Source organism: Promicromonospora sp. NPDC050880 (assembly GCF_044456525.1).
GTDB lineage: Bacteria > Actinomycetota > Actinomycetes > Actinomycetales > Cellulomonadaceae > Promicromonospora.
Genome location: NZ_JBITFV010000023.1, coordinates 1 through 57671, shown reverse-complemented (window position 1 = coordinate 57671; position 57671 = coordinate 1). Strand labels below are relative to the sequence as shown.

Genomic DNA, 57671 nt, shown 5'->3' with positions numbered 1-57671 from the left:
GCTCGCGCACGCCGGCGTCCGTCGAGGACGACGACGTCGTCACGCGCACCGTGGCCGGGCTGCCCCTGAGCGGCATGACACATGTCACGGCCGGACCGTGCACAGCGCCCGGAAGACAGTGACGCGGCGACACTTCCGGGCGGCGCGGGCAGCGGGTGGACTGGGGTACGGCGCAGGGAACCCCCTGGCGCCCCGCACCCACAGGAGCATCCATGGACCTCGTCGAAATCCTGCAGAACCTCGTCGGCCACGTGCCCACCGTCGTGCAGCCGCTGGTCGTGGCGCTCGCCGGGGCGATCCCCTTCGTCGAGGGCGAGGGTGGAGCGGCGATCGGCGTGCTCGGCGGCATCCACCCGGTGGTCGCCGCCGTCTCCGCCGTGGTCGGCAACTTCGTGACCGTGGCCGCGCTGGTGCTGCTCGGGTCGGGCGCGCGCGACGCCGTCGTGACCCGCCGGGCGAGATCCCGGGCGACCGTGGCCGCCGGCGGCGGTTCCGCCGGCGGCACGAACGCCGCAGAGCCCCGCGACGAGCGCTCCGCCGCGCGCCGGGCCAAGTTCCAGCGCGCCTACGAGCGCTACGGCGTGCCGGGCGTGAGCCTGCTCGGCCCGCTGCTGCTGCCCACGCACTTCACCGCCACCATGCTCGCCGCGTCCGGGGTCGGCAGGACCCGGATCCTGGTATGGCAGGCCGTGGCGATCATCGGCTGGACGACGGTCACGACGCTGGTGGTCAGCGGCGTGCTCCAGGTGGTCCGCTGACGCCCGCGTCCCCGCCGGGCGGGCCCACCGGTCACACGTCCACGGACCGCCGCGCGCGGAACCGGCTGACTAGCACGCCGCAGACGGTCGCGAGCAGGCCGACGTAGACGGTGATCGTGATGGGGCTGGCCGCGAGCGCCGTGAGGTCGCCCTCGCTGACCGCCAGCGTGCGGGTCAGCTCGGTCTCGGCCATGGGGCCGAGGATCGCGGCGATGAGCACCGGCGCGACGGGCACCTCGTAGCGGCGCATGAGCAGGCCGAGCAGGCCGAACCCGAGCAGCAGCCAGAGGTCCACCAGGCTGGTCGAGTTGGCGTGCACGCCGAACGCGCAGAAGGTGGCGATGCCCGCGTACAGGTACGGGCGCGGGATGAGCAGGAGCTTGGCCCAGATCGCCGCGAACGGCATGTTCAGGATGACCAGCACGACGAGCCCGACGAACAGCGACGCGATGAGCGCCCACGCCAGGTCGCCGTTGCGGTCGAACAGCAGCGGCCCGGGCTGCATGCCGTACTGCTGGAACGCGGCGAGCATGATGGCCGCCGTCGCCGACGTGGGCAGGCCCAGGGTGAGCAGGGCGCCCATCGCGGTGCCGGACGTGGCGTTGCCCGCCGCCTCGGGTGCCGCGACGCCGCGGATGGCGCCGCGCCCGAACTCGGGGTTGCGCTGCTTGCGGTCGATGCGCCGCTCGTTGCCGTAGGCGAGGAACGTCGGGATCTCGGAGCCACCCACGGGGATCACGCCGAACGGCAGGCCGAAGCCGGTGCCGCGCAGCCAGGCGGGCAGCGCCTTGCGGAACTCGGCACCCGAGAGGAACGGGCGGCCCTTCGAGAGCACGGCGGTCTCCGGGCCCGTGCGGCGGGCCGTCGAGGCGACCCGGAGCACCTCGCCCAGGGCGAGCAGGCCCACGGTGACGGTGATGATGCTGATGCCGTCGAACAGCTCGGGGACGCCCATCGTGAACCGGGAGGCGCCGGACTGCGGCTCGATGCCGACCAGCGCCACGCCCAGCCCGACGACGAGCGCGGCCAGGCCCTTGAGCACCGAGTCGGCCACGATGGCCGACGTCGCGACGAACGCGAACACGGCGAGCGCGAAGAACTCCGCGGAGCCGAAGTTCGTGGCGAGCCGGGCCATGTACGGCGTGCCGAACGCCACGAGCGTGGTGGCGATGAGCCCGCCGGTGAACGCGCCGATCGCGGCCGTGGCCAGGGCCTGGGGCGCCCGCCCGGCCAGGGCCATCTTGTGCCCCTCGAACGTGGAGGCGATGGCGGAGGAGTTGCCGGGGGTGTTGAGCAGGATCCCCGAGATCGAGTCGCCGAACAGCCCGCCGTAGTAGACCCCGGCGAACATGATGAACGCACCGGTGGGGTCCAGGCTGAACGTGACGGGCAGCAGCAGGGCGACGGCCATGGCCGAGCCGAGCCCGGGCAGCACGCCGACGGCGGTGCCGAGCACCGCGCCGATCGTGACCCAGAGCAGGTTGACCGGTGAGAGCGCGGTCGAGAAGCCGTCGAGCAGGTGGGTGAGCGTGTCCATGGTCAGACCCCCGCGAGGATGCCGGCCGGCAGCGGGAGCCCGAGGCCCCCGGCGAAGGCGAGCTGGATGACGGACGACAGCGCGAGCCCCGCGCCGACGTTGACGAGGTGCCGGGACGAGCCGAGCCCGTAGGAGACGCCCGTGAACAGCAGCGCACCGCTGACCAGCCAGCCGACCGGCTCCAGCACCAGGATGAAGACGGCGAACGTACCGACCACGATGCCGACCTGGCGCCAGTCGATGCGGTCGGCGTCCGTGCCTGCCCCGGTGCCTGCCCCGGTGCCGGCCCCCGCGTCGGCGTCGGGCGCCTCGGCAGGTGCCGGCCGCAGCCGCCCCCGCACGCCCTGCACCAGGAGCAGGAGGCCAACGGCGTAGGCGACCACGGTGACGATCACCGGGAAGAACCGCGGCCCGGGCGGGCTCGCGCTGGGCGAGACCGTCATGGTCACCGTGCCGTAGGTGAGGTACGCGGCGACCACGAGGACCACCACGGCGAGCGGGACGGAGCCCCGGTCGGGCCGGGCCGCCGCGGCGGAGGGGGTGTGGGCCGTCGAGACGGCGTTGTCGTTGCTGGTCACAGTCCGAGCTCCTTGACGACGTCGGTGATACGGCCGATCTCCCCGTCCAGGAAGCCGCCGAACTCCTGGCCGGTCTGCAGGTTGGGGACCCACTTGTTGCGGTCCACGGCGTTCGCCCACTCCGGCGTGGCGACGGTCTCCTCGATGATGGCCTCGAGCTCGGCGGCGTCCTCCGGGGAGATCCCCGGAGGTGCGACGACGCCGCGGAAGTTGGGCAGGTAGAGGTCGTAGCCGGCCTCCATGAAGGTCGGCGCGCCGATGCCGGGCACGGGCTCAGGCGCCGAGAGGGCGAGGATGCGCAGCGAGCCGGCCTCGATCTGGTCGGCGAACTCGTTGTAGCCGCTCATGCCGGCAGCGACGCTGTGCGAGAGGAGGGCGTTGACCGCCTCTCCCCCGCCGGCGAACGGGATGTAGTTCACGTCAGCGGGGTCCACGCCCACCTCCTGCGCGAGCAGGCCGGCGGTCAGGTGGTCGGTGCCGCCCACGGAGCCGCCGCCGATCGAGACCTGGCCCGGGTTCTCCTCGAACGCCGCCACGAAGTCGTCCACGGTCTCGAACGGGGAGTCGGCGGGCACCACGAGCGCCACGTAGTCGTCCGCGAGGTGGGCGACCGGCGTGGTCTCCTCCAGGCGGTAGGCGGAGTCGTTGACCTCGATGCCGCCGATCATCACGGTGCCGGTCACCATGAGCACGTCGTCCTGACCGTGCATCTCCATGAGCTGGCCCAGGCCGATGGTGCCCGCCGCACCGCCCGCGTTGACCACGCGCGGGTTGGTGACGATGCCGTGCTCACGCATGGCGGCCTGGAGCTCGCGCGCCACGGTGTCCCAGCCGCCGCCGGGCGCCGCGGGAACCAGCAGGGTGAGGCCGGACCGTGCGCCGTGCACGTTCCCGGACCGGTTGGCCTGGATCCCCGCCGCCACCACGAGCGGGACGCACACCAGCAGGGCGACGGCCGCCCGGATGCCGCGCCTCACGAGCCCGCCCGCCCGTCGGCACCGGCCGGCACCTTGACGGTGAGCACCGGCACCGGCGCGTCGAGGATGAGCTTCTGCGCCATCGACCCGAGCACGAACTTGCCGAGCGGGCTGCGCCGCCGGGTGCCGACCACCAGCACCTCGACGTCCTCGGCGGCCACGGCGTCGAGCACCGCGTCGGTCGGGTCCTGGTTCGGGTCGCGCGCGACGTGGCGCGCGGGCGTCCCGTCCAGGAGGGGTGCGACGTCCCCGGCGGGTTCGGCGCCGACGTCCAACCACAGCAGCGCGGTGCCGCGGCGGCGGGCCTCGGCAGCGCCTTCGGCAAGTGCGGCGCGACCCTCAGGGGTCGCGCTCGCGACGACGAGTACGGACACGGGTGCCTCCTCAGGCGTGGGGCTGGAGCGATGCGCGGGTCGCGGTCGTGACCCCGACGTCCAGGACGGGACCGGCGTTCGTCGTCATCGTTGACTCCTCCATTGCGTACCACCAGACGGTTCGACAGTTCTGCCTGGTGGTACGGTGAGGCTACGTGAGCGAGATTCGGTCTGGCAACCCGGCAGGCCCCACGAGCAAGGAGACCTGGTGACAGAGGCGACGACGGGCGGTGACGGGGTGCGCAGCGTGCACCGCGCGCTGGACCTGCTGGGCCACTTCGACGAGCAGCACACCTCCCGCAGCGTCCGGGACCTGGTCGAGGCCAGCGGCCTGGCCAAGTCCACCGTGGTCCGGCTCGTGACCACGCTGGAGCACGCCGGCATGCTGTGGACCCGCGGCGACGGGCGCATCGTGCCCGGCGTCGGCCTGATGCGCTGGTCGCGGCTCGCGCAGGCCACCTGGGCGGTGCCGCCCGAGGCGATGGACGTGCTGCGGCAGCTCGGGGTCGACTGCGGCGGGGAGTCCAGCCGCGTCTACGTGCGCCAGGGCGCCTCGCGCGTGTGCATCGCGCAGCAGGAGGGCACGCAGCAGCTCCGGCACGTCGTGCGCGTGGGCGACGGGATGCCGGTCGTCCTCGGCGCCACCGGGCACGCCCTCCTGACGGGGCTGCCGGCCGAGCAGGTCGCGGCCCTCGGCGCCGCCGCCGGCCGCGGCCCCGACTTCGCCGCAGGCCTCGTCCGGACCGTCGAGCAGGCGCGGCAGCAGGGCTGGGCGGCGAGCCACGGCGAGCGCGAACCGGGCGTCTCCGCCCTGGCCGCGCCCGTGGTCACGTCCGCGGGCGACGTCGTGGCGGCCGTGGGGCTCGGCGGCCCCACCAGCCGGTTCACCCCGGACCACCTCGACGCCTGGCGGCCCCTGGTCGTCGAGGCGGCCGGCCGGCTCGCCGAGATCCCCTTCTTCGGGGGCATCGCGTGAACCCCACCGCGCTCCTGGACGGCGTGCGGGTGCTCGACCTCACCAACGTGCTGGCCGGTCCGTTCGCCAGCTACCAGCTCGCCCTCCTGGGCGCCGACGTGATCAAGGTGGAGATCCCTGGGGCGGGTGACCTGGCCCGTCGGCTCGGCGCCGACCACGCCCTGAACGAGGCCGGGACGGGCGCCTCGTTCCTCGCGCAGAACAGCGCCAAGCGCTCCCTCACCCTGAACCTGAAGAGCCCGGCGGGCCGGGACGTGCTGCTCCGCGCCGTCGAGGGCGCCGACGTGCTGGTGGAGAACTTCCGCCCTGGCGTGCTGGACCGGCTCGGCCTCGGCTGGGACCGGCTGAGGGCGACCAACCCCCGGCTCGTCTACTGTGCCGTCTCCGGTTTCGGGCAGGACGGGCCGCTGCGCGACCGGCCCGCCTACGACCAGATCGTGCAGGGTGTCTCCGGGATGATGAGCGCCACCGGCACCGAGCAGACCGGGCCGCTGCGCGCCGGCTACCCGGTCGCGGACACGCTCGGCGGCATGACGGCGGCGTTCGCCGTCGCCTCGGCGCTCGTGCACCGCGACCGCACCGGCGAGGGCGTGCGGCTGGACGTGTCGATGCTGGAGTCCGCGATGACGGCCATGGGCTGGGTCGTGTCCAACCACCTCATCGCCGGCCAGGACCCGGTCCCGATGGGCAACGACAACTTCACCGCGGCGCCGTCCGGCACGTTCGCGACGGGCGACGGGATGCTCAACATCTCCGCCAACGAGCAGCGCCAGTTCGTCACGCTCTGCCGCCTGCTGGGACGGCCCGACCTGTGCGACGACCCGCGCTTCGCCGAGCGGTCGGCGCGCAAGGTGCACCGCCGGGAGCTCACCGCGCAGATCGAGGCGGCCCTGGCCGGCCGCCCGGCCGCGGAGTGGGAGACCGTGCTGGCGGCGGCGGGCGTGCCCGCCGCTCGCGTGCTCAGCGTGCCCGAGGCCCTCGCCCAGGACCAGGTCCGCGCGCGGGGCTTCGTGCACGACCTGCCCTTCCCGGGCGACCCGGACCGTGACCTGCGCGTGCTCGGCAGCCCCGTCCACGTGGACGGTGCCGCCCCGGTCCCCGCGCACGAGCCGCCCCTGCTGGGCGAGCACACCGACACGATCCTGCGCGAGCTCGGCTACGACGACGCCACGATCGCCACGATGCACGAGGAAGGAACCGTATGAGCAGCCCCGCGTTCCCCACCGCCGAGGAGTACGAGGAGCGGGTCACCGGGTGGTGGCGCACCGGCATCACTCGTATCCGCCCCGGGGAGATCCTGCTGCGCGGGTACCCCGTCGAACAGCTCGTCGGCACCATCACCTTCGTCGACCAGATCTGGCTCATGCTGCGCGGCGAGCTGCCCACCCCGGCGCAGAGCCGCCTCCTGGAGGCGGCCCTCGTGTCCGCCGTCGACCACGGGCCGCAGGCGCCGTCCATCGCGGCCGCGCGCATGGCCGCGACCTGCGGCGTCGGGCTCAACAACGCCGTCGCGACCGGGACCAACCTGCTGGGCGACGTGCACGGCGGCGCCGGCCAGCAGTGCATGCAGGTCCTGGCCGAGGTGCACCGGCGCGCCGAGCAGGGCGAGGAGCTCGCGGCGGCCGCGGCCGGCCTGGTGGCCGAGTACCGGGAGCGCGGTGAGCACGTGCCGGGCTTCGGGCACCGGTTCCACCCGCGCGACCCGCGCCGCGACCCGCTCCTCGACCTCACCGCCCAGGCCGTCGACGACGGCGCCGTGACCGGCTGGGCGCTGCGGGCCGGGCAGGCGGTCGAGTCGGCGCTGGCCGCCGGGCGCGCCCGTCCCGTGCCGATGAACGTCGACGGGGCCACGGCGATCGTGTACAGCGAGCTCGGGTTCCCTCCCGAGCTCGGGCGCGGCCTGTTCGTCCTGTCCCGCAGCGTCGGCATCCTCGCCCACGCCTGGGAGGAGACCACCGGCGGGGCACGGATCAAGGGGCCGATCCCGCGCCCCCTCCTGGCCGGCTACGACGGGCCCGGTCCGCGGGACCTGGCCGACCGGACGTGAGCGGTGGACATCGCGCGCGGGCACGGCTAACGTTCCGGCCATGACGTCGCCCCGCATCTGCCTGGACTGGTGGCCCGCCGACTAGGCGGGCTCGCGACGCATCCACTCACACGTCCACGACCGCCTCGCCCGAGGCGGTCGTTTCGTGTTCCCCACGAGGCTCCCGGTTCGGGTCGAGCACCCCGAACCGAGAGGCCCCGCATGTCCCACCACCCTGGCTCCGCCGGCCCGCACCCGCTCCTGGACCGGGTCCTGACCTCCGACGGCTCGCTCCCCTTCGCCCTCCTGCGCCGCCACGGCGGCACCGAGGTCGAGGTGCTGACCGGTGACGTCGTCGACGCCGACCTGCTGCGGGACATCCCGCTGGACGGCGCGCCGGTGCTCGCCGTCGTCCCGTACCGACAGGCCCGCGAGCGCGGCTTCACCGTGCACGACGACGGCGCCCCGCTGCGCTGCCTGGTGGTCCGCGAGTCGGAGCGGGTCGCGCTGCCGGACGCGCTCGCCGCGCTGCCGCCCGAGCCCGTGGCGGCCGAGCCGCTCGGCTTCGACACCCCCGACGACGAGTACGCGGGGATCGTGCGCCGCGTGATCGACGACGAGATCGGGCAGGGCGCCGGCGCCAACTTCGTGGTGATGCGCAGCTTCGAGGCCCGGACCGACGCGGCACCGGTGCCCACGCTGACGTCGTGGTTCCGGGCGCTGCTCACCCACGAGGTCGGCTCGTACTGGACGTTCGCGGTGCACGTCCCGGGGCCCGGCGCTCCTTTGGCCCTGGCGGGCGCCACCCCCGAGCGGCACCTCACCCTGCGCGACGGCGTCGCCCGCATGAACCCGATCAGCGGCACCTACCGGCACCCGGCGTCGGGCCCCACGCGCGAGGGGGTGCTGGACTTCCTGCGCGACACCAAGGAGAACGAGGAGCTCTTCATGGTGGTCGACGAGGAGATGAAGATGATGAGCGCGCTCTGCCCGGACGGCGGGCGCATCGTGGGCCCGTACCTCAAGCAGATGGCCCGGCTCAGCCACACCGAGTACCTGCTGGAGGGCCGTACCGCCGTGGACCCGCGCGAGGCCCTGCGGCTGACGATGTTCGCGCCCACCGTGACCGGGTCGCCCATGGAGAACGCCTGCACGGTCATCGCCCGGCACGAGACGCGCCCGCGCGGCTACTACTCGGGCTTCCTCGCCCTCTTCGAGCCGGACGGCGCCTCGGGCGGGTACTCGCTCGACGCCCCGATCCTCATCCGCACGGCCTACCTGCACGACGGCGGCCGCGTGACCGTCCCCGCCGGGGCCACCCTGGTGCGGCACTCCGTACCGGAGCACGAGGTGGCCGAGACCCGGGCCAAGGCCGCCGGGGTGCTCTCCTCCCTCGGGCTGGTGCCGCGCGGCGCGGCGCCCGACGCCGTGGTCGACCTGAACGCGCAGGAGGGCGTGGCCGAGGCGCTGGCCGTCCGCAACGGGCAGCTCGCCGAGTTCTGGGTGCGACCGCAGGACACCGCCGTGGCTGCTCCCGAGCCCTCGTCGCTCACCGGGCGGGACGTGCTGGTGGTCGACCACGAGGACCAGTTCACGACGATGCTCGCCCACCAGCTGGGCCACCTGGGCATGAACGCCCGCGTGGTCCGGTGGGACGCCGTGGACGACGTGCTCGCCGCGGACCTGGTCGTGCTCGGCCCCGGTCCGGGCGACCCCCGCGACCACGACGACCCCCGCATCGCCGCCGTCACGCGGCGGATCCACGAACGCGTCGCCGCGGGCCGCCCGCTCCTCGCCGTCTGCCTGAGCCACCAGGTGCTCGCCGGGCTCGCCGGATTCCCGGTCCGTCCGCTGCCCGCCCCGCGGCAGGGCGTGCGGCTCGACGCCGACGTGCTCGGCACCACGGCCGCCGTCGGCTACTACAACACCTTCGGCGCGTACGTGACCACGCTCGCCGCCGACAACCCCGTGGCCCGGCTCGCGCTGGAGCCGTCGGTCGACGCCGACGGGGTGCTCACGGCGCTGCACGGTCCCGGGGTCGCCTCCGTCCAGGGGCACCTGGAGTCGGTGCTCTCGGCGGACGGGATCGCGGTGCTGGAACGCCTCGTGCGGCACGTGCTGGAGGTGCCGGACGGGGTCGGCCGCGGGGCGCTGGGGGTGCGGTGAGGACGGCGTCCGACGCCGGCGTCAGTGCATGACCGCGAGCAGCACCCCGACGCCCACGAACAGGCTGCCGAACACGCGGTTGACGACCTTCGACCCCGACTCGCCCGCCGTCAGGCGGCCGAGGCCGCGCGCCGTCGTGGCGAAGAAGAACCACATGACCACGACATCGATGACCACGACGGTCGCGGCGAGGACGGCGTACTGGCCCACCAGCGGCCGGTCGGGCCGCACGAACTGCGGGACGAACGCCAGGAAGAACACGATCGCCTTCGGGTTCAGGAGGTTCACCATGAGCCCGCGCCGGAACATCGACCAGGCCGGCTCGCGCACCCGGGCACCGCCGGCGACGTCGGTGCCCGCACCCGGGCGGGCGAGGAACTGCCGCACGCCGAGGTAGACCAGGTAGGCGGCACCGGCGTACCGGATGGTGTCGAACAGCCACGGCGTGCCAGCGACCAGCACGCCGACCCCTGCCGCGACGACCACGAGGTGCACGAGCAGCGCGAGCTGCTGCCCGAGGATGCCCCAGATGGACCGCGCCCAGCCGGAGGTCATCGCGTTCGACATGGTGTTGATGGCACCTGCGCCGGGCGTGAGGGAGATCAGCACGCCCGCGCCGACCAGGGCGAGCCAGAGCGAGAGCGACACGGCGTCAGCCTAGGGGAAGGTCGAGGCACGCTCGCACCCCCTCGGCCGGCTTCCCGCGTTCGTCGACCCGGCTTCCTCCGCTGATACTGAGCCGATGCGCGAGCAGCTCGTGGAGCAGTGGTCACTGGACCCCGGCACCGAGGTCGTCCCGGCCGGACCGCACCTCGAGATCCACCGGTGGGCAGGACACACGGGCGGCCCGCCGATCCGTCTGATCGTGACGGACGACGACCTCCGGACCTTCGCCGAGGACCTGGACATGGAGGACCTGGCCGCGGTGTGGCCCGGCCGTGACCGCGTCTGGACTGCCTTGGCGCTGCTGTCGGTCTGGGTCGAGGAGACCCTGGCGACGCAGCCGTGGCCGCGCGAGCTCCGGCTGGTCGACGGAGAGCTCGTCGTCACCGCCTAGGACCTGGGACAACCCACCGGGCACCCGCTGCGTCCTAGTAGTCATGAGACACACACACGAGAAGGCACGCTCCATCCTCCTGACGTCCGCCCTCGTCGTCGGCCTCACGGCGGGTTCGGCGACGGTCGCCGGCGCCGCCCCCGCGGCTGTGGCCTGCTCCGCAGCCTCCGCGCACGCCCCGGGCCAGGCCGCGGGCCCGTGCGACCCGATCGGCATCCCGATCGATCTGGGCGAGCCCACCGAGGGCGCGACCGACACCTGGCAGTCCACCGAGACCGACAGCGTCGGCTACAAGGTCCCGGCCGACTGGGACGGCCGGGCGATCGTCGGCGACGGCGGCAGCGGCCACGAGTGGGAGTCGCCGGAGGTCGCGGTCTCCGACGAGTTCGGCGACCTGCACTGGCGGGTCCTGGTGCAGTCCCCCTTCGTCTCCCAGGAGATGCCGGACCCGAAGGAGCTGAACAAGCTCGGCTACCACGCCACCTCCATCGACGTCGAGGGCGCCTCGGAGGCCGTGCTCACGGCCGCGCAGACCGGGCACTGGGCCGACCCGTCGGTCCAGACCATCGACTTCCAGGTCTACGTCCAGTCCGCGGCCACGGGGATCGTCACCCGGTTCATGGGTGAGCTGCCCCCGGGCGCGGAGGGCCAGTTCCTCCTGGACAACTTCGTGCCCACGATCCAGCCCTGACGCCACCACCCCTCACGAGGGCGGGGCCCGGCGATGCGCCGGGCCCCGCCCCCGGTTCCTCCCGGACCGTGGAGCCACGCACTACCGTGCACAGCGAGGTGCCCGTGACACGAACGCGGCGCTCACCCTGCACTGAGCGCGAGCACCTCCCCCAGCCGGTCGACGAACGCCGCCTGCGCCCCCACCACGACCCGCCGCGCGTCGTCCGGCGCGAACCAGGCGACGCGGTCGATCTCCGGGATCTCGATCTGCCGGCCCGACCGCGGCGGCCACTCGATCTGGACCGTGTTGCTCGTGATCCGGGTCAGGTCGGGCCCCGGCGACGGCCACTGGCGCGCCCAGGCGAGCACCTTCTTGCCCGCGCGCTGGCGCACCTCGCCCAGCTCGACGTCCGGGGCCGTCGAGGCCGGCAGCTCCAGACCGAGCTCCTCGCCCGCCTCGCGCAGCGCGGCTGCGTGCGGGTCCTCGCCGGGTTCGAGCTCACCCTTGAGCACCGTCCAGGAGCCCGCGTCCTTGCGGGCCCAGAACGGCCCGCCCATGTGTCCGAGCAGCACCTCGAACGCGCCGTCAGGGAGTCTCCGGTAGGGCAGCAGGCCCGCGCTCGTCGTCGCCATGCGCCCCAGTCTCCCGCGCGCACCGGACGGCGTCGCGACCACTATCACAGCGCCAACCATTTCGCGCTTTACCTACTAATATCCCTTTCCCGTTGCAGTGTCCGTGTCAGGTGCTTAACGTATGGAACGCGAACACAGTTCGACTCACGGGCAATCGTCCGTGATCCCCATTATGTGAAAGGTCTCGCACATGACCCTCGTTGACATCGTCTCGAACCTGCTCGACAACCTGGGCTACACCCTGGAGCAGATTCTCTGCCTGCTGGGCCTCTGACCTGCCCTGACGGGTAGCAGAGCTGGAATCACTCCCCCAGCGGCCGAGCCCCTCTCGCGGAATTCCGCGAGAGGGGCTCGCTTCTTTTGCGCTGACGCAGACACGTGTGCGTTGACGCAATCTTCGGTGCTTTGGCTGGACATTTCCGCGATCCATTTATATGGCGACGAAGAATTATCTGCGTGACCGCGAGGCGCACCCCTGGGAAGATGGCCCCATGCCGTCCCCCGTCCGACCCGGCCTCGTCGTCAGCCCCGGGCTGACCATCCCTCGAGCCGAGCTCACCGAGCGCTTCTCCCGCTCCTCCGGGCCCGGCGGCCAGGGCGTGAACACCACCGACTCGCGCGTCGAGCTCACCTGGGACCTCCAGGCTTCCGCCGTCCTGAGCGAGGAGCAGCTCCGTCGGCTCACCGAACGGCTCGGGCACCGCCTCACCGGCGGCGTGCTCACCGTCGTCGCCTCCGAGCACCGGGAACAGCGGCGCAACCGCGACGCCGCCGCCCGGCGCCTGGCCGCCCTCGTGGCCGACGCACTGGCCCCGGGCCCGCGCGCCCGCAAGGCGACGCGAGCCACCCGCGGGTCGCAGGAACGACGGCTGACGGCCAAGCGGCAGCGGTCGGACACCAAGCGGCTGCGCTCGTCGCGGCCCGGTCGCGAGGACTGACCCGGTCGCGAGGACTGACCCGGTCGCCGGGATCAGCGCGCCGCGTTCTCCGCGTCCACCCGCGCGTAGATGTCCTTGAGCTCGCCCCACGGGACCTCCGGCCGCTCCAGACCCCGCGCGTCCAGGTAGGCCTGCGCCCGCTTCCGCAGTCCTCGTGCCATGCGGACCGTGGACGCCAGCCCGGCGGGCTGGATCCCGTCGGCCACTCGTTCCGGACGGAGCACGGAACCACGGGGGCTCTCGACGAGCTCGCCGACGACGGCGAAGCTGCGCTGCGCGGCCAGCAGCTCGTCGTGCCGGTGGAACAGCAGGCTCGCTCGGCCGGGCTGCGCGGCGGAGCCGGGCAGCAGGAGCCCGCCGTCAGCAGGTTCGGGGACCACCCGGTCGAGCGTCGGGTGCCCGGCGTCGTCCAGGCCGGCCAGGACTGCGCTGGTGAAGCCGGCCAGCTCGCCGGCGAAGGGCTCCGGCACGCCCGGCACGGCGGGTACCGCGAGCGGCGAGGGCGCGGGCACCGGGGCGGCGCCGGGCAGCGGCGGGCGGGCCGTGACGGCCGTCGGCGTCACCGTGATGACCAGCCGCATGTAGTAGACGTCCATGAGCCGGCGGGCGAGCCACCCCGCCGACAGCGCCCGCGCGGAGGGCTGGGCGCGCGAGACGCGCTCCCAGAGGTCGGCGTTGCGCGAGAACCGGGTCTCGATCTCGTCCGCGCACTCGGCCACGCCCTGGATCAGGACCTGCCCTTCGCCGTCGAGCCCGCTGCCCGTCGGGTCGGAGAAGAGCAGGGCGACGTGCGGGTCGCGGCGGACGTTGAACGCCTTCTGCGGGAACCCGATCGACGTCGAGACCACGAAGGCCTGGTCGTCGGGGCGCCACACCCCGGTGACCGGCCAGGCGATCGGCATTCCGGACCGCGTCACGGTGGCGAGCTCGCACGTGAGGTAGGTGGACATGATGCGGGCCTGGGCCGGGGCGACGAGCTGGTCGTGTTCCATGGTCTCTTTCCGGTGCGGGACGGCGAGCGGGACGGGCCCAGCCTTCCATGCACCGGCGCCCGGGCCGGACGCCGTGGTCCATCCGCACGACGTCGTCAGATCTCGGCACGCCACCTGCGGTTATCCGCCGCACACCCTGGCGGCGGGCACCCGGTCGCCCCTACACTGACGCACGCGTTTTGAAACGTTGCAATGGTGCTCGCTTTCTCACCGCACACGCCTGGAGGCGTCATGACCGTGGACCGCAGACTGTTCCTGAAGACCGCCGGCGTCGCGACCACCGCGGCCGCGCTACCCGTCACCGCCGCTCCCGCCACCGCCGTGCCGGCCGGCCAGGCGCCAGGCCCGGGTGCCGCCGGCGCGGTGCGGCTGACCGAGCCGCTCGTCGAGAAGAAGACCGGACCGCTCGGCATCGACGTCGGCCGTCCCCGTTTCTCGTGGACCGTCGAGGCGGACGGACGCGGCGTGGAGCAGGTGTCCTACCGGCTGCGCGTCAGCACGGGCGGGCAGCGCCCGCGCACGGTGTGGGACAGCGGGGTCGTCCGGTCGCGGGAGTCGGCGAACGTCGAGTACGACGGGCCCGCGCTGCGCGCCGCCACGGACCACACCTGGCGCGTGGACGTGGTCACGACGCACGGCACGAGCACGACGACGGCGGCCTTCCGCACCGGCCTGTACACGGACGCCGACTGGGCCGGGGCGGCGTGGATCGGCAACGAGCGCGGCCCGGGCCAGGTCACCGACCTGACCTTCGACGGCGCCCTGTGGATGTGGGCGGCCGAGGGCGAGCTGGCCGGCCAGGACCGGGCGTTCCGGATCGTCCGGGCCGCCCCGGAGGGCACGTCCGCGACCCGGGCCGAGGTGCTGGTCACGGCCGACGACTCGTTCACGCTCTGGGTGGACGGCGCCGAGACGGGGTCGACCGAGCCGGCCGAGAACGGCTGGCAGTCCTCCCGCTTCGTCACGGCCGAGCTGTCCGGGGACACCACGGTCGTGGCCGTCCGGGGCACGAACGACGCGGTCAGCGCGGGGGCGGTGCTCGCCGTCGTCCGCCTGACGTACTCGGACGGGTCGACGGCGACGCTCACGTCCGGGAGCGCCTGGAAGGCCGCGACGGACTTCCCGGCGGACTTCGCGCGGCCGGACCTGGACGACTCCGGCTGGGACCAGGCCGCCGAGATCGCCGTCTACGGCTCGGGCCCGTGGGGCCGGGGTGTCCGGCTCCCGGTGCGGGACCCGCTGCCCGCGCCGCTGCTGCGCCGGGAGGTCGAGGTGGGGCCCGGTCTCGAGCGCGCCACGCTGTACCTGGCCGCGGGCGGGTACGCGAACGTGTCGCTGAACGGCGCGCCCGCCGACGACAGCGTGCTCGCACCGGGGTTCACCGACTACGACGACACCGTGCAGTACACCGCGACCGACCTGACCCGGCGGCTGCGTCCGGGCCGCAACGCGCTGGGCGTCGAGCTGGGCCGCGGGTTCTACGGGATGACGGGCGGCAACGTCTGGCGGTGGGAGGCGCCGCCCTGGCACGACGAGCCCGTGGTGCGTGCGGTGCTGTACCTGGAGTACGCCGGCGGCCGGGTCGAGCACGTGGTCACGGACACGACGTGGCGCCTGACCGCGGGGCCCACGGTGTTCGACGACCTGTACGGCGGCGAGGCCTACGACGCCCGCGAGGCCGTTCCGGGCTGGGACACGGCCGGGTTCGACGACGGCGCGTGGGCGCCCGCGTCGACGGCGCCGGGCCCGCGCGGCGTGCTGGTCAACCAGCGCCAGCAGCCGATCGAGGTGATCGAGTCGCTGTCCGCCGTCGAGGTGACCGAGCCCGATCCGGGTGTCTACGTGGTGAAGTTCCCCCGGGTGCTCGCGGGCTGGGTGCGGTACACCGCCACGGGTCCGGCCGGGACCACGATCCGGGCGGCGCACGGTGAGAAGCTCACGGCGGCCGGGCGCGTGAACCTGAGCAACAACGGCGGGTTCCAGGCCGGCTTCCAGACCGACCGCTTCACCCTGGCCGGCACCGGGCAGGCGGAGACGTGGGAGCCGCGGTTCTCGTACAAGGGCTTCCAGTACGTCGAGGTCACCGGGTGGCCGCAGGACGGTCCGCCGCCCCTGTCCGCCTTCACGGCGCAGGTGGTGCACACGGCGGCCCGCGAGACCGGGTCGTTCGACAGCTCCAGCGAGATCATGAACCGCACCCACCGGGCCCTGGTGGACACGCTGACCAACAACATCCACGGCATCCCGACCGACACCCCGATGTTCGAGAAGAACGGCTGGACGGGCGACGCCGCCGTGGGCGCGGAGATGTTCCTGCTGAACCTCGACGTGCACGAGCTGTTCGCCAAGTGGCTGCGTGACGTGCACGAGACCCGTGACGAACAGGGCCGCCCCCTGGTCATCGCGCCGAGCTCCGGCGACTGGGGCGAGTGGGGCGTGTGCCCGCCGTGGCACGCGGCGTACGTGATGATCCCCTGGTGGCTCTACCAGTACGGCGGCGACACCCGCGTGCTGACCGACTGCTACGACGGCATGAAGCGGTACGTCGACCTGGAGTTCGAACGTTCCCAGGGCGGCATCGTGCCCGACGCCCGCCTCGGCGACTGGGTCAGCCCCGAGGCGAGCCCCGCGGGCGGCAACGCGCCGGAGGACCTCCGGGTCTCCGCCACGGCGTTCCTGTACGCGATGACCACCTCCATGCGGCGCAGCGCCGGGTTCCTCGGCCGGACGGCCGACGTGGAGCACTTCGCCCGGAACGCCGCCACGATCAGGACCGCCTTCAACGACGCGTTCCTCGACCCGGCCGCCGGCTGCTACCGGGGCACCGGCGACCGCGGCTACCGGCAGACGCACAACGTGCTCGCCGTGGAGTTCGGCCTGGTGCCCGACGCCGCCACGACCCGGCGGGTCGTCGACAGCATCGTGGCCGACGTGCGCGCCAAGGGCACGACGCTCAACACGGGCGTGCTCGGCACGAAGTGGCTGCTGCCGGTGCTCACCCGGCACGGGCACGCCGACGTGGCCTACGAGCTCGCCGTGCAGACCGCGTACCCGAGCTGGGGGTACATGATCGAGAACGGCGCCACCACGATGTGGGAGCACTGGTCACGGGAGGCCCGCTCGTACGGCCACTACTTCCTCGGCACCGTGGACGACTGGTTCTACCAGCACGTGGCCGGCATCCAGGCCTCGCCCGAGACCGGGTTCCGGGACATCACGATCGCCCCCGCGGTCACCGGGCACCTGGACCGGGCGAGCGCGTCGGTCCGCACGCCGTACGGCACCGTCGCCAGCGCGTGGCGCCGCACGGGCGGCCGGCTCCGGCTGGAGGTGACCGTCCCCGTCGGAGCCACGGCGACCGTGCGTCTGCCCGTCCCCGACCCGGCCACCGTCACCGAGCAGGGCCGCCCCTTGCACCGCGCAGCGGGCGTCACGGACGTCCGGGCGGAGGACGGTGCCGTCCTGGTCCAGGTCGGCTCGGGACGGTACATGTTTGCGGCGTAGCGACGGTGCGGCGTAGCGACGGTGCGGCGTAGCGACGTACCTGCGGCGCGGTACGGTCCGGGCATCCTGGGCGGGCGGGCGTCCGGCTCAGGCCCTGCCCGCCTGCCGCTCGGCCTCCAGGTAGGACTCCGGCGGGTCGAACTGCGCCAGTACGAGCTCGGCGCCGAACGGGTCCCGGATGGTCGCTTCCTTGCTCCACTCACCGTCCTCGGTCCGCAGCACGGTCGCGCCGGCCCGTTGGGCGGTCGCGGCCGACGCGTCCCGGTCGGCGACCGCGAAGGCCACCGACCAGTGGGCCGGCCCGTCGCCCGGCAGCACCCCGGCCACGACGTCGGCGAACGCGGGTGGCACGAACTCCTGGCGCTCCCGGATGTGCGGGTCGACCGTGCGTGCCAGGTGGTCGCCGTACCCGGGCACGCGTGCCATGCCCGCCCCGAGGTCGTCGCTGCGCTCCCAGCCGAGCAGCGGCCCGTAGAACCGCAGGGCGCCGTCGACGTCCGGGGTGATCAGGTTGCTGAAGTTCCACGTGCCGGGAGCGTTGACGGCCTGGGCGCCGAGCCGGGTGCCCGCCTGCCACAGGCGGCCGGGCGCTCCCTGCGCGTCGACGATCCGGGCCGTGCGACCCGCGCGCTGACCCGGGGGCCCGACGTCCTCGGGGGCGGAGCTCACCACGCCGCCGAGTCCGGCGACGCGGGCCGCGGCGGCGTCGACGTCGTCCACCGCGAGGTACGTGTGCCACGCCACCTCGCCGTCGAAGCCCGGAGCGGGTGTCGCGACGGCGGCGACGGACGTGGCGGACGTGCCGTCCAGCGACGCGACCGCGTACCGCCCCGGCGCGCCGGCGGGCAGCATCTCCGTGAAGTGCCAGCCGAAGAGCCCGCCGTAGAACGCGAGCGCCGCGTCGACGCTCTCCGTCTCCAGGTCCACCCAGCAGGGCACGCCGTGGGGATAGGTACGGGGTGGGGCGGGTGTGTCAGCCATGGCGTCCTCCAGGTCGGTTCTGCTGTCTCCGATCCTGCCCCCTGCCACTGACATCCGCCGTGGGACGACGTCCTGTGGGTCAGGTCGCCGGGGTGTCGACCGGGTCCACGTCGTAGGCCGGCAGACCGTCGATGCTCGTCCGGTTCTTCCGGCGCCGGTACTCCCGCTGCCCGGCCTCCCCCTTGCGCTCGAAGTACGGCCCGACCAGGTCGCGCTCGCCCTCGTAGGACATGAGCGGAACGCCCCAGCCGCAGCTGTCCGAGACGCGCTCGACGTCGACCACGATGACCGCGCGGGCGCCGGGCACGTCCGTGAACCGGGCGGCGAGCGCCGGGTACTCGTCGTCGTACCGGGTCACCGTGCGGCCCGTGCCGTGGAACCGCACGATGTTCGGCGCGTCCTCGAAGGCGCAGAACATCACGGTGATGCGGCCGTTCTCCCGCAGGTGCGCCACCGTCTCGCTGCCGCTGCCGGTGCCGTCCAGCCAGGCGAACGTGTGGTCGTCCAGCACGGCGAAGGTGCCGGGGATGCCCCGGGGTGAGACGTTGACGTGGCCGTCCGCCGCGAGGGGCGCGGTCGCCACGAAGAACATGGGCTGTCGATCGACGAACTCGCGCAGCCGGCCCTCGATCCGTTCGTGCAGCTTCATGGGCGCAGTCTTGCAGGCGGCTCAGGGGCGGTGCGCTCGCGGTGCCGCCGTACGGCGGCACGGTTGGCGCACCGCACCGAGCAGTACCGCTGCCGCCCGTTGCGCGTCACGTCGACGACGACGTTCGCGCAGGGCGACGAGGCGCACCGTCCGAGCCGGTGCATCCCGCGGGTGACCAGGTGCAACGACGTCCCGACGCCGATCACGGCGCGCAGCACCGCGGACAGCACCTGGTTGTCGTCCCGGTAGTGCAGGTGCCAGCCCTCGCCGTCGTGGTCGGTGAGGCGCGGGTAGGCCGCGACGGCGGCCATCTGGGCGTTCAGGAGCGCGGCCCGCTCGGCGGGGTCGGTGGCGTCCACGACCAGCAGCCAGTCGTCGATCGCGAGCCGGGTCAGCGCGTGGTCGTCGGGCGACTCCCGGAACTCCATCGTCATGCCGAAGTCGCGTGTCCGGGCCTCGATCCCCGCGCGGTCGGCGGGCCAGTCGTCGGCGAGGGACGCGGCGAGCAGCACCGCGTACTCTCCGTAAGGGTTGAGATGCACAAGGCCATTACAGCATCGTGGGCGGCATGACGACGACCATGCCGCACGAGCACTCCTGGACCACCGGCTCCCGGCACGCGACCTCCGTGGGCCACGTGGTCTACGTGCGCTGCGCCACCTGCGGCACGCACCGCGTGGACCTTCAGCACCGCGCGGACGCGCCGCCGACGCCCCTGACCAGGACCGTCGGCGGCGCGTAGGCACCGCGCAGGGCTCGCGCCGGGGCTAGCCCACCAGGTCCCCCGCGTGCCGCACGACCGGCGCCTGGCCGTGGAGCCCGGCCACGACCCCGGGGTCGCCGCCCGCGACGCGGAAGGTCACCGACTCCCCCGGCAGCAGCGTGACCAGCGCGTCGCTCGCCGACGCCGCCGCGCCGAGCCGGTCGGCGTGGACCGTCAGGTCGCGCACGAACGCATCGGTCGTGACCGTCACGTCGACGTCGCCGCCGGCCGGCGCGGCCGTCGTGACGTCGAGCCGGGGGGCGGGGTAGGCCAGGTCACGGTCCACCGCGAAGTACCGCCACGCCCGGGCCGCGCCGTCGACGTCGGCCACCAGGAGCTCGGCGGCCGGGTCGCCCGGGACGCTCAGGGCGGGGTCGAGCGGCACGGTCGTGCTCGCCACGGGCCCGGCCTCGAACGTGACGGGCTGCTCGGCCAGCACCCGGCCGTCCAGCCCGCGGCGGCGCACCGTCGCGGAGCCCGACCAGGGCCGGCCGGTGTCGTTCACCAGGACGAGCGTGAGGCCGCCGGCCCGCGGCTGGATGGTGGCGAGCCGGGGCGCGAACGCGGCGCGCACCGCGAACCACGCCGGGCGGCGGCGCCCGGCCGAGTCGACCACCGCCCAGGAGGCGACCGGCCAGCAGTCGTTGAGCTGCCACACGATCGAGCCCATGTTCACCGGTCGCAGCGAGCGGAAGTGCTCGATCGCGAAGGTCAGGGCGCGCGCCTGGTTGAGCTGCATCGCCCAGTGCCAGTCCGTCATGTCCGTGGGCTCGTCGAGGTACGGGGCCAGGCCGCGCGACAGCTTGAGCGAGCCGTCCACCGCCTTCTGGTGGTGCAGCACGCCCTCGGACGACGGCGTCAGCGGGTCGTCGTGCACGGCGTCGGTGAGGGTGCGCCAGGCGGGCGGTCCCTGCCAGCCGAACTCGGAGACGAACCGCGCCCGGTCCTCCAGGAAGACCTGGTAGCCCTGCTCGTTCCAGCCGTCCCACAGGTGCACCACGCCGCGCGAGCGGTCGTTGGAGTACACCTCCGGGGTGCCGGAGTACGGGCTGCCGGGCCAGTAGAAGGCGTGCGGGCTCACCTCGGCCACGACGCGCGGCAGCACCTCCAGGTAGTACCGCTCGCCCCAGGGCCGGTCGCCGAGGCGCTCCTTCCAGCCCCAGTCGTCCCAGCCGAGCCAGTTCTCGTTGTTGCCGTTCCAGATCACCAGCGAGGGGTGCGACATCAGCCGCACCACGTTCTCGCGCGCCTCCGCCTCGACCTCCGCCAGCATCCACTCGTGCTCCGGGTACGGCGCGCACGCGAAGGCGAAGTCCTGCCAGACCAGGAAGCCGAGCTCGTCGCACTGCGCGTAGAAGTCGTCGGACTCGTACAGGCCGCCGCCCCACACGCGCAGGATGTTGGCGTTCGCCTCGGCGGCATCGCGCAGGCGGGCGGCGACGTCGTCGTGCGTGACGCGGTGCGGGAAGCAGTCGTCCGGGATCCAGTTGAAGCCGAGCGCCGCGACGGGGCGGCCGTTGACGACGAACGCGAACGACTCCCCGTCCGCGTCCGGCTCGCGGCGCACCTCGACGGAGCGGAAGCCGACGCGCCGGTCCGCCGCGTCGAGGGGCTCACCCGTCTCCCGGTCGGTCAGCCGGACCGCGACGTCGTGGAGCGGCTGGTCGCCCGAGCCGCGCGGCCACCACAGGTCGTCCTCCCCGAGGGGCACCTCGACGGTCACCTGCGCCGCCGTCTGCGCCGCGGGCACCACCACGTCGACCGCACGGCCGGCGACCCGCACCACCAGCCCGACGTCGTGCGCCGTGGTCGTCCGTTCCAGCTCGACACCCACCTCGACGACGCCGCGCCAGCCGGCGGCGTCCTGCTCGGCGCGCACCTCCACGCGGGTCTCGGCGAGGCGTGCGACCGACCACGACTCGATGCGCACCGGGCGCCAGAGGCCGGCCGTGGCCAGCGTGGGGCCCCAGTCCCAGCCGAAGTTGCAGGCCATCTTGCGGATGTGGGCCGACGGCGAGTCGAACGCGCGCCGCTCCTCGTCGTCCAGGTCGTCGAACGGCCCCCAGGGCGAGTCGAAGGTCACCGCGAGGCCGGCGCCGTCCGCCGGGTCCAGCGGCACCCGGTAGGAACGGAACATGTTCCGGGTCCGCAGCCGCTCGACGCCGCCCACGGTCACCGTGGCGAGCGTGTCCAGCCCGTCGAGCACGAGGTCGGTGCGCTCGGCGGACGACGGCTCGGGCAGCGTCGTCTCGTACCGCCAGCGCGAGCGCCCGATCCAGGGGGTCAGGAGCTCGTTGCGGTCCAGGTACGGGTCGTCGATCAGCCCCGCGGCCAGGAGGTCGGTGTGGACGGTGCCGGGAACCGTCGCGGTGACAGGCAGGTGGGCGAGGACGCCGGCGTCGGCGTCCGGCGCAGGTGTCTCGGCGTGCAGGGTCCAGGGTCCGGGCACGGCTGTGTGCTTGAGCATGGGAGGTCACCAGGGGTCTCGGGGCGGGTGGAGCGCGTCGAACGCTCCACGAATTTATTTCCATTGTCAAGCAACCACCTCGCCGACCCTTGCGCTCGCGCCCGACCTGTGGTTATTTGAGCGCGTCAAATAATGACGGGCGCCGACCTGGCGCATCCCGCGCCGTGGAACAGTGCCGTTCCGCACGACGCCACCGCGCATCCTCGACCGAAGGAGTGCACCTCCATGACACGCTCCCGACGCCTGCTCCGGCAGGCGCTGTGCGGGCTCGCCGCCCTCGGCCTCGCGACCACCGGCAGCGCCGCCGTCGCGACCGCCGGTGTCGCCGCGCCGCAGGCACCCGCCGCGCTCACCACCGCCGGCACCGACCCCGCGGCACCGCCCACGCCGCCGCCCGCCGTCCCGCGCGTGGAGCCCGGCGACCTCGCCACCGCGCCGTACCTGGGCTGGAGCAGCTTCAGCATGCAGGTCTACAGCGGCGACGGCCGGTGGATCACCGCCGACCAGCTCGTGGCCCAGTCCGACGCGATGCACGAGAAGCTGCAGCCCTTCGGGTACGACCACATCAACGTGGACGCGGGCTGGAACGACGGCGTGGACGAGTACGGCCGCCCCACCCCCAGCACGTCGCTGTACCCCGACGGCCTCCAGGCCGTGATCGACCACGTGCACGACAACGGCCAGAAGTTCGGGCTGTACTTCATCCCCGGCATCGGGCCGGAGGTCTACGAGGCCGACCTGCCCGTCTGGAACGCGCCGGGCTGCAGCACCGGCGACATCGTCAAGCAGCCGCTCACCAAGGCGGACTACTGGGGCATCGGCTGGGCGCTCGACTTCGACGACCCGTGCACCACGAAGTACATCGACTCCGTCGGCGCGCTGCTGGACGAGTGGGGCGTGGACTTCGTCAAGTTCGACAGCGTGACGCCGGGCTCCGGCATCGGCGACCTGTCGCTCGACGCGCGGCGCGACGTCGCGGCCTGGTCCGACGCGCTGCACAGCCGCGGCATCTGGTTCGAGCTGTCCTGGGCGCTCGACCCCCGCTACGCGGACTACTGGAAGGAGAAGGCCGACGGCTGGCGCCTCGACTGGGACGTCGAGTGCTACTGCGAGAACGAGGCCCTGACCACCTGGCCCAACATCGCTCGCCTGTTCCCCAAGGCCGAGCAGTGGTGGCGCAGCACCGGGCCGGGCGGCTTCGGCGACCTCGACTCGCTCAACGTGGGCAACGGCCGCATGGACGGCCTGACGCAGGACGAGCGCCGCACGGCGACCACGCTGTGGGCCATCTCCGCGGCCCCGATGTACACGGGCAACGACCTGACCCGGCTCGACGCGTTCGGGCTCGGCCTGCTCACCAACGAGGAGGTCATCGCCGTCAACCAGGCCGCGATCCCCGCCCACCCCGTCTCGACCACGGGCAAGCGGCAGGTCTGGTACTCGCTGCAGGACGACGGGTCGTACGTCGTGGGGCTGTTCAACCTGGGCTCGACCGACGCCGACGTCACGGCGGACTGGACGGACCTGGGGCTGACCGACGGCCGGCACCAGGTGCGCGACCTGTGGGCCCGCAAGAACCTCGGCCGGTTCACGGACGGCTTCACCGCGACCGACGTGCCGCCCCACGGCGTGCGGCTGCTGCGGGTCACGCCCGCCGGCGGCTCGGCATCGGCGGTCAACGACGACGTGCTCCAGGTGGGCTACGGCGGCGACTGGCAGCGCAACGGCAACCAGGAGGTGGCGGCGACGTCGCAGGACCTCGCCGTCACGGTCGTGGCGGACGGCGACGAGCCGCCCGCACCCGGCGACACCGACGCCCGCGTGACCCGGCTCAACGACGACGCGGCCGAGATCAGCTACTCCGGGAGCTGGAGCCACAGCACCGGCCGCGGGCTCGGCGACCACGAGGACGACGTGCACTGGACCGAGAAGGACGGCGACGCGTTCGAGCTGACCTTCCGCGGCACCGGCGTGACGTACGTGACCGAGCGCGACGAGTCCCAGGGCGAGGTGGCGGTCTTCCTCGACGGCGAGCCCGTGGCGACGGTGGACGCCTCGCTGCCCGCCGGCACGCCGCGTGAGAGCCAGCAGGCGGTGTGGTCGGCGAGCGACCTGGCGGACGGCGAGCACACGCTGCGCGTCGAGAAGAAGAGCGGCCGGTTCATGCTGCTGGACCGGATCGACGTCGAGCAGGAGAACCTGGTGACGCCGAACGCGATCGTGGTGCCCGACGACGGGGCGGAGGCGGCCCGCGTCGAGCTCGCGCGCGACCCGGGCGAACTCACCGGGATCCGGTACGGCGACACCGTCCTGGAGCGCGGTGCCGACTACACCGTGGACGGCTCGGCCGTCGTGCTGTCGGCCGGCTTCCTGACGGCGCTGCCGGCGGGCGACACCGCCCTGACCTTCGGGTTCCGCGGCGACGCCGCGGACGACGTGCACACGGCGCAGGGCGCGGCGTGGACCGACCTGACGTTCACGGGCACCGGCGTGACCTGGGTCGCGCCGACGGCGCCGGACCAGGGGCCGGTCCACGTCTACGTGGACGGGGTGCTCGCCGAGACGGTCGACACCCGCACCGCGACCCGCCGCACGCAGCAGGAGCTGTACTCGGTCGCGGGCCTGCGCCGCGGCGAGCACCGCGTCGTGGTGCTGAACGGCTCGGACGCACCGATGCGCACGGACGGCTTCCGCTACACCCGCTGACCACCGACCGCGTGCCAGACGCTCAGGTCACCTGCTGACCTGAGCGTCTGACGCGCGGGGGTCACACCGAGGTGAGGTCCAGGACCAGCGCCGAGGCCGGGTGGAGCACCGGGAGGGGCAGACCCGCGCCCGCCAGGATCGCCCCGGGCACCCGGAAGCCCTCCTTGCTCCGGGCCCGCGCGAGCCAGGCGGGCTCCTGGCCGTGCACCGCGGCCGGACCGAAGGCGTCCGGTACACGCACCACGTAGTCCTGGGCGCGGTCCAGCCCCGGGAACGGCACACGGGCCGCCTGGGGACCCGCCGAGCTCGCCAGCCGCACCCAGGCGAACAGCGCCTGCGCGCCGTCCTGGGCGACGGTGCCGTGCAGCAGCGTCTGGTCGTCGGCCAGGTCGGCGTGCACCCGCACTCCCCCGTGCAGCAGGGGCCGCCGGGAGGTCACGAACGTCGCCCAGGACGCGAGCTGCGCCATCTCCTCGTCGGTGCAGCCGGTGATGTCCCACTCGATGCCCGGTGCCGCGAACGCCGCCGTCACGAGCCGGAACGACAGGTCGGTGACGCGGTTCGTGGTGTGCGCCCGCGCCGCGCCGACGTGCGACCCGAGCAGCTCGGGCGGGAGCAACAGCTCGCTCCAGCGCTGGATCTGCTGGCGCTCCACGGGGTCGTTGCAGTCCGACGTCCAGACCCGGTCGGTGCGCTCCAGGATGCCCAGGTCGATGCGCCCACCACCCGACGCGCAGCTCTCGATCTCCAGCGCCGGGTGCCGCTCACGCAGCTCGTCGAGCAGGGCGTACAGCGCGAGCGTCTGCCGTCGCACCCCCGGACGGTCGCCGTCGGCACCGCCGCGGACCACCGCCTCGTGCAGCTCGCGGTTGTGGTCCCACTTGATGTACGCGATGTCGTAGCGCTCCACGAGCTTCGAGATCGACTCGACGAGGTACGCGTACGCGTCGGGGTGCGCGACGTCGAGCACGTACTGGTTGCGGAAGCTCGCCCCCACGCCCGCCGACGGCGCCAGCAGCCACTCCGGGTGCAGCCGCGCCAGGTCGGAGTCGAGGTTGACCATCTCGGGCTCGAACCACAGCCCGAACTCCATGCCCGCGGCGTGCACGCGCTCCACGAACGGGTCGAGCCCGTCGGGCCAGACGTCCGCCTCGATCTGCCAGTCGCCGAGCCCCGCCGTGTCGTCGCGACGGCCGCGGAACCAGCCGTCGTCGAGCACGATCCGCTCGACACCCACGCGGGCCGCGCGATCCACGAGCTCGCCCAGCCGCCCGAGGTCGTGGTCGAAGTAGACGGCCTCCCACGTGTTGAGCACCAGGGGCTGCGGGGTGGAGCGGGGGCGGCGCGTGCGCGCGCGGCGGTGGAACCGGTCGGCGAGGCCGTCGAGCCCGGCGTCCGACCAGGCGAAGAGCACGTCGGGCGCCTCGTACCGCTCGCCGGGACCCAGCCGCACCTCGCCGGGCCGCGGCAGGTCGCCGCCGCCGATCACCGCGCCGTGCACACCGGCGCCCTCGGGCAGCCGCTGCGCGATCCACCGCTGGTCGCCGCTCCAGGCCACGTGCGCGGCCCACACCTCACCCGCGCGGTGCGCGAAGCCCGGCGTGCCCGCCACCAGCAGGTAGGGCGAGTCGAGGCCGGGCTTGCCCCGGCGCACCTCGCGCACGTGGGCGCCGTCCACGAGCGGCAGGCGCTGCGGGGCGCGCTCCCTGCTCCAGCGCCCGCTGAAGTCCAGCACCTGCGTCGCACGGGCGGGCACCGGCAGGAGCGCCGTGACGTGCGACAGGTCGTACGTGCCGGACCCCTGCGCCGTCACCGACCACCGCACGCGCAGCACCCCGGTGGGCTCCAGCTCGAGCTCGGCCGCGAGGACGAGGTCCGCGATCGGCTCGCGCACGTCCAGCCGCACGGTGCCACCGACGCCGTCGTCCGGCACCTCGACGGTCGCGCCGCTCAGCACCGGGCGGGGCGTCGTCGCCGTGCCACCGCGATGCCCCTCGATGCCGGGAAACCCCGACCAGGAGTCGCGCTCGACGGGCAGCAGCGTGAGCACGCGGGGCGTCTCGGGCGAGTTGGCCACCCGCGCCGGCACGCCGGACTCCCGCAGCGCGGCGACGCCGTCGGGACCCACGTCGCCGAGGTCCGCGCCCCAGTGCAGCACCTGGGGCATCTCGCCCTCCAGGTCGAGCACGAGCGACACCCCAGCCGCACGCAGCACCGCGTATCCATCACCAGCAGACATCTTCACCACCCCGGATCGACTTTCTTGACAGTGGAAACTTAGTCGCTCTACGCTGTCGGCGGCAAGCGAGGTGTCTGCCTCCTTGCAGCTCGACGACGAGGGATGAGGCCGATGGCGATCTCCACGACAACCCCGTCACGCGGACGCCGCGCGACGCGGGACACAGGCTCGGTACGGCACGGGGGATCACCCGCGCACCGGGGCGACGCACGCCTGGCCTGGGTGCTGGTCGCACCCGCCGTCGTGGGCTTCCTGGTGTTCGCCGCCTACCCGACGCTGCGCGGCATCTACCTGAGCTTCACCGACTTCCGCGTGCTCACCCCGCCGCAGTGGACCGGCCTGGACAACCTGCGGCGCCTCGTCGCCGACGAGGTCTTCTGGCACTCGCTCGGCGTCACGGCGTACTTCGTGGTGCTGTCCGTGGTGATCGGGATGGCCCTGTCGGTGACGACGGCGGTGGTGCTGCACCGGCTGACGGCGTCCACCCTGCTGCGCGGCGTGATCATCCTGCCGTTCCTCATCTCGGGCGTGGTCGCGGCGACCACCTGGTCGTGGATGCTCGACGCCCAGCTCGGCATCGTGAACATCGCGATCCGCCAGCTCGGTCTCGACCCCGTGTTCTTCCTGGGCTCCAGCAAGTGGGCCATCCCGACGATCGCGCTGATCAGCGTCTGGAAGGGCATGGGCTACAACGCGATCATCGTGTTCGCCGGCCTGCAGACCATCCCGCCGTCCATCTACGAGGCGGGCCGCATCGACGGCGCCACCGAGGTGCAGATGTTCCGGCGCCTCACCCTGCCCCTCCTGCGGCCGGTGCTGGCGATGGTGCTGGTGCTGACCGTGATCGGCTCGTTCCAGGTCTTCGACATCGTCGCCGTGACCACGCAGGGCGGCCCCGCGCGCGCCTCCAACGTGCTGCAGCTCTACATCTACGACAAGGCGTTCGGCCAGTTCGAGTTCGGCTACGCCGCGACGATGTCGCTCGCGCTGTTCGCGATGCTCATCGCCATCACCTTCCTGCAGATGCGCCTGCTGCGCGCCGACGAGTCGGACACCGACTGACCGTCGCCGTCGCCCGCCCGCCCTGCCCACGAACCAGCGAGTCGTCCTGAACCAGCGAGGAGCTCCCGCATGTCCGCAACCACGTCCCCGGCGCGCGCCCTGACCGGCGCACCCGCCGGCACCGGCGCACCGGCCCGGGCCCACCACCGGCCGTCGTCCGCACGACGCCGCCTCAGCCCCGGGCGCGCCCTCGCCTGGACCTACCTCGGCGCCGTCGTGCTCGTGACGATCTTCCCGTTCTACTGGATCGTGCGGACGTCGTTCTCCAACAACTACGCGCTCATCACCAACCCGTCGTCGCTGCTGCCGGCGGACTTCACGCTCGGCGCGTTCCGGAGGGTGCTGGGCATCGCGACGTCCGCGGAGTCGCTGGCGGAGGGCGGCTCCGGCGCCAGCATCAACATCCTGCACTTCGCCCTGAACTCGCTGGTCTTCGCGACGCTCCAGACCGGGCTGGTGGTGTTCTTCTCCCTGATCGCCGCCTACGCCTTCGCCCGCCTGCACTGGAAGGGCCGCGACCTGGTCTTCTCCGTGCTGCTCACGGCGCTGATGGTCCCGGGCATCCTGACGCTGCTGCCGAACTTCGTGCTGGTCAAGGACCTGGGTCTGCTCAACACGTTCGGCGGCCTGATCCTGCCGGGTGCGCTGTTCTCGGCGTTCAACATCTTCTTCCTGCGGCAGTTCATGCTCGGCCTCAGCCACGAGATCGAGGAGGCGGCACTCATCGACGGCGCGAGCCGGCTGCGCGTGCTGTTCCAGATCACGCTACCCATGACGTCCGGCCCCGTGACGACGCTGTCGATCCTGGGCTTCATCGGTGCCTGGAACGACTACTTCTGGCCGCTCCTGGTCACCAGCGACGACAGCGTGCGGCCGCTGACCCTCGCGCTGGCCGTGTTCAAGCAGTCCTCGCCACAGGCCGCGCCCGACTGGGCCGGGCTGATGGCCGCCACGCTGGTCGCGGCGCTGCCCATGCTGCTCCTGTTCGTCGCGTTCGGCCGCCGCATCGTGGACTCCATCGGCTTCTCGGGGCTCAAGTGAGCGCCGCGCCCGGCCCCGTCCGCCTGCGCTGGACCGAGCCCGCCCCGCACTGGACCGCGGCCACGCCCGTCGGCAACGGCGAGATCGGCGGCATGGTGCTCGGCGACGCCCGCGGCCACGTGACGCTCAACGACTCGTCACTGTGGTCGGGCACCCCCGAGGGTCCCCGGCAGGCGCTCGACGCCGTCCTCGCGGGCGGCGCCGGACCGGACCGCCTCGCCGAGGTGCGCGACGCCGTCGCGCGGCACGACGACGCGGCGGCCGAGCGGCTGCTGCGCACCTTCGAGGGCCCGTGGAGCCAGGAGTTCCTGCCGCTGGGCGACCTCGACCTGGACCTGGGCCGGATCGACGCGGGCGGGTACGAGCGGGTGCTCGACCTGGCCTGCGCCGTGGTCGACGAGTCGTTCCTGGTCGACGGCGTCCGCGTGCGCCGCAGCACCTGGGCGGGCGCGGCCGACGGCGCGCTGTTCGTCGAGCTCGTCGCCGACGCACCGGTCTCGGCCGTGCTGCGCCTGCGCTCGCCCCTGCGGGTCGTGGACGCCGACGCCCGGGTGCAGGGTCCCGGGAGCGCGCACCTGACGCTGCTCGTCGAGGCCCCCGTCGACGGCGCGCCGCAGCACGAGCCGGACGCCGTCGCCCACGTGTGGCGGGACGGCGGGCCGGGGTTCGACCCCGTCGCGGCCGTCGCCGTGGCGCTGCGCACCGACGGGACGGCGACCGTCCGGCCGGCCGGCCACGCCGCCGGGACGGGCACCGGCGCCACGCCGCCGCCGGCCGGGTACGAGGTCGTGGTCACGGGGGCACGCCGGATCGTGCTCGCCACCACCACCGAGACGAACACGCGCCGCTGGTGGCGGCACGAGCCGCCCGCGACCGGCGACGCGCTGGTCGCCCGCGCGGCCCGGCGAGCCGGGCGGCTCGCGGCGACCGACGCCGGCGAGCTCCGCGTCCGGCACGAGACCGACGCCCGGGAGCTCCTCGGGCGGTCGGACCTGGAGATCGGCAGCGCCGCGCAGAACGACGGTCACGCCGCCGTCCCCGCGCCGGGCGAACCCGTCGACGTCGCGGCCCTCCTCGCGGACGGCGACGACCGCGTGCTGGCCCCGGTGCTGTACGCCTACGGGCGCTACCTGCTCGTCTCGTCGTCCCGTCCGGGGTCACCGCCGGCGAACCTCCAGGGCATCTGGAACGCGTCGATGCGGCCGCCGTGGTCGTCCAACTACACGATCAACATCAACACCCAGATGAACTACTGGCTCGCCGAGCGCACCGGCCTGGGCGAGCTGCACGGACCCCTGCTCGACCTCGTCGAGCGGGTCGCCCACCAGGGGCGCGCCGTCGCCGGAGCCCTCTACGGGACGCGCGGCTGGGTGGCGCACCACAACACCGACCCGTGGGGCTGGGCGCTGCCCGTCGGCGCGGGCCACGGCGCGACGTCCTGGGCGTTCTGGCCGATGGGCGGCCTGTGGCTCGCGGACCACCTGTGGCAGCGCTGGGAGTACGGCCGCGACCGTGACGAGCTGACCGGGCGCGTGCTGCCGCTGCTGCTCGGCGCGAGCGCGTTCGCCCTGGACTGGCTGGTGCCCGGCGCCGACGGCACCCTCGGCACCTCGCCGTCGACGTCCCCCGAGAACTCGTTCCGCCGCGCCGACGGGTCGACCGGAGCGGTGTCGACGTCGTCCGCGATGGACCTGACGCTGATCCGGGCCACGTTCGAGCGGACGCTGGCCGCGGCGGACCTCGCGGCCGGCGGCGCGGACGAGGCGCTGCTCGACGAGATCCGCGCGGCGCTCCCCCACCTCGCACCCCTGCGCGTCGCCGACGACGGCACGCTGCACGAGTGGGGCGACGACGTGGTCGCGACCGACCCACACCACCGGCACCTGTCGCCGCTGATCGGGCTGCACCCGCTCGACCTCATCGACCCGGTGCGCACGCCTGCGCTCGCGCAGGCCGCCCGCCGCACGCTCGACGTGCGCGGCCCGGGGGCCATGGGCTGGTCGTGGTCGTGGAAGATGCTGATGCGGGCCCGGCTGGGCGACGGCGACGTCGCGCGCGACCTGCTGCGCGAGGCGACCCACCCGTACACGGGTGACCCCGACCGCGACGCCCCGGTGGACGGCTCCGAGTGGGGCGGGCTGCTGCCCAACCTGTTCTCGACGCACCCACCGTTCCAGATCGACGGCAACTTCGGCCTGGCCGCGGCGATCGCGGAGCTGCTGGTCGGCTCCGGCGAGGGCACCCCGGAGGACCCGCTCCGTCTGCTGCCCGCCCTGCCCGCGGCCTGGCCCGACGGCCGCGTCACGGGCGTGCGCACCCGTGGCGGCATCGCGGTCGACCTCGCCTGGCGAGCCGGCCGCCCGACCACCCTGCGCCTGCACGACGCCGTCGGCGGCGCAGCGCGCGAGGTGGTCATGACCTTCGCGGGCCTGTCCCGCACGCTGCCCGTCGACGGCGCGACGGTCCCGGTCGCGGACCTGTTCGCCGCCACGGCGGCGCCGGCCGGGACGGAGGCGTCATGACCGCGGACCCCCGCGAGGCGGCGCTGCACGCCTACCGGTCGACACAGGAGCTCCCGGACGACTTCGCCGCGTTCTGGCGCGACACCCTCGCCGAGGCACGGGCCGCGAGCGCGGAGGCGCCGGTCGCGCACCCCGTGACCACGCCGCTGGACGCGATCGACGTCCTCGACGTGACGTTCCCCGGTTTCGCCGGCGACCCGGTACGTGCCTGGCTGCGTCTGCCGCGGCACCGCTCCGGCCCGCTGCCCGCGGTGGTCCACTTCACGGGCTACGGCGCCGGGCGCGGGCACGCCATCGACGACCTCACGTGGTCGGCGGCGGGCTACGCCCACCTCGTCATGGACACCCGTGGCCAGGGTGACGGCTCCACGCCGGACGGCCCGTGGGGTGACAGCACGGGCTACGTGACGCGCGGCCTGGCCGACCCCGCCGGGTACTACTACCGCCGCGTGTTCACGGACGCGGCCCTGGCCGTCGACGCCGTGCGCCGGCTGCCCGGTGTGGACCCCGGCCGTGTGGCCGTGCTCGGCAACAGCCAGGGCGCCGGGATCGCCCTGGCCGCCGGGTACCTCGCCGACGGGGTCCGGGCGGTGCTCGCCCAGGCACCGTTCCTCGCCGACCTGCCCGGTGCGCTGACCCTGGCCGCACAGGGCCCGTACCGCGAGCTGGCCGACCTGTTCGCCCGGGACCGGCCGTGCCGCGAGCGCGCGCTCGCCACGCTGCGCTACGTCGACGTCGTCAACTTCGCGCGCCTGGCACACGTGCCCGCGTGGTTCTCCTGCGGGCTCGACGACGACATCACTCCCCCGCAGACCGTGTTCGCCGCGCACAACGAGTACGCCGCGCCGCACGACATCGCCGTCTGGCCGGCCAACGGCCACGACGCCGGCGGAAGCCTCGACCGGCAGGGCGCGCTCGACGTGCTCGGCCGCATGCTCGGGGCCGACGCCGGCCACCTCACCCATCCGTCTCCCCTGATCGAAGAGGAATCATGAGAACGAAGCACATGCTGGGCATCGTCGCCGCAGCCGCCGTCACCCTCTCGCTGACCGCGTGCGCGGGCGGCTCGGCCGGCGGCGCCGCCGAGGAGGGTGCCCACGCGGGCACCGTCAACTGGTGGACCTGGGACGAGAAGCAGGCCGAGTCGTACAAGACCTGCCTGCCCGCCTTCCAGGAGAAGTACCCCGACATCACGGTCAACATCACCCAGTACGCGGTCGACGACTACTTCACCAAGCTCACCGCGGGCTTCGTCGCGGGCAACGCGCCCGACGCCTTCCAGAACAGCGTCGAGTTCCTGGACTCGTACGCGCAGCAGGGCCAGCTCGAGCCGCTCGACGACTACATCGCCGAGTCGGACTACGACCTGGGCGTGTTCAACGTGGGCGTCCCGGCGTTCACGTACACGGACGACAAGCAGTACGCGCTGCCCCTGGACTTCGCCGGGTCGGCCTTCTACTACAACAAGGACATGCTCAAGGACGCGGGCCTCACCGAGGACGACGTGCAGAACATGACCTGGAACCCGGACGACGGCGGCACCTTCGACGACGTCGTGGCGCGCCTGACCGTGGACGAGAACGGCACGCGGGGCGACGAGAAGGGCTTCGACAAGGACCACGTGGCCGTGTACGGCATCGGCGCGCTCGGCACCGCCGACTACCTGGGCCAGACCACCTGGTACCAGTTCGCCGCCTCGACGGGCTGGCAGATGCGTGAGCCCGAGAGCTGGCCCACGTCGTTCGCTTTCGACGACCCGGACTTCACCGGGACGATGAGCTATCTGCGTGGCCTGTCCGACCGTGGCCTGGCCCCGGAGTTCGGCCAGTTCACCGTGGGTGACACCGAGCAGCTGGGCTCGGGCTCGGTCGCGATGATCTCCGGCGGCTCGTGGTCGGCCACGACGTTCGCGAAGCTGCCGGGCCTGTCGGTGGGCATCGCGCCGAACGTGCTCGGCCCCGACGGCGAGACGCGCGTGGTCATGAGCAACTCCAACGGCAACATGCTGTGGTCGGGCAGCAAGGTCAAGCAGGCGGCCTGGGACTGGATCTCGTTCATGGGCACCGCCGAGTGCCAGGAGAGCGCCGCGCTGACGTCGGGCTCGTTCTTCCCGTCCATCCCGTCGGCCATGGACGCGCTCGCCGCCGACCAGCTCGAGCAGGGCGTCGACCTCAGCGTCTTCGTGGACTACGCGAAGAACGGCGAGCTGGAGCCGTCGCTCGCCTACGGCAACGGCGCGGAGCTCAAGTCCGAGCTGCAGCCGCTGTTCGAGGCGTACTACAGCCACCAGCGGGACGACGACGTCTGGCAGGAGGCCTCGGACAAGGCCGCCGAGATCCTGTCCAAGTGACCACCGGCCCGGGTGCGCCGTCCTGCCGGAGAGGCGGGACGCCGCACCCGGGCCCGACCACGAGGTTCCCATGAGCGCACCACCTCCCCCGGCGGCCCCGCGCCGCCCGCTCCTGCGCACGGCGGCGTCGGCGGAGATCTTCACGCGCATCATCACGCACGGGCCGGTCAGCCGGATCGAGGTGGGGCGGCTGACCGGGCTCTCCCCGGCGAAGGTGACCAAGACCGTCAGCCCGCTGATCCGCGACGGCTTCGTCACGGTCGGCGAGCACGCCGAGAGCTCGTCGCCCGGGCGCCCCGTCTACCCGCTGAGCGTCGTGCCGCGCTCGATGCTCGCGATCGGCATCAAGGTGAACGCCGACGAGCTCGTCGGTGTCGCGGTGAGCATCGGCAACGAGGTGCTCACCTCGGTCCGCCGCCCGCTGGCCCGGCACGACCCCGACACGGTGGTGGCCGAGATCGTGCGCTGCGCCCGCCGGCTGGTGGACAAGCTCGGCGACAGCGCCGACCGGCTCGTCGGCCTCGGCGTGTCGGTGTCGGGCGAGGTCGACACCGCCTCCGGCGTCGTCCGCCACTCCCCCCTGCTCGGGTGGTCCCACGTGCCCCTGGGGGCGCGCGTGGCGCGGCAGGTGGACCTGCCGGTGATCGTCGAGAACGACGTGCGCGCCCTGACGAAGTCCGAGCAGTGGTTCGGGCTGGGCGTGGAGGCCGAGAGCTTCGCGATCGTCACCATCGGCGCCGGGATCGGCTGCGGCATCTCCGTCAACCGCGACGTGCTGGTGGGCGCGCACGGCGTGGTGGGCGAGATCGGCCACCTGCCGCTCGCCCCGCCGGACGCGCTGTGCGTGTGCGGGCGCCGGGGCTGCGTCGAGGCGGTCGCCTCCTCGGGGGCGATCCGTGACGCGGTGCGCGCCGGCCACGGCGACCCCACCCTCACCCTCGCGGACGCCGTGACCCTCGCGCACGACGGCGACCGCACCGCCGTCGACGCCTTCGACCGCGCGGGCACGGCGATCGGGGCGGCCCTCGCGGTCACCGTGAACCTCGTGGACCCGGAGGTCGTCGTCATCGCGGGCGAGGGCGTCATGGAGTACGACCTGTACGAGCGCCGCATCCGCGAGGAGTTCGCCGCGCACGCCTTCGGCGCGGCCGCGAGCTGCCGCCTGGTGGTGCGGCGGCACACGTTCATCGACTGGGCGTGCGGCGCGGCGGTGGCGGCTTTCCGCGACGCCCTGCGGCCGTCGTCGGCCTGAGCCAGGGTGCCGGGTGGGCCGCACACACGGTGCAGCCCACCCGGCACCCCGTCACACGGGACGGCCTGCGGCCCTACTGCCCCGTGAAGGTGAACGGCGAGCCCGGCTCCTTCTCGATGTCACCGTCGCGCGAGTTCGTGACGGTCACGTCCGACAGGATCGCGTTGCCCCGGGCACCCGCCATCGCGAGGATGCCGGAGCCGTTGTTCGACCGGTCGATCCGCACGTTCGTGATCCGGACGTCGGGCATGTTGCCGCCGCCGTTCTTGAACTGGATGCCGTCGTAGGTGGAGTCGACGATGTCCGTGTCGCGGATGGTGACCCCGGTGATGTCGTGGGTCTGCGGGAAGATCGTGATCGCCCCGAACTCCTGGTCCTCGTTCCAGAACGCCCCGCCCGTGCGGTACAGGCCGTTGTTGGCGATCAGCGTGGTGCCCGAGAACGGCAGCGGGTCGTGGTCGGTCGCCAGCATGATCCCGGGGTAGTTCATCGTGTCGTAGACCAGGTTGTTCTCGACTGTGTTGTCGTAGCCGCCGTAGATCGCGATGCCGTTGGCGCGCCACGGGAGCTGGACGGTGTTGTTGCGGAACGCGTTGTCGTGCCCGATGTCCACGGCGCGGTCCTTGACGTACGGGTTGGCCCACACGGCCAGTGCGTCGTCGCCCGTGTTGCGGAACGACGAGTTGAACACGAGCGAGTTGCGCGTGCCGTTGCTGAAGTTGATGCCGTCCGCGTAGGTGTTGCGGATCCGCATCCCGGAGAACTCGACGCCGTCGCCCGGACCCCACAGCTCGGGGATGTTCGAGTAGTCGCGACCCACCCAGACGCCCACGTTCGCGTGCTCGATCCACACGTTGGTGATCTTCGTGTTCTGGCCGAACCGCCCGTTGAGGCCGACGCCGCCCTCCTGCTGGCCGTTGTCGCCCCGGATGTCGCCCGAGCCGAAGATCGCGATGTCGGAGATCTGGACGTTGTCGTCGATGTCGAACCCGAAGTTGCCCTCGTGCGGGTGGTTGATGACGCCCGGGGCGAGGTGCGGCTTGATCAGGCTGTAGAGCTGCGAGTGCCACATGCCCGCGCCGCGGATGGTGACGTCGCTGATGCCCACCTGGTTGTGCGTGCCGCGGTTGAGCGGGTCGTCGGTGAGGATCTTCTTCTCCTGGCGCCACTGCCCCGCCGGGATCCACACGCAGTCGATCTCGCCCTCCTGGTCGGCCGTGACGGCGGCCTGGATGGCGGCCGTGTCCTCCAGCCCGTCGTTCGGGACCGCCCCGTACTCCGTGATGGACGTGCACTGCGCGGGCTTCGAGGCGGGCGGCGCCACCTGCTCCAGCTCGACCAGGTCGATGATGTAGAACGCGGCGTCGTCGCCGGCGTCGCGCTGCAGCTTGAACACGGTGCCCGCCGGGAAGGACTGGCCGAGCAGGGCGTGCGACTCGTCGAACAGGCGGCGGGCGTCGCCGCCCGGGGTGTTGGTGAGGCCCTCGGGCTGGTCGGTGGTGCCGTACAGCCAGGAGTGCTTGGACGACAGCGTCAGCTTCTGCACGAACTGGCCGTCCGCGTAGAGGCTGATCGTCTTCTCCTGTCCCCCGCCGCCGGCGGCGTCGGGGATGGAGTTGCGCACGACGATCGAGTTGGTCGGGTTGGTGGACGTGAACTGCACGTACTGGCCCGTGCTGGTCAGCCGCACCGACTCACGGCCCGACGACTCGGTGGCGAAGTTGGTGTGCCCGAACGTGCGCAGCGGGTCGGTCTCCAGCAGCGTGCCGTTGTGCTGCCCGTCCTCGGCCTCGTACGTGGTGTACGGCACGGCGGCGCCGCGCCCCACGGTCACCGCGAGCGTGCCGGTGTTGTTGTCCTCGTTCGTCTCGTCGACCACGTCGGTAGCGTCCGCCGTGGCGGTCACCGTGACACCGCCGTTGGTCGCCGTCCACGTCGCGGACGGCGTGACGGTGACGGTGCCGCCCGCGGGGACGGCCGGCGTCGTGCCGTTCAGGGTGGTCGAGCCGGCGACCACGCGGGTGACCGAGCCGGCGGCGACCGGCTCGTCGCCGCGGTTGCGCACCTGCACCGAGAAGGACACGGCCGCGCCGACCGCAGGGTTGGCCGGGTCCGAGGACACCGACACGACCACCAGGTCGGGCCCGGGCGCCTCCCCGACCACGAGCTTGGCCGGGGCCGTGAACGCGTTGTCGGTCTCGTCCTGCTCGGCGACCTCGTCGCCGGGGTCGACGACGGCGCCCACCGTGTACTCGCCGGCCGGCCGGGTGCCGGCCGCGACCTCCACCTGGGCGGTCGCGCCGGGCTGGAGCGCGGCGACGTCGGCCGAGCCGGCCGTGCTGCCGCCGACCTTCGCGTCGAGCGTCGTGACCGCCGAGGCGAGGTCGCCCGTGTTCTTGACGGTCGCGGTGAGCGTCACCGGCGTGGTCGCGGTGGGCGACGCCGGGGCGGTGGTCACCGCAGTCACGGTGAGGTTCGGGTTCGGCGCCGGGGCGCCGTAGACCTCGAGCTCCGCGACCTGCCCGTTGCCCGCGCCGGTGTTGCCGGTGAACCGCAGGCGCACGTCCGTCACGGTGCCGGTCAGCGGGATGTCCACCACGTTGCCCGTCGCGGGCGCGAAGGCGTAGCCGGCCGAGGCCTTGAGCTCCTGCCAGGAACCCGTGCCGGTACGCCCCCAGACCGAGAACGTCTGGGTGCGCGGACCCCACGCGCCGTCCGGGTTGAGGCGCACACGCGCGCTGCCGAGCTGCGTGGGTGCGGCCAGGGAGACGTCGAGCGTGGCGGGGTACTGCCCGCCGGCGCCCTCCCAGTAGGTGCCGGTCTGCCCGTCCACGGCGTTCGCGGCCACGTACGTCCACTCGGCCGACGACGCCACCGCCGGGCGGCCGGCGGCGTAGTTGGTGCCGGTCGGGTCCGGCGGGTCGGTGGGATCGGTCGGGTCGGGGTCGCTCGTGGGGGTGCCCCACACCTGCAGCTCGGAGACCTGGCCGTTGCCCGCGCCGGTGTTGGCGGTGAACGCGAGCCGCACCTCGTCGGCCGCGCCGTCGAGCGGGATCTCGACCCGGTTGCCGCTCGCGGGGTCGAACGCGTAGGCGGCCGGGGCCTTGAGCGTCCGGAACGCCGACTCGCCGTCGGACCGGCCGAGCACGCTGAACGTCTGCGTGCGCGGCGACCAGGCCGCGGGCGGCGGCAGGGTGACGACGACGCGGTCGACGTCGGCCTCCCGGCCGAGGTCGACCGTGAGGTGCGCCGGGTACTGCCCGCCCGCCCCCTCCCAGTAGGTGCCGGTGTTCCCGTCGTTGGCGTTGCCCGCCACGTAGTCCTGCGTCACGGACGACGCCGTGATCGGCGCGCCGAGCGCCAGGTTCGTGGCGTCCGCGGCCTGTGCGACGGCGGCCAGGCCGAGCGGGGCGACCAGTGCCAGCGCGGCGCTCGCCACGACCGTGTGCTTCCAGGGGATTCTCATGAACGTCCTCGTTCTCCCGCCGGGGCGGGCGTCGTCCACCCGTGGGCTGCGTCGCCCTGGGGTGGGTCGCGGCAACGCCACCGAACCGGCATGCGAGGATCCGGCGCCGGGGGCGAGATTGAAGAGTTGCAGCACGTGCACTGCTTTGTGCTCGTCATCTGTCAATTTCTTGCAGCATTGCGGTCCGGATATTACGAGCGCTTCGGCATGACCGTCAAGGGCTGGGTGCCACCCAGCACGGATGCGGTGACCACGTGTCGACGGCTGAGCTGTGCGGGGTCGGGACGGACAGCCGCTGCGCGAGTACGTCGACGCGCGGCGGTCCTGCCGTGCTACACCTGCGGTCCGGCCTTCAGCGCGTTCGAGCCGTCGAGGTCTCCGCTCTCGACGATCGCGGCCCACGCGTCGTGGCCGGACAGCGCTATCTCACTGATCCGCTCGGCGAAGAGTCGCAGGCGCGCCTCGTCCGACGGGAGCTCTGGTCGGGCGTAGTCCCCCGCCTGTTGCTCGTAGAGAAAACGCTCGGTGTGCAGGCGCATCTGAACGAACCGAGCCGATGTCCACTGATCTCGGCTCCGCACCGAGGCGAGGACGGCGGTCGCCAGGGCCGATCCGCCGGAGGTCACCGCGACCACCCAGCCAGGGCTGCTTCCGACCGTGGCGAGAACCGCTGCGGCTGCCGCAAGACCCACGCTCGCATAGGTCAGGACGATGGTCGCCGCCTTGTTGAGGCGCGCGCGCCGGCGCCAGTTCCGCTGGAGATCGTGCCATCGCTCGAACGCACGGTCCCGACGCTCGGACAGATCGCTGGGAGCTTCCACCGAGCCATCCTCCCGTCAGCCCCTACCGCTCGGTCAACCGACACCGCGAACATTCGTTGCGGGAGGAAGCGCGAGGCCTGCGAGGCGATTCACGGGACAGGTCCTAGGCTGCACCCGTGGCACTGGCCGTATGCCTGCTGTTCGACAGGCCGACCGAGCGGGTCCTGCGGCGCCTCTGGCAGCGGCTCGAGGAGGCGGGCGTGCCCACGCTCGCCTCGCACACGCACGGCAACCACGTGCCCCACCTGTCCCTGGCGGTCCTGCGGTCGTGGGACCTGGACCGGGTACGCGCGGCCGTCGAGACGCTGCCCGACGCCGGGCCCACCACCGTGCGGTTCGACGCCGTCGCCGCGTTCCGGCGCGGCCGGATGAGCCTGGTGCCGGCTGTCACCAGCGCGCTTGCGGTGCGCCAGGAACGGTTGGTCGAGGCGCTGGGTGCCTCCGGCGACGAGCTGCACAAGCACTACGTGCCGGGCATCTGGACGCCCCACGTGACCGTGGCGACGCGTGCCCGGCTGGAGCAGACCCCGCTGGTCCTGGAGGCGGTCTACGAGATCGTGCCGCTCACCGGCACGCTGAGCCACGCGGCCCTGATCGACGCGGGCACGGGCGCCACCCATGCGCTGCCGACGGTCCCGTAGCGCACGCGAGTTCGGTGGGGGGGGGGGGGGGGGGGGGGGGGCGGGGGGGGGGGGCGCGGCCCCCCCCCCCCCCCCCCCCCCCCCCCCCCCCCCCACCGAACTCACGACGTCTCAGGCCTCGCTGGTCATGGACGTCCTGGCGTCAGCACGTCCACGCCGTCCAGCGTGTACGTGCCGCTGACCACCCGGACCGCGACCGTGTGGGGACGGTTGCCGAGGTCGCGCAGCCAGTACGACGTCTCGCGCGTGCCGGCCGGCCCCACCTGCACCGTGCGCGGCGCGCCGTCGTCGACCCGCACCTCCAGGGTGGCCGCGGCCGTGGCGCCGAAGAGGTTGAGCCCGGTGCCGCGGAACGGGACGGTCACGGAACGGCCCGCGGTCAGCACGTGCTGTGTCCGGTTGAAGTGGGCGTACCCGGCCTGCGCGAACGTGAACCCGTCCGGGTAGGTCAGGCGCGGGTCGGCGTCGTCGATCTTCTCCGAGGCCCACGCGTACCCCTGGACCGGCGTCACCGCGAGGTTGTCGTACTGGGTGTTGTAGAACCCGCTGGTCAGCGCGATCCGCCCCGCGAGCACCGGGTTGGCCGACGAGTCCGTGTACTGCCCGAGCCGGACGCCGTCCAGGGTCGCCGTGACGATGTTCCCGCGCGCCTCGACGGCCAGCCGGTGCCACGCGGCCGCGTCGAACCCGGCCACCGCACCCGAGGCCACGACCTGGTCGAGCTTGCGGAGCTGCCACCGACCGTCCTCGTGCACACGGACCGCGTACGTGGCCTGGTCACCGCCGCGCGCGTACGTCTGCCGCAGGCCGAGTCCCGCATAGTTCGCCAGGCTCGCGTCGCGGTCCACGCCGTCCAGGCGGAAGTCCACGGCGGCCGCGTAGTCGGCCCAGCGGTGGTCGCCCAGCACCGTGGACGGCGCGGCCGTCTGGAGCACGTCCTGCCGGCCGTTGCCCCAGACGTTCCAGGTGAAGCCGCGGTTGCCCGCGTGGATCTGCTGCTGGAGCACGTGCCCGTGGCCGGCGTCCACCACCTCGAACGCGCCGTCCTGGTCCGCCGTGTAGCGCGGTGTGCCGCCGCGGCGTTCCAGGTAGGTCATCTCGCGCCCGCCGACGGTCGTGACCGGGTACTCGTCGTACTCGAAGTCGTCGCGGTAGGGCAGCGGGAGGATGGTGTCCTCCGCGTCCGGCGCGAGGTCGCCCGGCACGTACTCGGCCGTCGCACCGGAGGTGCCGTGCGCGAGCGTCGACAGCGTGAGGATGGAGTAGGCGGGCACCTTGACCTGGTAGACGTCGTGCTCGACGCCGTCGATCGTCTCCGTGCGGACCGGCTCGTAGACGCCGGTGTTCTGGAGGTAGTTCGCGTCGTACTCCTCGCCGGCGTCCGGGCCGCGCGTCTCCCACGCGTACAGCGGCCGGCCGGCCGTGCCCAGGTCGGCCACCTTGACCTCGAAGTACCGGTCGGTGCGGGTGTTGTTGGCGTGCACCTGGGACCACTGCGCCTCGCCGTCGGCGCCCGCGGGTGTGCGGGCCGTGAGCACGGTGCGGGTCGAGGTGTCGACGTTCGTGCCGCCGTCGCCCTTGGTGCCGTCGCCGCCCGTGGCGCCCTCGACGTACTCCCAGCCGTCACCGACGAACTGGTGGAAGTGCCGCACCGCGACCAGGCCGACGTCGCCCTCCCAGTAGCCCGACCACGGGTCGGACGCACGCACCAGGTGCTTGGGCGAGTACTGCGTGCCCTCGTACATGGCGCTGACCGCGGGCTGGAACAGGAACGTCGTCATGTGCGCGGGGTCGGCGCCGGCGGCGCTCCAGCGGTAGGCGTTGATGAACCGGTCGGCGATGTCGGCGGCCGAGACCGTGCCGCCGACGCCTCCGCGGGACGGGTCCGCGGCGAGGCGGTACTGCGGGTCGATCATCGGGGCCACGCCCTCGGAGTACAGGATCTCCTTGCCGAACTCCTTGTTCAGCCGCGTGACGTTGGGGCCGCCCACGATGTCGTAGTGGTAGCCGAGGGCGTCGACCTGCTCCAGGGCCTCGGGGTCGGCCAGGATGCGGGCCGCGACGGCGTCACCCTCGCGGTAGGAGTCCAGCGCCACGATCTTGATGTGCGAGTAGTCGTAGCGGGCGTCCGGCGCCGCCGCGTCCCGCTCCAGCCACTGCGCGAACTGGACCGTCCACGCCAGCTCGGCCGCCTGATACGTACCGCCCCGCACCTCGTTCTGCGACGGGCTCATCCAGTCGAGCTCGACGCCGAACGTGTCGTACGCGGCATCGATGGTCTCCTTGTACCACTGGTAGCGCTTCACGGGATCGTTGCCGGTCCAGGACGGCTCGCCCCAGCGCAGGGCCTCGGTCTCGATGTCCGGGTTGATCGACAGCGCATCGGCGATGAAATGGAAGCCGGCGCCGCGCAGCACGTTCGCGGGCTCGTCGGCGCTGCGCTTGGTGGCCGGCTCCGCGCCCGACGACGAGTTGCTGTCGGCGCCGAGCTCCACCTTGATGTGCTTGAGCCCCGCGCCCGTGACCGGGTCGAAGAGCATCCGCATGATGCGCCAGTAGGCCTCGGGCTGCTCCTCCTTGTAGTCGAGCAGCAGCTTGCTGGTGTTGTTGCAGGACACCGAGCCGAACCCGCCGAACGTGTTGTACGCGGTGCCGTCGGCGCGGCGCTCGACGTCGTCGCGGTCGACCAGCAGCTCGCGCCAGTCGATCGACGGATCGTCGAGGCGGAGCACGGGCAGCGCGGCGGCATCGCCCGTCGGGCCGAGCACGGTGGCCGACGGCGCGGCCGCGGCCGGGCCGCGCGGGGCGCTCGCGCTGGCCGACGGGGCAAGGAGGCCGCCCGCGGCGAGCGCGAGGGCTGCGGCGACGGCCGTGGATCGGGCCGTGCGGGGGTGCAGACGTGGCATGGGGCACTCTCCGTCGTCGTTGACTGGGAACGGCGCGCGGAGCGGCGATCAGCGATGATCGTTTCTGATCGCTTGAGGGCGCCGCTCTGCGCTCTGCTTGGCCAGAACCTAGGACGGACCCTGCAACACGGTCAACATTCTGATCGATAGTGATCGAATGTCGTGGCGCGGACTATTCCCCCGCCGCCCGCACACGGCGGAGCCGGTCGCGCATGAACGCCGCCCGGTCGTTGAAGAAGGCGCGCGGCATGTGCTCACCGGCCAGCCGGATCACCCGCCCGGACCGCGGGTCCACGACATCGACGTCCACCAGGTCCTCGTCGGCCACCCTGGTCCCGACCGCCGTGGTGTAGCCGGCAGCCCGCTCGGCCTGCTCCTGCCGGCCCTCCAGCCAGGTGAGAGGGCTGCCGAGGTTGCGCACGCCGAACAGCACCGCGCACAGGCCCCACACCGCCAGGGACACGATCACGTAGGCGGGCGACCCGTACACCGCGGCGAACAGCGTCATGGTCATCAACGGGATCCAGGCGACGCCCGTGACGCGCCACACCTGTCCCCAGAACCACGCCGAGCGCCCCGGCACGAGGTCGCGACGGATGTCCGGGTGCCACTCCTGCGTCGCCGTCACTCGGGGTACCGCTCGGCGCCCTGCACCCGGAAGACGACGCCGTCGGGCAGCTCGTCGAAGAACGGCACGTCGGTCGTCGCCTCCCGTCCGGGCGCGAGCCCCTCGATGAGGACCGTCCCCTCGTCGTAGGTGGTCCTGCCGTCCTTGCTCGTGGCGACCAGCCGGGCGGAGTAGGTGTACGGCCGGGTGCCGCCGTTGGTCACGGTGACCGGGACCCGGAGCAGGTCGATCTGGTCGCGGGCCGCCGCACCGATCGTGAAGTCCTTGCCCAGGTCCACGAACCCGACGTCCTCGGTGCGTGCGATGGTGAGCACCGGAACCGTGGACGTCCCGCCGAGCCGGGTGTCGAGCTCCATGGAGCCGGTCACGACGGCATGGATCCGCAGCACGTCGCCGGCCCGCACCGCGGCGAGCGCGGCCTCCTGCCCGACGAAGACCGCGCTGGACTCCAGCTCACCCGAGGCGCCGGGGCGGTCCACCCCGGCCACCGCGAGGAACCGGTCGTCGCCCGTGTCGTCGTCGAACTGCACGACCTCGGCAAAGACCACGACCGGACGCCCCTCGGCACCTGCCGGGTCCTTCGTGATCGACTCCCACTGCCGCGTGTCCACCTCGTCGAAGTCCTGGGGGTCGAACGGCGTGGCACCAGGACCGTCCGGTTCCTCCCCGGCCGCTGTCGACCGAGCCTCTTGCTCGATCTCGGCCGCCAGGTCGGAGACGACGCCCACCGCACCCGCCACGAGCAGGGCACCGAGGACCACCCCCACCACGGACAGCACGATGCCGGTGACGGCCGCACCGCGCCCCGTCGGCGGCTCGGTCCGGCGCGACCGGGCCAGCCCGACGAAACCCAGGACCACACCCAGGAACGCCGGCACGAACAGCACGCTCAGCAGCAGCGACACGATGCCGAGCACGAGGCTCGCCGTCGCCTGGGGGTTGCTCGGAGCCGGTTGGCCGGCCGGGGACGCATACGGACCGGAGCCCGTGTACGGCGTGGCACCCGGGTACGGCGCGGGACCCGGCGGGTACGACCCGGGGGGCAGTTGTTCGGACGCCGACGCACCCGGCGGCCCCGCGACCGGGTCGGCAAAGGTCAGGTCCTGCTCGCTCTCCGGCTCCCGCCCGTCCGCCATGCGCTCCCCGTCGTCAACACCTCGCGCACCCGCCCGCCGCGGCCGAACCACCGCGTGCGGGGAGCGCTCCCACCCGGCAGCATATGGGTCGCACCAGCCCGGACACTCGGAAACCGGTCACGTCACCCGGGTGAAACCACGGGCCGCCCGCCGATCCGGTCCAGCTCCGCGACGTCCTCCGGCCCGAGAACGAGACCCGCACCGGCGACGTTCTGCCGCAGGTGCGCGATCGACGACGTGCCAGGGATCAGCAGGATGTTGGGCGAACGCTGGAGCAGCCACGCCAGCGCGACCGAGATCGTGGTGGCGCCGAGGCGCTCCGCGACGGCGGTCAGGGCCTCGGACTGCAGCGGGCTGAACCCGCCGAGCGGGAACCAGGGCACGTACGCGATGCCCTGCGCGGCGAGCCGGTCGATCAGCTCGTCGTCGTCCCGGTAGGCGAGGTTGTACATGTTCTGCACGCTCACGATCGGCGCGATCGCCTGGGCCTCGTCCACCTGCTCCGCGGTCACGTTGGTGAGGCCGAGGTGCCGCACCAGACCCTCCTGCTGCAGCTCGGCCATGGTCTCGAACGCCTCGGCCAGCGACTCCTGGTGCCGCCCCTGCCCGTTGCCGAGCCGGAGGTGGACGAGGTCCAGGGCGTCGAGCCCGAGCGACTCCAGGTCACCCTGGACCTGGGCGCGGAGCTGCTCCGGGCGGCGGGCGACCGGCCACCCGCCCTGCTCGTCCCGGGTCGCCCCGGCCTTCGTGATCACGTGCAGCGAGTCCGGGTACGGGTGCAGGGCCTCGCGGATGAGCCCGTTGGTGATCCACGGCCCGTAGGCCCCGGCGGTGTCGACGTGCGTGATGCCGAGCTGGACCACCTCGCGCAGGACGGCGAGGGCGCCGTCCCGGTCGGCGGGCGGGCCCAGCACCCCGGGACCGGCGAGCTGCATGGCGCCGTAACCGAACCGGGTGACGGTCATGTCGCCCAGGGTCCAGGTGCCGCCGGGCAGGGTGGGGGTGGTGGTGCTCACGTGGTGGCCTTCCGTCAGGGGGGTCGCGGAGGGCGAGCGGTCTGCCGCCGTCCGGCCCCACGTCGATCGTGCGGCCCGCACCGGCGCGGCGTCCAAGACCGGTTCGATCGACCCTGATACCCCAGCGGTATCACCGATATCCTGCGCCCATGGACGCACTGGAGACGCGCGAGCTGAGGTACTTCGTCGCCGTGGCGGAGGAGCTGCACTTCGGTCGCGCGGCCGAGCGCCTGAACATGGCCCAGCCGCCGCTGTCGCGCGCCGTCCAGCAGCTCGAGCGGCGCCTCGGCGTCGTGCTCCTCGACCGGGACCGGCGCGGCGTGTCCCTCACGGCCGCCGGGCGGACGCTCCTGGGCGAGGCCCGGGTCGCCCTCGACGCCGTCGAGGCCGCGGCCCGCCGCACCCGCCGGGCCGCGACGCCGGAACCCGGCCTGGTGCTCGCGACGAAGGCGGGTGCCGCGCACGAGCTGCTCAAGGAGCTGCTCGACGCCCACGCCGCCCGGCCCGGCGCCGCCCCCGTCGAGGTGCTGCTGTGCGAGATCGGCGGGCAGCACCAGCTCCTGCGCAGCGGGCAGGCCGACGTCGCGATCGTGCACGCCCCCTACGACGTGCTCACCGGCCTGGACACCGTCGAGATCCGCACCGAGGGGCAGGTGGCGATCGTGCCCGGCTCCCATCCGCTGGCCGCACGCACCAGCCTGACCCTGGCCGAGGTGAGCGACGTACCCGACCTGCCGATCGCGCGCTGGCCGCTGCACGACGGCACCTACCCGCCCGGCCCCGGCCCCGAGGTGCGCAGCCAGTCCCAGCTCGCGCAGCTCGTCGCGCTCGGCCGCACGCTGCTGGTCATCCCGGGGTCCAGCCGGGCCTGGCAGTGGCCGGAGCACGTGGCGGTGCCCGTCGTCGACGCCCCCGAGGTGACGACGCTGCTCGCCTGGCCCGCGGGCGTCCGGTCGGCCGCGCTGGACGACCTGGTGGACACCGCGACGGGGCTGGCCGCGAGCGCCCGGTAGGGGGCCCTCGGGCGCCCGGTCCCCGTGCAGCCCGGGGGCCTCGACATGACCGCGGTGCTCTGCTTCGATGACGAGGTGGTCAGGCACCTCACGTGGGAACTGGACCTTCGCGAACCAACCGGGCCGCAGGACGACGGAGCGCACCGAGCGCGTCCCGGCGGACGGCCGCTGGCGTCGGCATGGGCCGAGCTTCCGACCTCGACGCGCGCCGTCTGTCTCACCCTGCCGCCGGCCGGGGCCGCGCTCTCGATCGTCGGCCTCGCCGGGGACCTGCGCGGTTGGTGGGACGGGCTGGGGTTCGCGGCAAACCTGCTGTCCTCGCTGACGGGGCTCCTGTTCGCGGTGCCGTTCGCACTCGTCGTCGTCGGGCGCCTCGCAGAACACCAGGACGACGTCGCAGAGCGCCGTCGGGCCGCCCGGATCTCTCGGCGCGAGTGGGACCTGATCGAGGCCGCCTGGAGCGAGGCGGCACGTCTCGCACCCCACATGCTGGACCTCTGCCGTGCCCGGGCCCTGCCGGCTGGTTCTGGACTCACGCAGGCCGTCAGGTTCACCCACCTGACCCGCGAGGTCAACGCCGAGCTGCGCCACGTCTCCGGACTGTGCGAGCAGCTGCCCACCCGATGGGACTCGGCGGAGGCCGGGCTGAACCAGCGCCGGATCGAGGTCGGCCTCAACCCCCTCCCTGCGTCGTGCGCCGCATTCCTCAGGAGGGCGGCGGACGAGTTCGCGGCGCTCTACGCCGCGTGCCGTGAGGAGCCGTCCTTGGCTTCCCTCGACCGGGCGGGCACCTCGTTCCAGGCTCTGGAATCCATGGGCTTGTCAGGCGACACGAGCGGACTGGAACCGCTGCAGCGGACCTTGCTGTTCGACGTCGAGCCACGGCCGCTCGGGGCGAGCCCCGACCCGTCAGCGGGCTCCTACGAGAGCATCGGCCGGCGCCTTCGACGGTCGCCCCGGCCGTTGCCACGTGTCTCGCTGCGTTCTGACGTTCGCCCCCATCAGGGTTCGCGCCCCGACCCGACCTGAGCCGTGTCCCACCAGGCCAGCACCCGGGCCGCGTGGAACGTCAGCCACCTCGACGGCTGCCCGGCGTCGACGTCGACCTCGAACCACACCCGTCCCGGGTGGCGGCGGGCCTGGAGCCAGGTGCCGTCCGGCCTGCGCTGCGCGCGGACGTGCTCGACGGCGTCCGCCAGCCGCGGGTCGGGCGGTGTGCCGCGCAGCACCGACGCGGCACGGAAGTAGTCGGTGGCGCTGAGCACGTCGTAGAACGAGCGGAACGGGTAGGCGAGCCGGAACACCCAGTCGCCGAACGGCTCGCCGGTCGACAGCCGCCGGATCAGGTGCCGCGCCAGCAGGTACTCCTCGGCACGGGCCTGCGCCTCGCGGGTGGCGCCGGTGCCGCCGGTGGCCGCCTCGTGCACCAGCAGGCCCTTGAGCCCGTTGAGCGTGGAGCGGACGGAGGCCCGGGTCGACCCCTCGACCCACTCGCAGTTCCAGCCGCCCTCGGCCGCCTGGTGGGTGACGAACCAGTCGGCGATCCCGCCGACGTCCGCCCCGAGCCACACGCCGTTGGCCAGGGTGAAGCCGTTGATGCAGGCGTCCACCTCGCCGTCCCAGTAGGGCAGGTCGTCGTACTCCCAGCGGGCGTTCGCCGCGATGCGCGCTGCGGTGTCCCCCAGCACCCGGGCGGGCACGCCCCACTCGCGCAGGCTGGTGAGCGACCACGTGGTCGCCGTCCACGGCTGCCCGGCGCCGGGCTGGGCCTCGGGGCCGTGGAAGTCGAAGCCGGCCGGGAAGAACGCTCCGCCGGCCCACGTGCCGGCGTCGTCCTGGAGCGCGAGCAGGCGTGCGCCGAATCCTTCGGTGGCGACGCGGGCCCGTGTGGCCTGCCAGACGGCGTCGGGCTCGCCCGCCAGGTCCCGCTCGACCTGCCAGCGCAGGGCGGGGTCGCTGTCGAGCAGCCAGGCCAGGACGGCGCCGGGTGTCCGCGAGGAGGTCATACCCCACGGTAGGCCGGGCGGGGCCCTGAGATCGGTCATGTGCACCGACTGCCCCGGCGTGTTCGGCCTCTTGCCTCGAGATCGGTCCGCTGATGGACCGATCTCGAGGCAAGCGACCGACCTGCGCTCCTGAACCGGTGCATCTGACCGAGGTCAGCGGGGCCTTGCAGGCCAGGCAGGCAGGCCAGGCAGGCAGGCCAGGCAGGCAGGCAGGCCAGGCAGGCAGGCCAGGCAGGCAGGCCAGGCAGGCAGGCAGGCAGGCCAGGCAGGCAGGCCAGGCAGGCAGGCAGGCAGGCCAGGCAGCCAGGCAGCCAGGCAGGCCAGGCAGCCAGGCAGCCAGGCAGCCAAGCAGGCCAGGAAGCCGGCGGCGTTGCGACCTCCCCGGGGCGGGCTTAGGTTCGGGTGGACCTGCCGGCCCGGCCTTGGCCGGGTCGCCGGCAGGGCCGCAGCCGAGACGGGAGCATGCATGCCGAACGTCGCCGAGACCATGGTCGAGATCATCGAGGACGCCGGCGTCGAGCGGGTCTACGGCCTGCCGGGCGACTCGCTGAACGGCTTCACGGACGCCGTCCGCCGCAGCGAGCGGCTCACGTGGCAGCACGTGCGGCACGAGGAGGCGGCGGCGTTCGCGGCGGGCGCGGAGGCGGCGCTGACCGGCGAGCTCACGGTGTGCGCGGGCAGCTGCGGGCCGGGCAACCTGCACCTGATCAACGGGCTCTACGACGCCCAGCGCAGCCGGGTGCCCGTGCTCGCCATCGCGGCGCACATCCCGGGGGTGGAGATCGGCAGCACCTACTTCCAGGAGACGCACCCCCAGGAGCTGTTCCGCGAGTGCAGCGTCTACACGGAGCTGGTGAGCACGCCCGAGCAGCTCCCGCGGGTGCTGGAGATCGCGATGCGGACGGCGGTCGAGCGGCGCGGTGTGGCCGTCGTCGTCGTGCCGGGCGAGATCTTCCTGGCCGAGGGCGCGGACCGCAGGAGGTCGGCGCCCCTCCGGGCGTCGCGCAGCGTGGTGCGGCCCGACGACGACGGGCTGCGGCAGGCGGCCGAGATCCTGAACGCCGCCAAGCGGGTCACGATCCTGGGCGGCGCGGGCACGCAGGGCGCCCACGACCGGGTGCTCCAGCTCGCCGGCCGTCTCAAGGCACCGATCGTGCACGCGCTGCGCGGCAAGGAGTTCCTGGAGTACGACAACCCGTACGACGTGGGCATGACGGGCCTGCTCGGCTTCTCCTCCGGCTACCGCGCCATGGAGAGCTGCGACGCGCTGCTGATGCTCGGTACCGACTTCCCGTACCAGCAGTTCTACCCGTCGAAGGCGAAGATCGTGCAGGTCGACCTGCGCGGCGAGCAGCTCGGCCGGCGCACTCCCGTGGACCTGGCCCTGGTGGGTGACGTCGGTGACACCCTCGACGCCCTGCTCCCCCTGCTGGACGACCACCGGGACCACAAGCACCTCGACTCCTGCCTGAAGCACTACGCCAGGGCCCGCAAGGACCTGGACGACCTGGCGGACAACGACCGCAACCGCGAGCCCATCCACCCGCAGTACGTGGCGCGGCTGGTCAGCGAGCTCGCCGACGACGACGCGGTGTTCCTGCCTGACGTCGGCTCCCCGGTCGTCTGGGCGGCCCGCTACCTGACGATGAACGGCCGACGCCGGCTCGTCGGGTCCTTCAACCACGGGACGATGGCCAACGCCCTGCCGCAGGCCGTGGGCGCACAGTCGGCCTTCCCGGACCGGCAGGTGATCGCCCTGGCCGGCGACGGCGGGCTCGCGATGCTGCTCGGTGAGCTGCTGACGCTGCGGCAGAACCGCCTGCCGGTGAAGATCGTGGTGTTCAACAACTCGTCGCTGAACTTCGTCGAGGTGGAGATGAAGGCCGCGGGCTTCGTGAACTTCGGCACCGATCTCGACAACCCGAGCTTCGCCGACGTCGCACGCGCGGTGGGCATCCACGGCCAGCGCGTCGAGCAGCCGGACGACCTGGAGGGCGCCCTGCGTACGGCGTTCGAGCACGACGGCCCGGCCCTGGTCGACGTCGTCACGGCGCGCCAGGAGCTGTCGATCCCGCCGGCGATCACGGCGCAGCAGGTCAAGGGGTTCACGCTGTACGCGATCCGCACCATCCTGTCGGGGCGCGGCGACGAGCTGGTGGACCTCGCGGACACGAACGTGTTCCGGCGGCTGTTCGGCTGACCGCGAGCCGGTCGCGCCGGCAGTGTCAGTGGCTCGTGCGAGCATCGGGCACATGACCTCGATCCAGCGTCTCCGCCCCGAGGGGCTCGTCGCCAGCCCCGCCTTCAGCCACGTCGCCGTCGTCCCGCCCGGTGCGACCACGATCTACGTGGGCGGCCAGAACGCCGTCGACGCCGACGGCGCGCTCGTCGGTGCCGGCGACGTCGCGGCGCAGTCGGTCCGCGCCCTGGAGAACGCGGGCGTCGCACTCGCGGCGGCCGGTGCCACCTACGCCGACGTGGTGCAGTGGACGGTGCTCTTCGTCGACGGCGTCGACCTCGCGGCCGCCTACGGCGCGATCGCGCCGCTGCTGGCCGCCGAGGAGCCGCCGTTGGTGCTCGGAGCCCGTGTCGCCGGACTCGGGGTCCCGGGCGCGCTCATCGAGGTCAGCGCGATCGCGGCGGTGGTGCGCTGACGTCACCGTCCCGCGCCGGCGACGCCCACGGGTTCACGCCCGTGACCGCGCCAGCAGCCACACGAAGTACGGCGCCCCGAGCAGCGCCACCACGAGCCCGGCGGGGAGCTGCGCCGGAGCGATGACGGTGCGGCCGAGCGTGTCGGCCAGGCCGAGCAGCACGGCCCCGAGGAGCATCGCCACGGGAAGCACGCGGGTGTGCCGCGCGCCGACCAGGGCCCGCGCCGCATGGGGTGCGACGAGCCCGACGAACCCCACGACGCCGACGGCCGTCACGCTCGTGGCGGCCAGCCCGGCCGCCAGGGCGAGCACGAGCAGCCGGGACCGCTCCAGCCGGACGCCGACCAGGCGCGGCGTGTCGTCGTCGAGGGCGAGCAGGTCGAGCTCGCGCCGCACGACCACGGCGAGCGGCAGGGCGAGGGCCAGCACGACCACCACGGGCAGCACCTGCTCCAGCGTGCGCCCGTAGGTGGTGCCCGACAGCCAGGTGTAGATGCGCGGGGTGTTCCACGGGTCGGCGCGCAGCAGCAGGAACGTCGTCAGCGCCGTGGTGAGGTAGCCCAGGCCGATGCCGATGAGCACGAGCCGGTCGGCGTGCAGGCCGCCGCGCCAGGCCAGCAGGTACACGAGGGCGAAGGCGAGCAGGCCGCCGAGCACGGCCGCCGTGAGCATGCCGCCGGTGCTCGCGGCCACGCCGTTGCCCCACGCGGTGCCGGCCACGGCCGTGACCACGACCACCGCCCCCAGGCCCGCTCCCCCGGTGATGCCGAGGATCCCGGGTTCGGCCAGCGGGTTGCGGGCGGTGGCCTGCACCATCGTGCCGGCCAGGGCGAGGGCGGCACCCGCGGCGAGCGCGGCCAGCACGCGCGGCGCGCGCTCGTCGAGCGCGAACCGCACCACGGCCGGTCCCTGGTCCTGGAGCCACAGGGCGATGTCGCCGGTGCGGAGCCACGTGGACCCGGCGAGCAGCCCGAGCAGCGCCACGCCGGCCGCCAGGGCGACGCACACCGCGAGCACCGCGGCGAACCGGCGTGTGCTGCGTGGTCCGGCCGTCGCGGCGGGCGGGCGGCGGGACGGCCCGGCGTCGCGCAGCCGCCGCGCCAGCAGCACCATGACCAGCGCGCCCGCGAGCGTGGTGGCCACGCCGGTGGGCACCGACAGGGCGTCCTCGGCGCCGAGCAGGGCGCGCACGACGGCGTCGGCGAGCAGCACGACGAACGCACCGAGCAGGCCGGCGGCGGGCAGCAGGATCGCGTGCCGGTGCAGCGCGGGGACCACCCTGGCCAGCAGCCGGGCGACGACGGGCGCGGCCAGCCCCACGAACCCGAGCGGTCCGGCCAGGGTCACGGCCGCGGCGGTGAGGAGCACCGCCAGCAGCACGCCGACGGCGCGGGTCGAGCGCACGGGCACACCGAGCGCGCCGGCCGTGTCGTCGCCGAGGCCGAGCACGTCCAGCCGCCGGGAGATGAGCAGCCCGCCGGCGGTGGCGAGCACCACCACGGGCAGCGCCCGCCAGAACGCGGTGAGGTTGAGCTGGGTCAGGGAGCCGCTGCCCCAGGCGAACAGGCCCGTCGTCTCGTTCTCGAACAGGATGAGGAGGGCGGACGCCGCGGCCTGCAGCGCGAGCGCGACGGCGGACCCCGCCAGCACCAGGCGCGTGGACGACGATCCCGCGCCGCCGGCCAGTCCCAGCACGAGCGCCGCGGCCGCGATGCCGCCCGCGAACGCGACGGCACCGGAGGCCCACAGCGGCACGGCGATGCCGAAGGCCGCCACGGCGACCACCGCCACGTAGGAGCCGGCGGTCACCGCCAGCGTGTCCGGCGAGGCCAGGGCGTTGCGCGCGATCGACTGGAAGAGCGCCCCGGCCACGCCGAGGGCGAACCCGACGGACACGCCCGCCGCGAGGCGCGGCAGGCGTGAACCGACGAGGATGTCGCGGACCGCCGCGTCGTCGCCCGCGGACGAGCCCGTGAGCAGACGGAACAGGTCCGCCGTGCCCACGCCGGACGTGCCCTGCGTCAGGTGCCAGGCACCGACGGCGAGCACGGCCAGCGCGAGCACCACCAGGGTGGCGCCGCCCGTCGCCCAGGCGGCGGGGCGCGACGCCGGGGCCTCGGGCAGGGTCCGGGCCGGGCAGGGCGACTGCGTGGCGGTCACGGCGGACTACTCGGTGAACGTGTCGACGTAGGCGTCGACGACCTGCTCCGCGGAGCGCGGGCCGCCGAACGTCCAGATGCCCTCCGGGAACGCCTGCGCGCGGTCCTCGGTGACGGCCGGCAGACCCGCCCAGACGTCGTTCTCGGTGAGCTCGCCGGTCCAGTCGCCGTCGGGGTCGCTGGTGCCGGTGTACAGCAGGTTCGCGTCGCCGACCTCGGTCATGCCCTCGATGTCGGACTGCCCCAGGCCGTAGGCGGGGTCCACCTCGCCGGTCCAGGCGTTGGTCAGGCCGAGCTCCTCGCCGATCTCACCGATCAGCGAACCCTGCCCGAAGGGACGGATGGCGACGTTGCCGCCGTCGACCCAGCCGTCGAAGTACACGAAGTCGGTCACCTCGGGGGCGGCCGCTGCGATCGCCTCCTTGCCCTGTGCCAGGTGCTGCTCGAACTCCTCGGTGACGGCCTCGGCCCGCTCGGTGCGGCCGGTGGCCTGCGCGATGAGGTCGAACGTGCCGAGCATGTTCGCGATCGGGTCGGCGGCGTCGGCGCCCTTGGTGGCCAGCACCGGGACGTCGTAGGCCTCCAGCTTGGCGATGATCTCGTCGTCGGGCGTGTACGCCTCGACGATCACCAGGTCCGGCTCGGTGGCGTAGAGGGCGTCGAGGTTGGGCTCACCGCGCGTGCCGACGTCGGTGACGCCCTCGGGCAGCTCCTCGGCGGTCACCCAGGTGCCGTAGCCGGCGACGTCGGCCACGGCCACGGGGGTGACGCAGAGGCTCAGCAGGTCCTCCGTCTGCTGCCACTCCAGCACGGCGACCCGCTCGGCGGGCTTGTCCAGCTCGACCGTGCGGTCGAACGAGTCGGTCAGCGTCACGGGGTCCGTCGACGTGGTCACGTCGGCGCAGTCGCCCGAGGCGGCCTCGGCGGGGGCCGACGACGCGGCGGCGCCGGGGTCGGTCGTCCCGCAGGCCGCGAGCGTCAGCGGCAGGAGCAGGAGGGCGCCCGTCAGGGCGGCCTTCGTACGCAGGGACATGGGTCTCCTCGTTCTCGTGGCGTGCGCCGCGGGCGCACACCGGTCGGTGCCGACACGCTGCGCGGTGCGGCGGGCGGTGTCGGGGCGGGACCGTGCGTCCCGCGGTACGGCAGGGGGTCGCGGGGGGCGGGGGGGGCCCCGGGGGGGGGGGGGGGGGGGGGGGGGGGGGGGGGGCCGGGGGGGCCGGGGGTCGGGCGGGGGGGCGGGGGCGCCGGCGGCGCCCGGGGGGGGCTGGAGGTCGGGCGGACGGTCAGCGGGTCCGGCCGTGGTGACGGCCGCGCGGGTGCACCCGGACGCGACCGGTCCCCGGGTCGGTGGTGACGTCGATGGGCAGGCCGTACGCGTGCGAGAGGTGCTCGCCGGTCAGCACCTGCGCGGGCGGCCCGGACGCGAGCACGCGGCCCTGGTGCAGCAGGACCACCGAGTCGGCGACGGAGGCGGCGTGGTCCAGGTCGTGCAGCACGATGCCGACGGCGGTGCCGTGCTCCTCGGCGAGGTCGCGCACCAGGTCGAGGGTCTCGACCTGGTAGCGCAGGTCGAGGTGGTTGGTGGGCTCGTCCAGCAGCACGACGCCGGTCTCCTGCGCGAGGCAGGTGGCCAGCCAGACGCGCTGCAGCTCGCCGCCGGAGAGCTGGTCGACGCCCCGGCGGGCCATGCCGGTCACGCCGGTGATGGTCATGGCGCGGTCGATGGCGGCACGGTCGGCATCGGTCAGCGCGGCGAACCGGCGGCGGTGCGGGTGCCGGCCGAAGGCCACGACGTCGTGCACGTCGAGGCCGGCCGGGTGCGGGCGGGACTGGGCCAGCAGCGTGACGCGGCGCGCGAAGTCGCGTGCGGACAACGGTGCGACGTCGACCGTGTCCTCGGGTGTGCTGCCGAGGCTGACACTGCCCTGCTGCACGGGGTGCAGCCGGGCGAGCGAGCGCAGCACCGTCGACTTGCCGGAGCCGTTCGGGCCGACGAGCGCGGTGACGACGCCCGGCGTCAGGTGCACGGCCACGCCGTGCACCACGGTGGCGCGCTGGTAGCCCAGCACGAGGTCGTCGCCACGCAGAGCAGTTGGGGTCACGCAGGTAAGCCTAACCTCACTTAACCGCCCCCCGGGACGGACTCCACGGGTCGAGACGGGCTTTTCACCCACCGGCCGGGGAGAGCGAGAACCTCAGTCCAGCGCCGCGCCGGCCGCCCGGATCTCGTCGAGGGCAGCCAGCGCGTACGGGGCGAAGTCCTCCTCGCGCTCGGCCTCCGACCACCGTGCGAAGGCGCGCTTGAAGGCGAGGACGCCCAGCTCGGCGGCGAGCTGCGCCGTCGTCTCCGGGACGCCCCGCTCCCGCAGGGCGCCGGTCATGGCGGCGGCGAGGCCGACGCTCTTGAGCGCGTCCCGCTCCTGCAGCTCGGTGCTCGCGGCGACCGCGGCCTTCAGGCGCGGGGCGATCTCCCGGTTCATCGGGCCGAACGCGCTCGACGCACGCTCCAGGCCGGCCGCCACCGCCGCGAGGGGGCCCGCGCCGTCCGGCGCTCCGGCGATGCCCTCGGTCAGCAGGGTGCTCAGCGTCTCCTGTCCCGCCACCAGCAGATCGCGCTTGTCCGGGAAGTACCGGAAGAAGGTGCTCTTGGTGACGCCCGCCCGCTGGACGATCTGCGCGACCGTCGTCGCGTCGTACCCCTGCTCGGTGAACAGGTCGACCGCCGCCACGACGAGCCGCTCCCGTGCCCCTGGTTCCCATCGCGCCATGCGGCCATCCTATGTGATGGGACTCTTGTCCCATCACTCTGGTACGGTGATGAGACAAGAGTCCCATCACCTTCGGGAGTTTGCCATGCACGTCTTCGTCACCGGTGGCACCGGCCTGGTCGGGTCCGCCGTCGTCGCCGAGCTCCTGGCGGGCGGCCACAGCGTCCTCGCCCTGGCCCGCTCCGACGCGTCCGCACGAGCCGTCGAGGAGGCCGGTGCCGAGCCGCTCCGCGGCGACCTCACCGACCTGGACGCCCTGCGCGCCGCGGCCGCTCGTGCCGACGGCGTCGTCCACCTCGCCTTCGGCAACGACTTCAGCAGCGCCGAGGCGCTCGCCCGCTGCGTCGCCGAGGAGGGCGCGGCCCTGGCCGCCCTGGGCGACGAGCTGGCCGGCAGCGACAGGCCGTTCGTCGTCGTCTCGGGGACGCCCGTCGCCCCGGGGCGCCCCAGCACCGAGACCGACCCGCCGTCCACGGACGGGCCGGTCGGCGGCCGCGGGCGGGCCGTCACGGCTGTCCTGGACCTGGCGTCGCGCGGGGTCCGCAGCTCCGCCGTGCGGCTGCCGCGCACCGTGCACAACGAGGGCGACGGCGGGTTCGCCGGCATGCTCACGGGCATCGCGCGCCGGACGGGAGTCTCCGGCTACCCGGGCGACGGCACCCAGCGCTGGCCGGCCGTCCACGCCCTCGACGCCGCCGTGCTGTTCCGGCTGGCCCTGGAGAAGGCGCCGGCCGGCACGTCCTGGCACGCCGTGGCCGACGAGGGCGACCAGGTGCGGGACATCGCGGCCGTCATCGGACGGCGCCTGGGCCTGCCGGTCGAGCCGGTGCCGCAGGACGCCTTCGGACCCCTCGGCCCGGTGTTCGCCGCGGACCAGCCGTCGTCGGCCGCCCGGACCCGCGAGGAGCTCGGCTGGGCGCCGACGCATCCGGGCCTGCTGGCAGACCTGGAGAACATCCGGCCCTGACGCCGGCGGTGGTGCCGCCCGCGCGGCGGCACCACCGGATCCAGGGTCCGGGGTACGACCTGGGTATGACCGGCCGCCCGGCAGGATCGGACCCCGGCCGGACGCGGCCGCGCACGGCGCTGCGTAGCGTCGGCTGCATGGACCTCACCGAGAATGTGCACGGAACGTCGCCCGTCGTGCGGGCCCGTTCCCTGACCAAGACCTACGGCCGTGGCCAGGCCGTGGTCCAGGCCCTGGACGGCGTGGACGTCGACTTCGAACAAGGCCGCT

The 57671-nt window shown here is 73.6% G+C and carries 46 protein-coding genes; 23 read left to right on the top strand and 23 right to left on the bottom strand.

Features of this window, described 5'->3' with window-relative positions:
- The first annotated feature begins 212 nt into the window (after positions 1–212).
- Positions 213–758, top strand: coding sequence for a small multidrug efflux protein (locus ACIBBF_RS23850; protein ID WP_397418434.1), 546 nt, complete (start codon positions 213–215; stop codon positions 756–758).
- A 31-nt stretch (positions 759–789) separates the two neighbouring features.
- On the opposite strand, the gene ACIBBF_RS23845 is transcribed toward ACIBBF_RS23850, so the two are convergent.
- The 4 genes from ACIBBF_RS23845 to ACIBBF_RS23830 are packed head-to-tail and all read right to left on the bottom strand — an operon-like array spanning position 790 to position 4224.
- Positions 790–2295: a tripartite tricarboxylate transporter permease gene (locus ACIBBF_RS23845; protein ID WP_397418432.1), complete on the bottom strand. Its 1506-nt coding sequence runs from the start codon at positions 2293–2295 to the stop codon at positions 790–792.
- A 2-nt stretch (positions 2296–2297) separates the two neighbouring features.
- Complete coding sequence (locus ACIBBF_RS23840; protein WP_397418430.1) at positions 2298–2873, bottom strand: tripartite tricarboxylate transporter TctB family protein; 576 nt, start codon at positions 2871–2873, stop codon at positions 2298–2300.
- Positions 2870–3850: a Bug family tripartite tricarboxylate transporter substrate binding protein gene (locus tag ACIBBF_RS23835; RefSeq protein ID WP_397418428.1), complete on the bottom strand. Its 981-nt coding sequence runs from the start codon at positions 3848–3850 to the stop codon at positions 2870–2872. The genes ACIBBF_RS23840 and ACIBBF_RS23835 overlap by 4 nt, the downstream gene beginning before the upstream one ends.
- Complete coding sequence (locus tag ACIBBF_RS23830; protein ID WP_397418426.1) at positions 3847–4224, bottom strand: universal stress protein; 378 nt, start codon at positions 4222–4224, stop codon at positions 3847–3849. Before ACIBBF_RS23830 ends, ACIBBF_RS23835 begins: the two co-directional genes overlap by 4 nt.
- Before the next feature lie 208 nt (positions 4225–4432).
- Here ACIBBF_RS23830 and ACIBBF_RS23825 point away from each other — a divergent pair, with 208 nt between their 5' ends.
- The 4 genes from ACIBBF_RS23825 (at position 4433) to ACIBBF_RS23810 (ending at position 9392) form a co-directional block, all read left to right on the top strand.
- On the top strand, positions 4433–5200 hold the full coding sequence (locus tag ACIBBF_RS23825) for an IclR family transcriptional regulator (RefSeq protein WP_397418424.1): 768 nt from the start codon (positions 4433–4435) through the stop codon (positions 5198–5200).
- Positions 5197–6405, top strand: a complete 1209-nt coding sequence (locus ACIBBF_RS23820) for a CaiB/BaiF CoA transferase family protein (RefSeq protein WP_397418422.1) — start codon at positions 5197–5199, stop codon at positions 6403–6405. Before ACIBBF_RS23825 ends, ACIBBF_RS23820 begins: the two co-directional genes overlap by 4 nt.
- A complete protein-coding gene (locus ACIBBF_RS23815) occupies positions 6402–7247 on the top strand; it encodes a citryl-CoA lyase (protein WP_397418420.1) in 846 nt (281 codons plus the stop codon). The genes ACIBBF_RS23820 and ACIBBF_RS23815 overlap by 4 nt, the downstream gene beginning before the upstream one ends.
- 201 nt (positions 7248–7448) lie before the next feature.
- A complete protein-coding gene (locus tag ACIBBF_RS23810) occupies positions 7449–9392 on the top strand; it encodes a chorismate-binding protein (protein ID WP_397418418.1) in 1944 nt (647 codons plus the stop codon).
- Positions 9393–9413: 21 nt separating this feature from the next.
- Here ACIBBF_RS23810 and ACIBBF_RS23805 read toward each other — a convergent pair whose 3' ends face one another.
- Positions 9414–10040, bottom strand: a complete 627-nt coding sequence (locus ACIBBF_RS23805; protein ID WP_397418416.1) for a LysE family transporter — start codon at positions 10038–10040, stop codon at positions 9414–9416.
- 94 nt (positions 10041–10134) lie between these two features.
- On the opposite strand from ACIBBF_RS23805, the gene ACIBBF_RS23800 reads away from it, so the two are divergent.
- Positions 10135–10449, top strand: a complete 315-nt coding sequence (locus ACIBBF_RS23800) for a hypothetical protein (RefSeq protein ID WP_397418414.1) — start codon at positions 10135–10137, stop codon at positions 10447–10449.
- 43 nt (positions 10450–10492) lie between these two features.
- On the top strand, positions 10493–11140 hold the full coding sequence (locus ACIBBF_RS23795; protein ID WP_397418412.1) for a hypothetical protein: 648 nt from the start codon (positions 10493–10495) through the stop codon (positions 11138–11140).
- A gap of 122 nt (positions 11141–11262) precedes the next feature.
- Here the strand turns inward: ACIBBF_RS23795 and ACIBBF_RS23790 are convergent, their stop codons facing one another.
- The gene (locus tag ACIBBF_RS23790) at positions 11263–11754 is read right to left on the bottom strand and encodes an NUDIX domain-containing protein (protein WP_397418410.1); all 492 of its coding nucleotides are present in this window, start codon (positions 11752–11754) and stop codon (positions 11263–11265) included.
- A 491-nt stretch (positions 11755–12245) separates the two neighbouring features.
- Between ACIBBF_RS23790 and arfB the strand changes: the two genes are divergently transcribed.
- Complete coding sequence (arfB, locus tag ACIBBF_RS23785; RefSeq protein WP_397418408.1) at positions 12246–12692, top strand: alternative ribosome rescue aminoacyl-tRNA hydrolase ArfB; 447 nt, start codon at positions 12246–12248, stop codon at positions 12690–12692.
- Positions 12693–12724: 32 nt separating this feature from the next.
- On the opposite strand, the gene ACIBBF_RS23780 is transcribed toward arfB, so the two are convergent.
- On the bottom strand, positions 12725–13684 hold the full coding sequence (locus ACIBBF_RS23780; RefSeq protein WP_397418406.1) for a pyridoxamine 5'-phosphate oxidase family protein: 960 nt from the start codon (positions 13682–13684) through the stop codon (positions 12725–12727).
- A gap of 237 nt (positions 13685–13921) precedes the next feature.
- Here ACIBBF_RS23780 and ACIBBF_RS23775 point away from each other — a divergent pair, with 237 nt between their 5' ends.
- The gene (locus ACIBBF_RS23775) at positions 13922–17188 is read left to right on the top strand and encodes a family 78 glycoside hydrolase catalytic domain (RefSeq protein WP_397418404.1); all 3267 of its coding nucleotides are present in this window, start codon (positions 13922–13924) and stop codon (positions 17186–17188) included.
- An 87-nt stretch (positions 17189–17275) separates the two neighbouring features.
- Here the strand turns inward: ACIBBF_RS23775 and ACIBBF_RS23770 are convergent, their stop codons facing one another.
- The 3 genes from ACIBBF_RS23770 to ACIBBF_RS23760 all read right to left on the bottom strand — a co-directional run bounded on the left by ACIBBF_RS23770 (position 17276) and on the right by ACIBBF_RS23760 (position 19360).
- Complete coding sequence (locus tag ACIBBF_RS23770; protein WP_397418402.1) at positions 17276–18169, bottom strand: VOC family protein; 894 nt, start codon at positions 18167–18169, stop codon at positions 17276–17278.
- 79 nt (positions 18170–18248) lie between these two features.
- Positions 18249–18818 (bottom strand): pyridoxamine 5'-phosphate oxidase family protein, encoded by a 570-nt coding sequence (locus ACIBBF_RS23765; protein WP_397418400.1) that lies wholly within the window; start codon positions 18816–18818, stop codon positions 18249–18251.
- Entirely contained in the window at positions 18815–19360 is a 546-nt protein-coding gene (locus tag ACIBBF_RS23760; RefSeq protein WP_397418398.1) for a CGNR zinc finger domain-containing protein, read from the bottom strand. Before ACIBBF_RS23760 ends, ACIBBF_RS23765 begins: the two co-directional genes overlap by 4 nt.
- A gap of 26 nt (positions 19361–19386) precedes the next feature.
- Here ACIBBF_RS23760 and ACIBBF_RS23755 point away from each other — a divergent pair, with 26 nt between their 5' ends.
- A complete protein-coding gene (locus tag ACIBBF_RS23755) occupies positions 19387–19560 on the top strand; it encodes a hypothetical protein (protein WP_397418396.1) in 174 nt (57 codons plus the stop codon).
- A 25-nt stretch (positions 19561–19585) separates the two neighbouring features.
- On the opposite strand, the gene ACIBBF_RS23750 is transcribed toward ACIBBF_RS23755, so the two are convergent.
- Positions 19586–22048, bottom strand: coding sequence for a glycoside hydrolase family 2 protein (locus ACIBBF_RS23750; RefSeq protein ID WP_397418394.1), 2463 nt, complete (start codon positions 22046–22048; stop codon positions 19586–19588).
- Positions 22049–22273: 225 nt separating this feature from the next.
- Here ACIBBF_RS23750 and ACIBBF_RS23745 point away from each other — a divergent pair, with 225 nt between their 5' ends.
- Complete coding sequence (locus tag ACIBBF_RS23745; RefSeq protein WP_397418392.1) at positions 22274–24754, top strand: X2-like carbohydrate binding domain-containing protein; 2481 nt, start codon at positions 22274–22276, stop codon at positions 24752–24754.
- 61 nt (positions 24755–24815) lie between these two features.
- Here the strand turns inward: ACIBBF_RS23745 and ACIBBF_RS23740 are convergent, their stop codons facing one another.
- Positions 24816–26993 carry an alpha-galactosidase gene (locus ACIBBF_RS23740; RefSeq protein ID WP_397418390.1) on the bottom strand — a complete coding sequence of 726 codons (2178 nt, stop codon included), beginning with the start codon at positions 26991–26993 and terminating at the stop codon, positions 24816–24818.
- 111 nt (positions 26994–27104) lie between these two features.
- On the opposite strand from ACIBBF_RS23740, the gene ACIBBF_RS23735 reads away from it, so the two are divergent.
- From ACIBBF_RS23735 to ACIBBF_RS23710, 6 genes are all read left to right on the top strand, one after another.
- Positions 27105–28055: a carbohydrate ABC transporter permease gene (locus ACIBBF_RS23735; RefSeq protein ID WP_397418388.1), complete on the top strand. Its 951-nt coding sequence runs from the start codon at positions 27105–27107 to the stop codon at positions 28053–28055.
- A gap of 69 nt (positions 28056–28124) precedes the next feature.
- The gene (locus tag ACIBBF_RS23730) at positions 28125–29096 is read left to right on the top strand and encodes a carbohydrate ABC transporter permease (protein ID WP_397418386.1); all 972 of its coding nucleotides are present in this window, start codon (positions 28125–28127) and stop codon (positions 29094–29096) included.
- On the top strand, positions 29093–31618 hold the full coding sequence (locus ACIBBF_RS23725; protein WP_397418384.1) for a glycosyl hydrolase family 95 catalytic domain-containing protein: 2526 nt from the start codon (positions 29093–29095) through the stop codon (positions 31616–31618). Before ACIBBF_RS23730 ends, ACIBBF_RS23725 begins: the two co-directional genes overlap by 4 nt.
- Positions 31615–32613 (top strand): acetylxylan esterase, encoded by a 999-nt coding sequence (locus ACIBBF_RS23720; protein ID WP_397418382.1) that lies wholly within the window; start codon positions 31615–31617, stop codon positions 32611–32613. The genes ACIBBF_RS23725 and ACIBBF_RS23720 overlap by 4 nt, the downstream gene beginning before the upstream one ends.
- Positions 32610–33968: an ABC transporter substrate-binding protein gene (locus ACIBBF_RS23715; RefSeq protein WP_397418380.1), complete on the top strand. Its 1359-nt coding sequence runs from the start codon at positions 32610–32612 to the stop codon at positions 33966–33968. The genes ACIBBF_RS23720 and ACIBBF_RS23715 overlap by 4 nt, the downstream gene beginning before the upstream one ends.
- A 70-nt stretch (positions 33969–34038) precedes the next feature.
- Positions 34039–35220: an ROK family protein gene (locus ACIBBF_RS23710; protein WP_397418378.1), complete on the top strand. Its 1182-nt coding sequence runs from the start codon at positions 34039–34041 to the stop codon at positions 35218–35220.
- A 73-nt stretch (positions 35221–35293) separates the two neighbouring features.
- Here the strand turns inward: ACIBBF_RS23710 and ACIBBF_RS23705 are convergent, their stop codons facing one another.
- Both ACIBBF_RS23705 and ACIBBF_RS23700 read right to left on the bottom strand, forming a co-directional pair.
- Positions 35294–38686 (bottom strand): CARDB domain-containing protein, encoded by a 3393-nt coding sequence (locus ACIBBF_RS23705; RefSeq protein WP_397418376.1) that lies wholly within the window; start codon positions 38684–38686, stop codon positions 35294–35296.
- A gap of 332 nt (positions 38687–39018) precedes the next feature.
- Entirely contained in the window at positions 39019–39507 is a 489-nt protein-coding gene (locus ACIBBF_RS23700) for a DUF4231 domain-containing protein (protein ID WP_397418374.1), read from the bottom strand.
- Positions 39508–39623: 116 nt separating this feature from the next.
- On the opposite strand from ACIBBF_RS23700, the gene ACIBBF_RS23695 reads away from it, so the two are divergent.
- Complete coding sequence (locus ACIBBF_RS23695) at positions 39624–40148, top strand: 2'-5' RNA ligase family protein (protein WP_397418372.1); 525 nt, start codon at positions 39624–39626, stop codon at positions 40146–40148.
- A gap of 125 nt (positions 40149–40273) precedes the next feature.
- Here ACIBBF_RS23695 and ACIBBF_RS23690 read toward each other — a convergent pair whose 3' ends face one another.
- From ACIBBF_RS23690 to ACIBBF_RS23675, 4 genes are all read right to left on the bottom strand, one after another.
- Positions 40274–43054 carry a hypothetical protein gene (locus ACIBBF_RS23690; protein WP_397418370.1) on the bottom strand — a complete coding sequence of 927 codons (2781 nt, stop codon included), beginning with the start codon at positions 43052–43054 and terminating at the stop codon, positions 40274–40276.
- A 172-nt stretch (positions 43055–43226) separates the two neighbouring features.
- On the bottom strand, positions 43227–43682 hold the full coding sequence (locus tag ACIBBF_RS23685) for a hypothetical protein (RefSeq protein WP_397418368.1): 456 nt from the start codon (positions 43680–43682) through the stop codon (positions 43227–43229).
- A complete protein-coding gene (locus tag ACIBBF_RS23680; RefSeq protein ID WP_397418366.1) occupies positions 43679–44818 on the bottom strand; it encodes a DUF4190 domain-containing protein in 1140 nt (379 codons plus the stop codon). Before ACIBBF_RS23680 ends, ACIBBF_RS23685 begins: the two co-directional genes overlap by 4 nt.
- 122 nt (positions 44819–44940) lie before the next feature.
- The gene (locus ACIBBF_RS23675; protein ID WP_397418364.1) at positions 44941–45834 is read right to left on the bottom strand and encodes an oxidoreductase; all 894 of its coding nucleotides are present in this window, start codon (positions 45832–45834) and stop codon (positions 44941–44943) included.
- A 149-nt stretch (positions 45835–45983) separates the two neighbouring features.
- Here ACIBBF_RS23675 and ACIBBF_RS23670 point away from each other — a divergent pair, with 149 nt between their 5' ends.
- Together ACIBBF_RS23670 and ACIBBF_RS23665 are read left to right on the top strand one after the other, a co-directional pair.
- Positions 45984–46847, top strand: a complete 864-nt coding sequence (locus tag ACIBBF_RS23670; RefSeq protein WP_397418362.1) for a LysR family transcriptional regulator — start codon at positions 45984–45986, stop codon at positions 46845–46847.
- Positions 46848–46892: 45 nt separating this feature from the next.
- The gene (locus ACIBBF_RS23665; RefSeq protein ID WP_397418360.1) at positions 46893–47876 is read left to right on the top strand and encodes a hypothetical protein; all 984 of its coding nucleotides are present in this window, start codon (positions 46893–46895) and stop codon (positions 47874–47876) included.
- Here the strand turns inward: ACIBBF_RS23665 and ACIBBF_RS23660 are convergent.
- Positions 47849–48853 (bottom strand): squalene cyclase, encoded by a 1005-nt coding sequence (locus tag ACIBBF_RS23660; RefSeq protein ID WP_397418358.1) that lies wholly within the window; start codon positions 48851–48853, stop codon positions 47849–47851. The two genes, ACIBBF_RS23665 and ACIBBF_RS23660, sit on opposite strands and share 28 nt — an antisense overlap.
- A 466-nt stretch (positions 48854–49319) precedes the next feature.
- On the opposite strand from ACIBBF_RS23660, the gene poxB reads away from it, so the two are divergent.
- Complete coding sequence (gene poxB / locus ACIBBF_RS23655; protein WP_397418356.1) at positions 49320–51053, top strand: ubiquinone-dependent pyruvate dehydrogenase; 1734 nt, start codon at positions 49320–49322, stop codon at positions 51051–51053.
- A gap of 52 nt (positions 51054–51105) precedes the next feature.
- Positions 51106–51507 carry a RidA family protein gene (locus ACIBBF_RS23650; protein ID WP_397418354.1) on the top strand — a complete coding sequence of 134 codons (402 nt, stop codon included), beginning with the start codon at positions 51106–51108 and terminating at the stop codon, positions 51505–51507.
- A gap of 33 nt (positions 51508–51540) precedes the next feature.
- Here the strand turns inward: ACIBBF_RS23650 and ACIBBF_RS23645 are convergent, their stop codons facing one another.
- From ACIBBF_RS23645 to ACIBBF_RS23630, 4 genes are all read right to left on the bottom strand, one after another.
- On the bottom strand, positions 51541–53667 hold the full coding sequence (locus ACIBBF_RS23645; RefSeq protein ID WP_397418352.1) for an iron ABC transporter permease: 2127 nt from the start codon (positions 53665–53667) through the stop codon (positions 51541–51543).
- A 6-nt stretch (positions 53668–53673) separates the two neighbouring features.
- Positions 53674–54699: an iron-siderophore ABC transporter substrate-binding protein gene (locus ACIBBF_RS23640; RefSeq protein ID WP_397418350.1), complete on the bottom strand. Its 1026-nt coding sequence runs from the start codon at positions 54697–54699 to the stop codon at positions 53674–53676.
- A gap of 250 nt (positions 54700–54949) precedes the next feature.
- Positions 54950–55768: an ABC transporter ATP-binding protein gene (locus ACIBBF_RS23635; RefSeq protein WP_397418348.1), complete on the bottom strand. Its 819-nt coding sequence runs from the start codon at positions 55766–55768 to the stop codon at positions 54950–54952.
- A 93-nt stretch (positions 55769–55861) separates the two neighbouring features.
- On the bottom strand, positions 55862–56434 hold the full coding sequence (locus tag ACIBBF_RS23630) for a TetR/AcrR family transcriptional regulator (protein ID WP_397418346.1): 573 nt from the start codon (positions 56432–56434) through the stop codon (positions 55862–55864).
- Positions 56435–56519: 85 nt separating this feature from the next.
- Here ACIBBF_RS23630 and ACIBBF_RS23625 point away from each other — a divergent pair, with 85 nt between their 5' ends.
- Positions 56520–57401, top strand: coding sequence for an SDR family oxidoreductase (locus tag ACIBBF_RS23625; RefSeq protein ID WP_397418344.1), 882 nt, complete (start codon positions 56520–56522; stop codon positions 57399–57401).
- Positions 57402–57671 lie beyond the last annotated feature (270 nt).

Bases quoted from the DNA above. Each gene is read 5' to 3' on its own strand.
- ACIBBF_RS23710 (WP_397418378.1), top strand. From the start codon at position 34,039: ATGAGCGCACCACCTCCCCCGGCGGCCCCGCGCCGCCCGCTCCTGCGC.
- ACIBBF_RS23740 (WP_397418390.1), bottom strand. From the start codon at position 26,993: ATGTCTGCTGGTGATGGATACGCGGTGCTGCGTGCGGCTGGGGTGTCG.
- ACIBBF_RS23730 (WP_397418386.1), top strand. From the start codon at position 28,125: ATGTCCGCAACCACGTCCCCGGCGCGCGCCCTGACCGGCGCACCCGCC.
- ACIBBF_RS23650 (WP_397418354.1), top strand. From the start codon at position 51,106: ATGACCTCGATCCAGCGTCTCCGCCCCGAGGGGCTCGTCGCCAGCCCC.
- ACIBBF_RS23815 (WP_397418420.1), top strand. From the start codon at position 6,402: ATGAGCAGCCCCGCGTTCCCCACCGCCGAGGAGTACGAGGAGCGGGTC.
- ACIBBF_RS23720 (WP_397418382.1), top strand. From the start codon at position 31,615: ATGACCGCGGACCCCCGCGAGGCGGCGCTGCACGCCTACCGGTCGACA.
- ACIBBF_RS23735 (WP_397418388.1), top strand. From the start codon at position 27,105: ATGGCGATCTCCACGACAACCCCGTCACGCGGACGCCGCGCGACGCGG.
- ACIBBF_RS23690 (WP_397418370.1), bottom strand. From the start codon at position 43,054: ATGCCACGTCTGCACCCCCGCACGGCCCGATCCACGGCCGTCGCCGCA.
- poxB (WP_397418356.1), top strand. From the start codon at position 49,320: ATGCCGAACGTCGCCGAGACCATGGTCGAGATCATCGAGGACGCCGGC.
- ACIBBF_RS23770 (WP_397418402.1), bottom strand. From the start codon at position 18,169: ATGGCTGACACACCCGCCCCACCCCGTACCTATCCCCACGGCGTGCCC.
- arfB (WP_397418408.1), top strand. From the start codon at position 12,246: ATGCCGTCCCCCGTCCGACCCGGCCTCGTCGTCAGCCCCGGGCTGACC.
- ACIBBF_RS23780 (WP_397418406.1), bottom strand. From the start codon at position 13,684: ATGGAACACGACCAGCTCGTCGCCCCGGCCCAGGCCCGCATCATGTCC.
- ACIBBF_RS23795 (WP_397418412.1), top strand. From the start codon at position 10,493: ATGAGACACACACACGAGAAGGCACGCTCCATCCTCCTGACGTCCGCC.
- ACIBBF_RS23755 (WP_397418396.1), top strand. From the start codon at position 19,387: ATGACGACGACCATGCCGCACGAGCACTCCTGGACCACCGGCTCCCGG.
- ACIBBF_RS23630 (WP_397418346.1), bottom strand. From the start codon at position 56,434: ATGGCGCGATGGGAACCAGGGGCACGGGAGCGGCTCGTCGTGGCGGCG.
- ACIBBF_RS23745 (WP_397418392.1), top strand. From the start codon at position 22,274: ATGACACGCTCCCGACGCCTGCTCCGGCAGGCGCTGTGCGGGCTCGCC.
- ACIBBF_RS23625 (WP_397418344.1), top strand. From the start codon at position 56,520: ATGCACGTCTTCGTCACCGGTGGCACCGGCCTGGTCGGGTCCGCCGTC.
- ACIBBF_RS23660 (WP_397418358.1), bottom strand. From the start codon at position 48,853: ATGACCTCCTCGCGGACACCCGGCGCCGTCCTGGCCTGGCTGCTCGAC.
- ACIBBF_RS23705 (WP_397418376.1), bottom strand. From the start codon at position 38,686: ATGAGAATCCCCTGGAAGCACACGGTCGTGGCGAGCGCCGCGCTGGCA.
- ACIBBF_RS23800 (WP_397418414.1), top strand. From the start codon at position 10,135: ATGCGCGAGCAGCTCGTGGAGCAGTGGTCACTGGACCCCGGCACCGAG.
- ACIBBF_RS23665 (WP_397418360.1), top strand. From the start codon at position 46,893: ATGACCGCGGTGCTCTGCTTCGATGACGAGGTGGTCAGGCACCTCACG.
- ACIBBF_RS23845 (WP_397418432.1), bottom strand. From the start codon at position 2,295: ATGGACACGCTCACCCACCTGCTCGACGGCTTCTCGACCGCGCTCTCA.
- ACIBBF_RS23790 (WP_397418410.1), bottom strand. From the start codon at position 11,754: ATGGCGACGACGAGCGCGGGCCTGCTGCCCTACCGGAGACTCCCTGAC.
- ACIBBF_RS23850 (WP_397418434.1), top strand. From the start codon at position 213: ATGGACCTCGTCGAAATCCTGCAGAACCTCGTCGGCCACGTGCCCACC.
- ACIBBF_RS23670 (WP_397418362.1), top strand. From the start codon at position 45,984: ATGGACGCACTGGAGACGCGCGAGCTGAGGTACTTCGTCGCCGTGGCG.
- ACIBBF_RS23715 (WP_397418380.1), top strand. From the start codon at position 32,610: ATGAGAACGAAGCACATGCTGGGCATCGTCGCCGCAGCCGCCGTCACC.
- ACIBBF_RS23765 (WP_397418400.1), bottom strand. From the start codon at position 18,818: ATGAAGCTGCACGAACGGATCGAGGGCCGGCTGCGCGAGTTCGTCGAT.
- ACIBBF_RS23810 (WP_397418418.1), top strand. From the start codon at position 7,449: ATGTCCCACCACCCTGGCTCCGCCGGCCCGCACCCGCTCCTGGACCGG.
- ACIBBF_RS23680 (WP_397418366.1), bottom strand. From the start codon at position 44,818: ATGGCGGACGGGCGGGAGCCGGAGAGCGAGCAGGACCTGACCTTTGCC.
- ACIBBF_RS23640 (WP_397418350.1), bottom strand. From the start codon at position 54,699: ATGTCCCTGCGTACGAAGGCCGCCCTGACGGGCGCCCTCCTGCTCCTG.
- ACIBBF_RS23750 (WP_397418394.1), bottom strand. From the start codon at position 22,048: ATGCTCAAGCACACAGCCGTGCCCGGACCCTGGACCCTGCACGCCGAG.